Below are 57,671 nucleotides of genomic sequence, written 5' to 3'. Positions count from 1 at the left end.
GGTCGACGACAACGTCCGTCCGACCATCACCTTCGAGTATTTCCTGCGCGACAACCTCGGCATCGAGGTGCTCGCGTCGCTGCCGTTCGAACACGACATCGCGATAGACGGACTGGGCACGGTCGGCAGCACCCGCCACCTGCCACCGACGGTCTCGCTGCAGTACCACTTCAATGGCGGCGGCACGGTGCGTCCGTTCGTCGGCGCCGGCGTGAACTACACGACCTTCTTCAGCGAGGACACCCGCGGCGCCCTCGCCGGGAGCGATCTCGAGCTGGACGGCTCCTGGGGCGCGGCCGCCCACGCCGGCATCGACTTCGACGTCGGCGAGCGCGGCGCGATCCGGGTCGACGCCCGCTGGATCGACATCGATACCGACGTCAGGCTGGACGGTGCCGACCTGGGCACGGTCGACATCGATCCCTTCATCTACGGCGTCGCCTACGTGTTCCGGTTCTGAGGTCTCCGTCCCGCCGGCACGCCGGGGTTTGCCGGCGTGCCGGCGTCGACCGAAGCGTCGCGGGTGACGCGGCACGGGCCGGGCGCAAGGACGGGAGCGCTGCGATTCGCCCCTCTCTCACCGACAGTCCGGAACCCGGGAAATGTCCGGAGCGCTTCCGAAGACGCCGCCTTGCGCACATGTCCTGTCGCCCGCGGTGCACTAGAGTAGCGCGCATGACCCTGCGCACCGTTCTGGTCGCCGCCGTCCTGGCCGCGACCCTCGTCCTGCCCGTTCCCGCCCATGCCTGGGGCCCGCTCGGCCACCGCCTGGTGGCCGAGCTCGCCTGGGACGGAATGACGCCGCAAGCCCGGGCCGAAGCGCGACGGCTGCTCGCCGGGGAAGCCGAACCCAGCCTGGCCGGCATCGCCAACTGGGCCGACGAGCTGCGCGCCCACGACCCCGATCTCGGCCGTCGCAGCGCGCGCTGGCACTACGTCAACATCGCTCCGGAAGATGGCGCCGGGAACGGTTGCCGCTACGACCCCGCACGCGACTGTCCGCGCGGCGACTGCGTGGTCGCGGCGATCGACGCGCAGTTGGCGATCCTCGCCGATCACGGCCGGCCGCGGGCTGCGCGCCTGCAGGCGCTGAAATTCGTCGTCCACTTCGTCGGCGACGTCCACCAGCCGCTGCACGCCGGTCGCGCCGACGACCGCGGCGGCAATACCCATCAGATCAACGTCGATGGCCGCGGCAGCAACCTGCATGCGCTGTGGGACAGCGGCCTGCTGGCCGGCGCCGGTCTCGACGAAGCAGGCTGGCTCGCCCGCCTGCGGCAATCGCCGGCGCCCGCATCCGCCGACGCGCACGCGGCGCCCGGGGGGCCGGCCGCCTGGGCCGAAGCTTCCTGCAGGATCGTCGAGAGTCCCGGCTTCTATCCGCCGAAGGGCTCGCTGGACCCGGCCTATGCCGGGCGCTGGCAGCCGGTCGCCGAACGGCAGCTGCGCCTGGGCGGGCAGCACCTGGCCAAGGTCCTCAACGCCGCGCTCGGCGGCTGAGCCTACGCCGCCTGGCGCCGTCTATTCGGCCGACAATCCCAACTGCTGGCGGACCTGCGCTTCGGCACCCGTAAGCCCGGCGGCCTTGCCCAGTTCCAGCGCCTGTTCCGCGGGCAACCCGCCCTGGGCGGCACCGAGCGCGATCAACCCGCCGACCCGGTTGCCGGACGCGCAATGCACCAGCACCGTGCCGTTCGCGTCCTCCAGCAGCGCGCGCAGCGCCGCGGCGTTGTCGCCGTTGATGCCGGCCGCGCCGGCCACCGGGATCGCGTGGTAGCGCATGCCCGCGGCGGCGACCTCGGCCGCCACGTCGCGCCCGGCGAGCTCTTCGGCAGTACGCAGATTGATCACGGTGGTGACGCCCTGCGCCTTCAGCCCGCGCCAGGCCGATGCATCGGGCTGGCCGCCGGTGATCAGTCCGGGACGCGGCCTGCGCAGCTGGGGCACGTCGAAACGGAGAGCGGGGTCGTGGGACATGGCGGTTGCGGTCCTCGTCATCGGAACGGCGGGTGGGATCGGAGTCGCGCAGGCGGTCAGCCCGGCGGCGAGAAAGAAAACCGGCGGCATCGCGGCGCGCCACCCTCGCAAGGGCGTCATGGCGCGTCTCCCTCGCAGTAGATGCGATGGAGGGCGGCCATCACCTGCTGCGCCGGTCCGGGCTGCAGCGAATAGAACACCTGTACTCCGTCGCGGCGGGTGGCGACGATGCCGGCCTCGCGCAGCACCGCCAGATGCTGGGACAGCGCCGACTGCGACAGCGACAGACGCGCGTGCAGCGCGCCGACGCCGAGTTCTCCCGCGACCAGGTGGCACAGGATCATCAGGCGCTGCGGATTGCCGAGCGTCTTCAGCAACGCCGAGGCGTCGGCGGCGTGGACCTGCATCCGGGCGGCATCGATGCCTGCCGGATGCGCGCGGTGGACGGTGTTCAAGGCAGCACTCCGTTCTTGGAAGGGACAGCCATCGCCCGCATTATATTCAATATTGCTAAATAAGCAATATCTAATACAATGCCGTATCCGGATTGGAGAGAACGCCATGTCCCCGCAGGTCCATCCCTTCTTCCATGCCGATACCAACACCTGGAGTTACGTCATCCACGCGCCGGACGCGCGCGCGGCCGCGGTGATCGACCCGGTGCTGGACTTCGACCCCAAGGCGGGCCGCACCTCGACCACGTCCGCCCAGGCGCTGGTCGACTTCGTCCGCGAACGCAGCCTGGACGTACGCTGGATCCTCGAGACCCACGCCCACGCCGACCACCTCAGCGCCGGTCACTGGCTGAAGTCGCGGTGGCCGGACGCGACGCTGGCGATCGGCGAAGGCATCCGCACGGTGCAGAAGACCTTCCGTCCCATCTTCAATCTCGGCGAGCACTTCCCGGTCGACGGCTCGCAGTTCGACCGTCTGTTCGCCGATGGCGACCGCTTCGAGGTCGGACCGCTGGCCGCACAGGTGATCGCGGTGCCCGGCCACACCAGCGACAGCAATGCCTTCCTGATCGGCGATGCGCTGTTCGTCGGCGACTCGCTGTTCATGCCCGACGGCGGCACTGCCCGCTGCGACTTCCCCGGCGGCGACGCTCGCACGCTGTACCGCTCGATCCGGCGCCTGTTCGACACCCTGCCCGGGCAGACCCGCGTGTTCGTCTGCCACGACTACGGTCCCGGCGGCCGCGAGGTCGCGTGCGAGACCACCCTGGACGCGGAGAAGCGCGACAACGTCCACGTCGGCGCCGGCCTGGACGAGGACGCGTTCGTCACCCTGCGCGAGGCGCGCGACAGGACCCTGGCGATGCCGACCCTGATCCTGCCCGCGATCCAGGTGAACATCCGTGCCGGCGAGCTGCCGGCGCCGGAGGGCAACGGCGTGCGATACCTGAAACTTCCCCTCGACCAGTTCTGAGAGTCCGATCGATGTCCACCGAATTCACCCCCGTCTCCGCCCTCGCCGGCGGCGCGTTGATCGGCCTCGCCGCGACCTGGCTGCTGGCCGCACTCGGCCGCATCGCAGGAGTCAGCGGCGTGCTCAACAATGCGATCGAATCCGGCGAGGGACGCGGCTGGCGGCTGGCGTTCCTCATCGGACTGGTGCTGGGCGCGGGCGCGTGGTTCGCATTCACCGGCGCGACGCCACGCAGCGGCTTTCCGCCGCCCCTGCTGATCGCGGGCGGTCTGCTGGTCGGCTTCGGTACCCGCCTCGGCAACGGCTGCACCAGCGGCCATGGCATCTGCGGACTCGCGCGGCTGTCGCGACGCTCGCTGGTGGCGGTGGCGATCTTCATGACGGCCGGCGCCGCCACCGTGTTCGTGGTCCGCCACCTGTTCGGAATGCCGGCTTGAAGCGGGCGGCGCATGCGGCGATCGCCGGCCTGCTGTTCGGCCTGGGACTGGCGATGTCCGGAATGACCAATCCGGACAAGGTACTGAACTTCCTCGACTTCGCCGGCCAATGGGACGCGTCGCTGGCGCTGGTGATGGGCGGCGCACTCGCGGTGGCGCTGCCCGGCTACCGCTGGGTACGCCACCGCGATCACGCGGTCTGCGGCAACCCGCTGTCCGTCGCCGGCATCGACCTCCGCCTGCTCGGCGGCAGCGCGCTGTTCGGTATCGGCTGGGGGCTGGCCGGCTACTGCCCCGGCCCGGCGCTGGCCGGCCTTGCCCACGGCTCGATCGATGCGGTTGTATTCGTGGCCGCGATGCTGGCAGGCTCGCGGCTGGCCCGCCCCCTGGCATCGCAGATTTGAGCGAAACCGAACTGATCCTCGCCCTGCTGTTGCTGGGCGTCGCCACGTTGTACTCCTCGGTCGGCCATGCCGGCGCCAGCGGCTATATCGCGGTGATGGCCCTGCTGGGCCTGGCGCCCGAGCAGATCCGCCCCACCGCACTGACGCTGAACCTGCTGGTCGGCGGCATCGGCCTGCTGCGCTTCTGGCGCGACGGGCACGTGCGCTGGCGCAACGTGCTGCCGTTCGTGCTGGCCTCCGCGCCCGCCGCCTTCCTCGCCGCGCAGGTGAAGCTGCCGAAGGAAAGCTATTCGATCCTGCTGGGCATCGTACTGCTGGTCGCCGCGGTCGGCGTGTTCCGTCATGCCGGCCGAGCCGAAGAGGAGGATGCCGCCACCACCGGTCAGCGGGTGCCGTGGCTGCCCGGCCTGCTGGTCGGCGCCGGCATCGGCACGCTGTCCGGACTGACCGGCACCGGCGGCGCGATTTTCCTCACCCCGCTGCTGCTGTTCGCCCATTGGATGCCGACCCGCGAGGCCAGCGGTACATCGGTCGCCTTCGTCTGGATCAATTCGCTGACCGCGTTGGCCGGACTGTTGCACGCCACCGGCACCTTGCCGACCGCACTGCCGCTATGGCTGGGCGCGGTCGCCGTCGGTGCGCTGATCGGCACCCAGCTCGGCCTGCGCTGGTTGCCGGTCAACATGCTCCGCCGCATGCTCGGCTTGGTGCTGCTGATCGCGGCGGCCAAGCTGTTCTTCGCCTGAGGAGGCCGGCAGCGCGGTCCTTCGAGCCGGCCTGGCCGCAGGTTCAGCCCGGAGCCGGTCCGTCCGCGGGCGTACCGTCCGCCACCGGCGGGTCGAAGCGCACCGGCACACGCAGCCGCGAAGGAACCGCCTCGCCGTTCCTGATCTCGGGATCGAATCGCCACTTGTATGCGGCTTCGATCGATGCGGCATCGAACACCCCCGCCGGCTCCGACCGTTCCACCTGCACCAGGGTCGGCTTGCCGGCTGCGTCGACGTCGACCAGCAGCACCACGCTGCCGCCGACGCCACCGGCCGCTGCAGCAGCCGGATAGGCCGGAGGGTTCTGGATGCGCGTATCGTCCACCGCCTGCGCGTCGGCACGCCGCACCACCAGGCCCAGCTCCAGCCCCTTGACCAGCCGGTCGTCGGTGCGTTCGCCGACCGTGATGCCGGCATCCTCGCCCTCCCTGACCACCAGGTTCGGCGCCGCCTGCAGCTGTCCGTCGCGCAGGATCCGGGTGGCGACCGTGTAGGTGCCGGCGTCGGCCGGGGTGATCGTCAGCGCGACCTCCCAGCGTTGACCCTCGTGGTCGTAGTCGAACACCTGCTCGCGGCCCGGCGTGAACCGCCCGGACGACGCCATCGGTCTGGAATCGTCGATGCGCACGCTCAAGCCGACCACGTGCCCATCGACTGCGTTCCCGTCCTTTGCGGCGATCGAACCGCTGTCCTGCAACGCGGCACGCCCAGGCTGCGCGGCCCATGCCGCAGCGCCGGTCGCGACGGCAAGGGCGGTGATCACGACGATACCGGCCGCGATGCGCGGGCCTGACTTCGGAGTCAGCTTCAACATCTCGATTCTCTCCCTGAGTGGATGACTGAAACCCCAGTGGCAGCCGAGCGGCAACGGCTGAGCGGCCAGCTGGGTATGAAGCATCGCCTCGCCATAGGCGCGACGGCGATGCGGATAGCGCGCGACCACGGCGGCGTCGCAGGCCAGCTCCTGGTCGTGGCGAAAGCGACGGGCGGCGGCATGGACCAGCGGGTTGAACCAGAACAGGCAGCGCAGCAGCGCGACGACAGCGTTGACATGCAGATCGCCACGACGGATATGGGTCCGCTCGTGCAGCTGCATCAACGCGCGTTGCGTACTCGTGTAGCGGCTATCGAAATCGGCCGGTACCACGATCCGCGGCCGCAGCAGTCCGACCACCGCCGGCAGGCCGGCGCATGCGCTCGCCTGCCAGCTGCCGTCCAGACGACGCTGCAGCGTCCCGAGCCCGCGCAGGAACCCACGCTGCTGCATCGCCAGCCGCATCGTGGCCAACAGCACTCCCAATCCCCAGACGGCGGCAGCGCCGTCCGCCGCACTCACGGCCGGGCGGAACACCGTGACGGCCGCGGTGGCGGCGGGGATGGCGTGCAGGGTCGCGACCGGCAACGGCGCAGCCTCGGGAGCCGGCAGCAGCACCGCAAGCACGGCCGCAGGCACCAGCAGCCACGCGGCATGGGCCAACCCTGGGCCGAACATCCTGCGCAGGTAGCGCCGCGACGCCAGCACGACGAGGATCGCGGCACTGCCCGCCAGTGTGGTCTCCAGCAACAGGTCGAGCAGCTCAGCGCTGGTCATCGTCCAGCTCCTCCAGCAATGCCCGCAGCTCCCGGATGTCCTTGGCGCTGAGCCTGCGCTGCCGGCTGAAGTGCGCGACCAGCGGCGCGACGCGCCCGTCGAACAGGCGATCGAGCAGGCCCTCGCTCTCGCCCTGCACCCAGTCCTCCCGCTTCAGCACCGGTGAGTACAGGTAACGCCGGCCGTCCTTCTCGGCCGCGATGGCCCCCTTCTTGAGCAACCGGTTGAGCAGGGTCTTGATCGTGGGCTCCTGCCACTGCTGGCGGTTGCCCAGCGCCTCGACCACGTCCTCCGCAGCCAGCGGCGATCGCCGCCAGAGCACATCCATCACTACCGATTCCGCATCGCTGATCCGCATCGCTTCACCATTTACACCTGTAAACAATTACAAAATTACACTTGTAATCGAAGATGTCAAGCCCGGGCCCGCGCGCGCCGTCACCCGCCGTCTCCACGCACACGCGCTAGGCTTGGCGGATGGCAGCGAACGACAGCACTTCCACCCCTCTCGAACTCACCGGGCTTGACGCCGCGGTCGACCGGATCCTGGAAAGGGTCGACGGCAGCCTGCGGATCGGCGCGCCGCTGGGCCTGGGCAAGCCGCACCGCCTGCTCAATGCCCTGTATGCGCGGGTGAAGGACATGCCGTCGCGCCCCCTGCGGCTCTACACCGCGTTGTCGCTTGAGCCTCCCGCGGCAGGTGGCAAGGGCCTGGAAGGACGGTTTCTGGGCCCGTTCGTGAAGCGGCATTTCGGCGACGACTTTCCGCGCCTGGCCTATGTACACGCACTCGGACGCAATGCGTTGCCGGCGCATGTCGAGGTCGAGGAGTTCTACATGCAGTCAGGTGCGATGCTGGGCGCGAGCCAGGCGCAGCGCCGCTACGCCAGCCTCAACTACACCCACGTCGCACGGGCGTTGGCCGACCGCGCACTCAACGTGATCGTGCAGAAGGTCGCGCGCGAGCCCGGAGGCACCCGGCTGTCGCTGTCGTGCAACACCGATCTGACCTTCGACGCCCTGGCCGCGATACAGGCGCGCGGGCTGCCGCGCCCGCTGCTGGTCGCCGAAGTCGATCCGGGGCTGCCCTGGCTGGACGGCAGCGCCGCGGTCGATGCGGACTTCTTCGACATCGTCGTCGAACCGCCGGGGCCGCACCCGAAGCTGTTCGGCCTGCCGCGCCAGCCGGTCGGCGACGTCGAATACGCGATCGGTTTCCACGCGAGCACCCTGGTCGTCGACGGCGGCACCCTGCAGATCGGTATCGGTGCGCTGGCCGACGCGCTGTGCCATGCGCTGGCGCTGCGGCATACCGACAATGCCGGCTATCGGCGGGTGCTGCGTGCGCTCGGCTCGACGTCCGTCGACGATCCAGCGCTTGGACCGTTCGAACGCGGACTGTACGGTTGCAGCGAGATGATCAACGAGGGCTTCCGCCGACTGGTCGAGGTCGGCGTGATCCGGCGCAAGGTCGTCGACGACGTCGAACTGATGCGGCGCGACGCCGATGGTCGCCTGTCCGCCGACGATCATGCCCGCCTCGAGCGCGACGGCGAGTACCTGCACGGCGCGTTCTATCTCGGCTCGCCGGAGTTCTACCGGTGGTTGCGCGAGCTGCCCGACGACACCCGACGGGGCATCGGCATGCGCCCGGTCAGCGCGGTCAACCAGCTCTACGGCGGCAACGAGACGCTGGAGCGGCTGCAGCGCCGCGACGCGCGTTTCTTCAACAGCTGCATGATGGCGACCGCGCTCGGCGCGGCGGTGTCCGATGCGCTGGAGGACGGCCGCGTGGTCTCGGGCGTCGGCGGCCAGTACAACTTCGTCGCGATGGCGCACGCGCTGCCGGACGCGCGCTCGGTGCTGATGTTCCGCGCGACCCGCAGCGGCGCGCGGACGAGTTCGAACGTGGTCTGGAACTACGGCCATACGACGATCCCGCGGCACCTGCGCGACGTCTACATCACCGAGTACGGCATCGCCGACATCCGCGGTGCGACCGACGAGGACTGCATCGCGGCGATGGCCGGGATCGCCGATGCGCGCTTCCAGCAGTCGCTGGTGGGCAGCGCCACGCGGGCCGGCAAGCTGTCCCCCGGCTTCGCGCTGCCCGCGCGCGCGCGCGACAACACGCCCGGATGGCTGTGCGCGCAGCTGGCGCCGCTGCGCCACGACGGAACCCTGCCCGACTTTCCGCTCGGCAGCGACTTCACCGAAGTCGAACAGCGGCTGGTCCGCGCCCTGGCCTGGCTGAAGAGCGCCACCGCGAACCGCACCGGCAAGCTGCGCACGCTGCTCGCCGCGACCTTCGCGCCTCCCGCGCGGGACGCCGAAGCCGTGGAGCGGATGGCGCTGGACCGGCCGCGCGGACTGGCCGCGAGGCTCGAGTCCCGGCTGCTCGCGCTCGCGCTGCACCGCACGCAGGTGTGACCCACCCGCGGAGCCCCCCGGCCTTTGCCTATACTGGCCACTTCCACCCTGGGGAGCCCGCACCGGATGTCCGCCGACACCGTCTACAAGCACTTCTACCGCACGATGCGCCTGTCCGCGAGCGAGCTCAGCGACGGCGGCGGACCGTTCGGCTTCGACGTCACCACCGCGCTGGAGTTCGACTTCCTGATCGAACGTTACCAGTGCGATGCGATCATCGAGACCGGCAGCAACATGGGCGACACCACCGAGTATCTCGCCCGCACCTATCCGCATCTCAACATCGTCACCTGCGACGTGATGGACAAGTACGTCGACATCGTCAGGCGCCGGGTCGGCTTCATGCCGCACACGTACGTGGAGAAGGTCGACTCGCCGGAGCTGATCGCGAAATTCAAGGACGAGTTCCGCTGCCCCCTCTACTACCTCGATGCGCACTGGTACGAAGACTGGCCGCTGGAACGTGAGCTGGCCCTGATCGACAACGGCGTTGTCTGCGTGGACGACTTCAACATCGGCCACCCGCGTTTCGGCTACGACAAGTACGGCGAGATCGAGTGCGGCCCGCAGATGCTGTCGCGCTTCATCGACAAGATCCCGCACTACTACACCAACAATCCCGAGGCCCAGCACGAGCTGCCGTGCCTGCAGACCGGGCGTCGCGGCGGCAAGGCCTATTTCGCGATCGGCCAGCGCGACCACATGAAGCATCACCGCTATTTCAGGCGCCACGAGACGCCGCGGCCTTCCGGCTGAGCGCGGAGACGAAAAAGGCGGCTCGAAGCCGCCTTTTTCGTGTGCAAGGGCGGGATATCACCCCAGCGACTTCGCGACCTCGACCACGTCATCGACAGTGAAGCCGAACTGCTGCATCAACGGCTTGATCGGCGCAGAGGCGCCGAAGGTGTCGATGCCGACCACCGCACCGTCCAGACCGACGTACTTGCGCCAGAAGCCGGACACGCCGGCCTCGATCGCGACCCGCCTGCGGCACGCTTTCGGCAGTACCGACTCCTTGTAGGCCGCATCCTGGCGCTCGAACACCTCGGTCGACGGCATCGAGACGACGCGCACGCCATCGCCGAGCTTCTCCGCCGCCTGCATCGCCAGCGCGACCTCGGAACCGGTCGCGATCAGGATCGTTTCCGGCGCACCCGCCGAATCTTTCAATACGTAGCCGCCGCGCGCGATGTCGGCGACCTGCGCATCGCTGCGCGGCTGGTGGTCGAGATTCTGGCGCGAGAACACCAGGCAGCTCGGCCCATCGGCGCGGACGATCGCCGCCTTCCACGCCACCGCCGATTCGACCGCGTCGCATGGACGCCAGACGTCGTTGCCGGGGATGTAGCGCAACGACGCCAGGTGCTCGACCGGCTGGTGGGTCGGGCCGTCCTCGCCGAGGCCGATCGAATCGTGGGTATAGACGTGGATTGCGTGCGCGCCCATCAGCGCGCTCATCCGCACTGCGTTACGGGCGTAGTCGCTGAACACCAGGAAGGTGGCATCGTACGGGATGAAGCCGCCATGCAGGCTCAGGCCGTTGCTGATCGCGGTCATGCCGAACTCGCGCACGCCGTAGTAGACGTAGTTCGCGTCCCGGCTTTCAGGCAGCGCGGGGTCGAGGGTCACCGACTTGCTGCCCTTCCACAAGGTCAGGTTCGAGTGGGCGAGATCGGCCGAACCGCCGATCAGCTCCGGCAGCAGCGGCGCGAACGCCTCGATCGCCATCTGCGAGGCCTTGCGCGACGCGACGACCGGGCCGTCTGCCTGCAGGCCGGCGATGTAGGCGTCGGCCTGGGCGGCGAAGGTCGCCGGCAGCCCCGCACGCATCCGGCGCTCGTACTCCGCGGCCAGCTCCGGGTGGGCGGCGGCATAGTCGGCGAACAGCGCGTTCCATGCCTCCTCGCGGGCCTGGCCCTCGGCCTTCGCGTTCCAGGCATCGCTGATCGGCTGCGGAATCACGAAGGCGTCGTGCTCCCAATGCAGCGCTTCGCGGGTCGCCTTGACCTCGTCGGCACCGAGCGCGGCGCCGTGGCAGGACTCCTTGCCGGCCTTGTTCGGCGAGCCGAAACCGATCGTGGTGCGACAGCAGACCAGGGTGGGTTTGCCGGTCGACGCGAGCGCGGCCTCGATCGCCGCCTTCACCGCGCCGGCATCATGACCGTCGACGCCGCGGATCACGTTCCAGCCATAGGCCTCGAAGCGCGCCGGGGTGTCATCGGTGAACCAGCCCTCGGTGTTGCCGTCGATGCTGATGTGGTTGTCGTCCCAGAACGCGATCAGCTTGTCGAGGCCCCAGGTTCCGGCCAGCGACGCAACCTCGTGGCTGATCCCCTCCATCAGGCAGCCGTCGCCGAGGAACACCCATGTGCGATGGTCCACGACGTCGAAGCCCGGACGGTTGAAGCGCTGCGCGAGCAACTTCTCGGCCAGCGCCATGCCCACCGCGTTGGCGATGCCCTGGCCGAGCGGACCGGTGGTGGTCTCCACGCCCGGGGTCATGTGGTTCTCGGGATGGCCCGGGGTGCGGCTGCCGAGTTGGCGGAAGTTCTTCAGCTCCTCGATCGGCAGGTCGTAGCCGGTCAGGTGCAGAAGCGCGTACTGCAGCATCGAGCCATGGCCGTTGGACAGCACGAAACGGTCGCGGTTGGTCCATTTCGGATTGCCGGGGTTGTGGCGATGGAAATCGTTCCACAGCACTTCGGCGATGTCGGCCATGCCCATCGGCATGCCGGGGTGGCCTGAATTGGCGGCCTGGACCGCGTCGATGGCAAGGAATCGGATGGCGTTCGCGAGATCGCGGCGGCTGGGCGTCGTCATGGCGTCGGGGCAGTCTTGGGAAGCGGGCTTGGAAAGGGCGGGCGGAGACGCCCGCGAAGCAGGCCGGCGGCCGGGACGCGGGCGTCCGGGGCCGGGCCGATGGAGGCGGCGGGCGCGCCATTGTCCCATCCGGCGGCGCCGATGTCGCCCCGGACGCCGATCGCCGCCTCAGCCATGGCCGGAAGGGGCCGGCCGACGCCGTTCCGGCCGCCTCAGCCCGGCTGGCGGGCGGCCGCGCGCGCCTCGGCGACCGCCTCGCTGCGGCCGATCACCACCGAACCGGCCATGTCGCCACCGACATTGACCACGGTCCGGCACATGTCGAGGAAACGGTCGACGCCGAGGATCAGCCCGATGCCCTCGGGCGGGATCTTGAACATCACCAGGATCATCGCGATCACCGGCAGCGAGCCGCCCGGCACGCCGGCAGCGCCGATCGATCCGAGGATGCACAGCACCAGGATCATCACCTGCTGCACCAGGCTCAGCTCGACGCCGAAGAACTGCGCCAGGAACAGCACGGTGATGCCTTCGAACAGTGCGGTGCCGTTCATGTTGGCGGTCGCGCCAAGCGTGCAGACGAAACGCACGACCCGACGCGGCACGCCCAGGCTCTCCTCGGTGACCTTGAGCGTGGTCGGCAGGGTCGCGCTGGATGACGAGGTCGAAAACGCGGTCAACAGCGCCGGCTCGGCGCCGCGGAAGAACGCCAGCGGCGACATCCTGCCGAAAGTCCGCAGCAACAGCGGGAACACGACGAAGAAATGGATCGCCAACGCCAGCACCACGGTGCCGACGTAGCGGGCGAGCTGGACCAGCACGTCGAAGCCGAGCTTGGCGGTGATCGAGAACAGCAGCGCGGCGACCGCGTAGGGGGCCATCTCGATCACCCAGCCGATCAGCTTCAGGCAGATGTCGTAGACGCCCTGCACGGTGGAGACGAAGCTGCGGGTGCCCTCGCTCTGGATCACGGTCGCGGCGATGCCGAACATCAGCGCGAAGAACATCACCGCGATCAGGTCGCCGTCGGCGGCGGCGGCGACCGGGTTGCGCGGCACGATGTTGAGCAGGATCTGGATGCCTGACACGCCCTCGCGCTTGCCAGCGACCTCCGTGGCGCGATCGGAGGCGGCGGCGAGCAGTTCCTGGCCGACATCCTGCGGCAGCCCACGCCCGGGCTCCAGCACGTTCACGCAGACCAGGCCGATGGTCACCGCGACCGCGGTGACCACCAGGATCCACAGCAGGGTCTTGCCGCCGATGCGGCCCAGTGACTTGGCGTCGCCGATCTCGACCACGCCCAGCACCAGCGCCGAGAACACCAGCGGGATCACCAGCATGAACAGCAGGCGCAGGAACAGCTGGCCGACCGGGTCGGTGACGTAGGCGATCAGCCCGTCCAGCCAGCCGGCCTGGCCGACGAAGACATTGGCGGCAATGCCGGCGCCGGCGCCGACGATGAAGCCGATCAGCATGCGGGTGTGCAGGGACAGGCCGGATGTGTTGCGGGTTTCGGTCATGGGCGCACTTCCGTCGGAACCCGGCGAGCTTAGCAAACCGGCCCGGGCCGGACCTCGTCATGTCGAAGCGGCCCGAGCCGCTGCAGGGAAACGAAGGGACTTGGCCACGGATCACGCGGATGAACACGGATAAGGCAAAAGCGGAATCGAAAATGTTCTATCCGCGTTCATCCGTGTAATCCGCGGCTGGATTCTCTTGCCCTGCACCGGCAGGAAACCTCTGATCAATTCGATAGTCGTCATCCCGGCGGATACAGCGGCGGCAGCGGCGCATCCGCCGGTGCGGCGGTCGCCACCCAGCGCGGCCCTTCGGCGAAGGCTTCGCGCAGGCGCGCGCGCGCCTCGCGGCCATCGCCATCGGCCCAGCGCGCGCGCTGCATCGCCTCCAGCGCGGCACGCTGGCCTGGATCGTCGAGACGGTGCGCCAGGGCATCGACGCTGCCCGCCGGCGGCGTCGCCATCGCGCACAGCAGATCGGCGACGTCATCGAAACTGCCGGTGTCGAGCGCCTTGCGCAACGCCTCGGCTGTCGGCTTCGTCGTGCCCGCGCGTCCATTGGGCCGGTCCGTATCCTCCGCCCCGGCCCTGCGCGTGGAGGTCCGCTGGTGCAGCGCCCACAGCAGCGTCAGCAGCCACAGCGCGGCGAACAGCGCGGCCGCCAGCGCCCAGTAGCGGCGGCTGCGCTCGGCCGGGGCACCGGGCACGGAGACATCGCCGGACGCCGGCGCCGCGACCTGCCCCGCGACGGCACCTGCATCCGCCGGAACCGCTTCCGCCAGTGCCGCGGCAGAGGCGCCCGTACCGGCCTGCACCGTCCAGCGCAGCGGCGGCAAGGTCGCCGAACGCCCCTTGCCGGTACCCACGTCCCACCAGTCCATCTCGACACCGGAAAGCCGGACCTCGCCGCTGCGGTCGGGCACCAGCGAGAAGCTGCGGGTCGACTTCACCCGCGGACGGCCGTCGACGAAGGTCTCGTCGACCTGCGGCCGCTCGGCGAACACCTGGACACCATCGATCGGCGGCAGTTCCAGCTCCGGCATCTGCGAGGCGGTGGCGCCATCGGCGATCACCTCGATCGCCAGCGTCGCCGCATGGCCCTGCCGCAGCGTCGACGGATTGGCGCGATAGCGCAGCTGCAGGTCGTGCAATGGCAGCCACGGCTGCGGCGCCTGGGCCGGGATCGCCTGCACATCCAGGGTGCGCGCGTCGGCACGCGCCTGCAGCGTGTCGCCGCGGCCGCCACCGAACATGTCGTCGAAGAAGCCGGCCGCGCCGCGCCCCTGGAAGGTCGCGCCCGGCACCCGCAGTTCGCCGCTGCGTTCCGGAACCAGCAGGAAACGACGCTCGATCACCTGGTACTGGCGTCCTGCGACCGTCCGCGAATACTGCGCGTCGTCGCCGACCCGCTGGAAGGCGGCGCCATCCGGAGCCGGCTGGTCGAGGCTGCCGGTGACGATCGGTACCGCCGCGTACAGGCGCACGACCCAGCCCACCGACTGCTGGACATAGGGCCGCTCGTGGTCGGGCCCGCTCTCGATGAAGACGTCCTCGCCGGCGCCCGCCAGAGGGCGCTGCTCGGTCGGGACGACCACCAGCGACAGCGGCGCGGTGCGCTCGTTGCCGACCCGCAGCGACGGCACCGTCAGCACGCCGTCGCGGCGCGGGCGCAGCGCGACCGCGAACAGGCTGCGGGCACCGCCCTGCGAGCCCATCGCCATCCCGCGCCGGCTGCTGTGGCCGCTGACGTCGAAATCCGCCCGCAGCGGCGCGTAGTCCGGCGATGCGGTCAGCGCATCGGTTTCGACGTTGAGCGTGACCGTCTCGCCCAGCTCGATGCGATCGCGGTCGAGCCACGCGCGGGTCGCGGCAGCGGCGTCGAGGACCGTCGCCAGCAGCACGGTGCAAAGCAGCCACGGCAACAGGGCTCTCGCGCGGGTCTTCGGTGGCGTCACGGGACGTCTCAAGGCTTCGGTTCTCCCAGGCCGCCCTGACGCTGGCGGCGCTCGTGCTCGATCCGGAACTTCTCGCGCAGCAGCCCGCCCGGATCGTCGGGTACCCGCCGCAGCCAGGCCTCGTTGGCGATCCGGCGCTCGCGCTCGGCCGGCGTTTCGTCCGGGCGTGCCCGACGGCCGGACGCCTGTCCGTCGTGTTCCTCCTCGCCCTCGCGCCCGTCCTGCTCCAGCGCCTGCTGCATGCGTTGGCGCTGGGCCTCGTCGGCGGCCTGCTGCGCCTGCGCGTCCTGTGCGTCGGGCGCCTCGGCCGGCGGGTTCCCGGACTGTCCGTCCTCGCCCTCCTCGGCGCCGTCCTGCGATCCGGATTCGGGCGAATCTCCCTGGTCTCGTGGCGATGTCGGCTGGCCCTGCGCATCGCCCGCGTCCGGCTGCCGCGACGGGTCCGCCGGCCCCTGCTTCGGCGATTCGCCGCCCGTGTCGGAGTCCTGCGATCCATCGTCGTTGTCGGACGGCTGGCTTTCGTCGCCGGACTGCGGCTGCCGCTTCATCGCCGCTTCGACCGCCGCCCGGTTGGCAACCGCGTCCTCCATGCCGGGCTGCAGCTGCAGTGCGCGGTCGTAGGCGTCGATCGCTTCCTGGTAACGGCCGGCCTTCGCCATCGCATTGCCCAGGTTGTACTGACCGTCGGCGCTGTCGACCTTCGCGTAGCCTTCGGCCGCGGCCGCATAGTCGCCGCTTCGATAGGCCTCGGTCGCTTCGCTCAGGCGCCGATGCTCGACCTGATCGGCCCGCCGCCACCAGTCCGCGGCCTTGGCCGGGGCGGACGGCAACCACAGCCCGAGCATCAGCACCGCCAGCACGGCACCGCGGCGGAATGCCAGCAGCATCAGCAACATCAGCGGCGGCAGCAGCCAGAAGCCTTCGTCGAGCGGCGCGCTGCCGCCCTGCGCGCCGCTCGCGGCAGCATGGGTCACCCCGCTTTCGAACACGCCGAGGGTGCGCAGGTCGGCGTCGCCGGCCGACAACCGCGCATAGCGGCCGCCGCCCGCGGCGGCGATCCGGCGCAGCAGTTCCTCGTCGAAAGGGGCGAGCGCGGCACGTCCCGCGACGTCGCGATAGGTCACCCCGCCGCTACGGCCGAGACCGAGCACCTCGACTTCGAAGCCGGCGGCATGCGCGTCGGCGGCGGCGCCGACGGTGCGCGCATCGGCATCGCCCGCGAGCAGCAGGATCCGGCCCTGCTCGAAGCCGGCCTGCTCCATCAGCCGCACCGCCGACCCGATCGCGCGATCGGCGCGTGGGCCTTCGGCCGGCGAACTGTCGACCGGCATGATGTCCGGCGACAGCGCATCGAGGAACAGGGCCACGTTGGTCACGTCGTCGGTGATCGGAGCGACGGTGAAGGCGTCGTCGGCGAACACCAGCAACCCCACCGGTCCGTCGCGGGAAGCAAGCAGGGTGGCGAGCTTGGCCTGCGCCTGCGCCAGCCGCGTGGGCGGCGGATCGGCCGCGAGAGTCGCCGAGGACAGGTCCAGCGCCACCATCAGCGGTTGCCGACCCTGCCACAGCGGCTGCTCGACCTGGCGCCAGCTCGGCCCCGCCAGCGCCAGCACCGTCACGCCATAGGCGAGCCCGGCGATCAGCACGCCTGCGCCTTGGCTCCAGCGGCGGCGCGGCAGGTCGCCGCCGTCGAGCAGATGCGGCAGCAGGTGCGGATCGACGGCCTCGCGCCACGTACCGGTCCGACGACGCCGCAACATCCACATCGCCATCAGTGCCGGCAGCAGCGACAAGGCCCACAGCCAGTCGGGACGCAACAGATGGAGGGCGGAGAAGTCGGGCAGCGTCATCGGCGCCTCCAGCCTGCCAGCAGGAAGGACAGCAGGGCCAGCGCGAACGCACCGGCCAGCGGCCAGACATAGCGCTCGATGCGCGGACGCAGGGCCGGCCCCGGCCGCTCGACCGGTTCCAGACGATCGATCTCGGCATAGATGCCGGCCAGCTGCGCCGTATCGCGGGCACGGAAGAAGCGTCCGCCGGTCGCCTCGGCGATCGCCTGCAGCGTCGCCTCGTCGATCTCGTCGCCGCCACCCGGCATCGGCAGCTGGAAGCCGAACACCGACATCACGCCATCCCCACCGAATGCGATCGTATGCACGCGCACGCCGTTGTCGCGGGCCAGCTCGGCGGCCTTGCGCGGATCCAGCAGGCCCGCGGTGTTGACGCCGTCGGTCAGCAGGATCAACACCTTGTCTTCGTCGCGCTGCTCTTCGCCCGACTCTTCGCGCAGGCGCTTGACCGCGAGGCCGATCGCATCGCCGATCGCGGTTTCCTGGCCGGCCAGCCCGACCACGCTGTCCTGCAACTGCTGGCGTACCGATTCGCGATCCAGGGTGAGCGGCGTCAGCGCATAGGCGCGGCGACCGAACACCAGCAGGCCGACACGGTCGCCGGCGCGGCGGTCGAGGAAGTCGGCCAGGACCGCCTTGGCGGCGGTGAGGCGGTCGACCGGACGCCCTCCCAGGCTCATGTCCGGTTCCTGCATGCTGCCCGACAGGTCCAGTGCCAGCATCAGGTCGCGCCCGGCCTGCGGCGGCTGCACCGGCTCGCCGAGCTGCTGCGGACGGGCCGCGGCCACGCACAGAAGGGCCCAGGCCAGCCACAGCAGCGGACCGGGACCACGAAGGGGCCGCGCCCGCGCACCGTTACCGGCGATATCGCGCAGGCGCGCCTCATGAGGGAAACGCAACGCCGCCGCACCGCTGCGTACGGCCGGCAGCAGCCACAGCGCCAGCCACGGCAGCGGCAGCGCCAGCAGCCACCACGGCCAGACCAGTTGCAGGTCCGGCCACGCCTGCCAGGGCATTGCGGTCGCCATGCTCATCGCACGCCCATCCACTGCAGGAAACGCATCCGCACCAGCGGGCGCAGCATCGCCGCCCGCTCGGCGTCGAGCTCACGCCGGTAGCCGCCTTCGAGCAGCACATCGCCGGCCTCGCCGGCGAACAGGGGTTGCGCGGCGCCCTCGTCGAGGAACGCGCGCCAGGCATCGCCCTGGAGGCGGTCCGCATGCGGATCGCGCCGACGCGCGGCGCGGCGCAGCAGTTCGGACATCGCCGCGACCTCGTCCGCCGGCGATGCCGCCGCGGCGAGCGCGCGCTCGAACAGTGCCTCGATCTTCTCGCGCCTGCGTCGCCGCTGCCGGCGCCAGAACACGAAGCCGGCGGCGATCGCCAGCGCGAGGCCGGCCAGAAGCCACCAGCCCGGCGCCGGCGGCCACCATGGAGGCGCCGGTGGCTGATGGATGTCGCGCAGGACGATTGCGATCGGCATCAGGCCACCAGCGGCCGCGCGTGGCCCAGCAGCGGCAACCAGGCGTCGCTGGGCGCATCGGTCGACAGCGTGGTCGCGCGCACCCCGCGTGCGGGCAGGCTGGCCAGCGCCGCATCGACCGGCTGGACGAAGGCCGAGCGCCACCGCGCACGCTGGGCCGCCGATCCGAGATCGAGTTCGACCCGTTCGGCATCGGCGGCGGCGCGCAGTGGCAGGCGTGTGCCAGGCGGTGCGGTCTCGAACGGGTCGGTCAGCATCAGCACGATCACCTCGTGGTGCTGCGCGAGCACCGGCCATCGCCGCTCGGGGATCGCCGCGATGCTGGCGGCGTCGGCCAGCACCACCAACCGCGAGCCGGGCCGCAACAGGCGCCCGGCGTGCTCGAGGGCGACGTCCAGGCCCAGATCGTCCTGCTGCGGTGCCCGGTACCAGCGGACCAGCCCGTCCAGCACCTGCAACACGCCACGGGTGCCGGCCGCCGGCGCGATCGGAGGCTCGCCGCGACTGCCGCGCAGGGCGGCGATGCGGTCGCCGTCGCGGGCCGCCACCCAGGCCGCGATCGCGCCCGCGCGCGCGGCCTGCACCGACTTGAAGCGGGTCCGGGTGCCGAAGTACAGCGACGGCGCGGTGTCGCCGACGATCAGGGTCAGCCGCTCGCGCTCGGCCTGGAACAGTTTGGTATGCGCCCGCCCGGTCCTCGCGGTCAGCCTCCAGTCGATGTGACGCGCATCGTCGCCGGCCACGTACTCGCGCGACTCCGCGTAATCCATCCCGCGCCCGCGCAATGGCGACAACGCCGGCCCATGGATGCCATGCCGACCGCGGCGTGGCGGCCGGCGCGCACCCGCGAGCCGGCGCAGGCCGACCAGTTCCGTCAGCGTCGGCTCGATGCCGTTTTCGTCGTGAACGGTCATGGCGTGTCGGTCAAACCCCTATGCCGCGGATCAGGCGGATGAACACGGATGAGGCAAGAACAGGATTGGAAACCTCACCGTCCGCGCTCATCCGCGTGATCCACGGCAAAAAAGTCGCTCATGGCAACGGCACCACGCGCAGCAGCTCGGCGACCAGCCTGCCGCCGTCCCAGCCCTCCGCGGTCGCCTCGTAGCTGGGCAGCACGCGGTGCCGCAGCACATCCGGTGCCACTGCGCGCACATCGTCCGGGGTGACGTAATCGCGCCCTGCCAGCCAGGCATGCGCGCGCGCGCAACGCTCCAGCGCGATCGAGCCGCGCGGGCTCGCGCCCCAGGCGATGCGCCGGCCAAGCGCGGCGTCGTAGCGGGCCGCATCGCGCGAGGCCAGCACCAGTTCGATCAGGTAGCGCTCGACCGCCGGCGCGACGTGCAGCTCGAGTACCGCCGCGCGCGCGGCGAACACGTCCTCGACCGGAATCCGCGGCGGCGCAGGGGCCGGCGTCGCCATCGCCTCGCGCGCGCGCTCCCGCGCCAGCCGCAGGATCTCGGCTTCGGCCTCGGCCTCGGGGTAGCCGATGTGGACATGCATCAGGAAGCGGTCGAGCTGCGCCTCCGGCAACGGGAAGGTGCCTTCCTGCTCGATCGGGTTCTGGGTCGCCATCACCAGGAACAGCTTCGGCAGCGGATAGGTCGCGCGACCGACGGTGACCTGGCGTTCGCCCATCGCCTCCAGCAGGGCCGACTGCACCTTGGCCGGCGCCCGGTTGATCTCGTCGGCAAGCAGCACCGGATGGAAGATCGGTCCGGCCTGGAACTCGAAGCGCCCGTCCTGCGGCCGCCAGACCTCGGTGCCGGTCAGATCCGCCGGCAGCAGGTCGGGAGTGAACTGGACACGGGCGAAATCGGCTTCGAGCCGGGCAGAGAGCGCCCGGATCGCGGTGGTCTTGGCCAGCCCGGGCGCGCCTTCGACAAGCAGATGGCCGTCGGCCAGCAGCGCGATCAGCAGCCGCTCGATCAACTGCGCCTGGCCGACGATCTCCGCCGCCAGTCCGTCGCGCAGCGACCGGAACGCCTCGTGCAACCGGATCGATTCGTCGGAAGCCGGGCCCGGAGCCGGTACGACAGGGTTCGCCATGCTGTCCATTCCACCTTTACCTGGGACGCGGGGGGAGGCCCAGTTTGACTCCATTTTGCCGCCCGGGTTCCGCCGGCTTCATCTTCGGTTCAAGCCCGTCCGCACACGGCCTACATGAAAAAAGGGCCCGCAGGCCCTTTCTTCAGTGCGCGTCAAGCCGGGCTCAGTTGCGCTGTTCGACGCGCATCACCTTCGGCGTGACCATGATCAGCAGCTCGGCCTTGTCCTTGTCGCGACCCTTCTTTTTGAACAGGTTGCCGAGGAACGGGATGTCGCCGAGGAACGGCACCTTGCTGATGTCGGTGCGGTCGGCGAACTCGTAGACGCCGCCGATCACCACGGTCTGGCCGTCCTCGATCAGCACCGCGGTGTTGACCTCGCGCTTGGCGATCTGCGGGACCTGGCCGATGCTGGTGTCGATGAAGCCTTCGACCTCGTCCTTCTTGACGTTCATGTTCAGGAACACGCGGCCGTCGTGGGTGATCGTCGGAGTGACCTTGAGCTCGAGCAGCACGTCCTTGAACTGGACGTTCGGGATCGGGATGCTGTTGCCGCCCTGCTGCGGCGAGATCGTCACGTAGCCGACTTCCTGGCCCTGGCGGATCACCGCCTCGCGCTGGTTGCTGGTGACCACGCGCGGATTGGAGATGACCTCGCCACGTCCCTCCTCCTGCATCGCCGACAGTTCGATGTCGAGCGCATAGCCGGCATTGAGGATCTGCAGCGCCAGCGAACCGGCCGGGTTGAGCACCCCCAGGTTGCTCATCGCGCCCTTGGTCAGTTCGAAGGACGGCTCGTTGGAGGTGATCGCCTCCACGTACGAGCCCCGGGTCTCGTCGTTGTTCTCGATCGTGTCGTTGAAGAAGTACTTGCCGTCCTTGTGGCCGGCGATGCCGAAGCGGGCGCCCAGCTCGCGCGCGAAGGTGTCGGTCGCGACCACCACCCGGGCTTCGATCAGCACCTGGTCGACCGGACGGTCGATCACCCGGATCAGCTCGCGCATCTGCGCGACCTTCTTCGGGATGTCGCTGACCATCAGCGTGTTGGTGCGCTCGTCGGCGACCAGCCGGCCGCGCGGCGAGAGGAAGCCGTTGTCGTTGTTGTTCGTACCCTGACCACCCTGGCCGCTCTGCCCGCCGATGCCCTTGGCCTCGGTCAGCGCCTCGAAGATCTGGGTGGCGTTGTGATAGTTGATCTGGACGTATTCGGTGACCAGGTCGACGCGGTTCTCGAGCGCGATGCGCGCGTCCTCCTTGTCCTGCTCGTACTTGGCGATCTCGGCCTGCGGCGCGATCCAGACCACGTTGCCGCTGCGGCGCTTGTCCAGGCCCTTGGCCTGCAGCACGATGTCCAGCGCCTGGTCCCACGGCACGTTGACCAGCCGCAGGGTGACGTTGCCCTGGACGGTGTCCGCGGCGACGACGTTGAGCCCCGACTCCTCGGCGATCAACTGCAGCACCGTGCGCACCGGAACGTCCTGGAAGTTGAAGGTCACCGGACGCCCGGAGTAGGCGCGGGCGGTGCCGGCCGAGGTGGTCGCGCCGACCGCTGCGGTGCTGGCGCCGACGGCACGGGTGCCAGGCTGGGCCGCACGCGGCACGATCTCGACGATGTACTCGCTGCCGGTCTGATAGGCCATCGATTCGTAGTTGCCCTGGGTGCTGAGCGTCAGCGTCGCACCGGTGCCGGAACTGCGGGCCTCGATGCGCTGCACCGGGGTGGCGAAGTCGGTGACGTTGAGCGGGCGCTGCAGGCTCGCAGGCAGCTCGGCGTTGGCGACGTTGATCGTCACCGTCGACCCGACGCTGCGCAGGTCGGGAGCGGCGCCTTCGCCGCTGAAGCTCAGGACCAGCCGGCCGGCGCCGCCTTCGCCGCGCTTGAAGTCGATCTTGGAGACCTCGATCGTCCCCGGCAGGCGCTTGGACGGGTCCGCGCTCGGCACCGGGGCGGCCTGGCCGACCGCCAGAGGCGCGACCGCGACGGTCGCGTCGTGCTGGGCATGGGCGGCGCTGAACGCCGCAATCGCGCCTACGGCAAGGCCGATGCCGGCACTGCGCATGAGCGTTGAGCGCCGGGCCGGCCGCGGGCTTTTGGCGTTGAATACGGTCATCGTGCTATCCCCCAAACTCATTGATCTTCCAACGCGACGGACGCCGGGCGTTCGAGCCAGCCCCCCGCGCCATCCGGCACCAGTTCCACCAGCTCGATGCGATCTTCATGGACAGCGGTCACTCGACCGTCGCTCTGCCCCATGTACGCGCCGGGCCGCACCCGATACGTCACCTTGTCCGGCGCCATCACCAGCGCCACGATGCCGTTGCCGGCACCCAGCGTGCCCACCATGTCCAGACTGTCGAGCGGGAACTGCTCGAGCGTCTGCTTGCGACGGGTGGAGTCGGGGCGCGGACCGCCGCCGCCCTGGTCGCGGAATGCCCGGCTGAAGGGATCACGCAACCCCTGGGCGGCGTACTCGAAGCTCTCGAACTGCTGCATCACCGGCAGCGGATCGAGCGGCGGCGCGGGACGGGCCTTGACCTCGGCGATCCACTTCTCGAGGTTCGGCGCATCGCCGGGCGTGCTGGTGACGCCGCGCGCGCAGCCGGCCAGCGCGATCGTCACCGCCGCCGCCAGTGCCAGGCGGGGCAGCGCTCGGCCTACACGGATACTGGACATGTGCATGCTCAAGCTCCCCCCCCCGCGTTCGCGGCATCCTGGCTCGCCTTCTGCTGCTCGGCGACCTCTTCTTCGTCCAGGTAGCGATAGGTCTTGACCGTACCGACCAGTTCGAGCGGGCTGTTCGGCGTGATCGGCGCGTTCTTGTCCTTGCCGGCCGGCTGCAGCGAGATGTCGTGCATGGTCATGATGACCACGCGCGGCAGCGAGGCCACGCCGCTGACGAAGGCGCCGAACTGGTGATAGGAACCCACCATGCGCAACGCGATCGGCTTCTCGGCGTAGAACTCCTTGGGCTCTTCCGGGCCGGGCTGGAACAGCTCGTTGCTGATGCCGGTCGCGAGCGCGGTCTGGGAGATGTCGACGATCAGGTCCGGCATCTCGGTCTTGCTCGGCAGCTGACGCAGCATCTGCTGGAGCTGCTGCTCCATCTGCGCGAGCTGCTGCTTGAGCGGCTCCAGGTTGGAGGCGCGGCCCTGCTTCTCCTCGAACTCTCCGCGCAGCTCGCTTTCGGTCTTCTCCAGGCGCTGCAGCTGCTCGCGCTTGTCGCTGACGAACAGGTACCAGGTCAGGCCGACGATGATCAGGCCGATGATCACGCAGAAGCCGATCTTGGCCTGGCGCGGCCACGCGCCCATGTTGTTGAAGTCGAGCTCCCGCAGGGACATCTTCTTCTGGCTCATGACGCAGCTCCGGTTGCGGGCTCAGGGGCGGCGGTTCCGGCATCGGATTCGGCCGGAGCCTGCTCCGCCGGAGCGGATTCGGGCGCGGGTGCCGGTGCGGTCGGGGCCTCGGTCGCCGCCGCGGCATCCGCCTCGGCTTCGGCCGGGGCGGCCGGCTCGTCCGCCGGTGCATCCGGGATCCCGTCGCCGTCCTCGTCCTTCGGCGCGTTCGGATTGGCCAGCGTCACCTGCAGGCTGAACTCGTACGGCAGGCCCTTGTCCTCGCCCTTCGCCTCGATGATCGAGAGATCGGGCTTGGTCATCCAGCCGGAACCTTCCAGGTTGCGCATGTAGGTGCTGACGCGGGAATTGGACTGCGAGCGGCCAGTCAGGCTCAGCGTCTTGTCGTCCTGCTTGATCGAGGTCAGGATCACGCCGTCGGGGATGGTCCTCACCAGCGAGTCGAACAGGTGCACCATCTGCGAGCGGTTGGCCTGCAGCTGCTCGATGACCTCCTTGCGCGCCAGCAGCTTGGCCTTCTTCTTGTCGAGCTCCTCGATCTCGGCGATCTGCTTGTCGACCTCGGCGATCCGGTCCTTGAGGAAGTCGTTGCGGACGTTCTGTCCGCTGATCTGGCCGTTGTAGAAACTGACGATCATGAAGGACAGCGCGACCGCGGCCAGGGCCGACAGGCCGGCCATCACGCCGAACTCCTTCTGACGTTGCTTGCGCCGCTCGGCGCGCCACGGGAGCAGATTGATTCTTGCCATCAGTCGAAGCTCCTCAGGGCAAGGCCGCAGGCGATCATCAGCGCCGGCGCGTCCTGCGCCAGGGCATGGGCCTGGACGCGCGGGCCGAGGGTCATGTTCGCGAGCGGGTTGGCGATCATCGTCGGCACGCCCAGCTGCTCCTCGACCATCTGGGCGATGCCCTGGATCGAGGCGCAGCCGCCGGCCAGGACGATCTGGTCGACGCGGTTGAACTCGCTACCGGCGTAGAAGAACTGCAGCAGGCGGCTGACCTGCTGGGCCATCGCCTCCTTGAACGGCTCCAGGACCTCGACCTCGTAGCTCTCGGGCAGCCCGCCCTGGCGCTTGGCCAGACCGGCTTCCTCGTAGCTGAGGCCATAGCGGCGCATCACCTCGTCGGTCAGCTGCTTGCCGCCGAACACCTGTTCGCGGTTGTAGATGCTGCGACCGTTGCGCAACACGTTGAGGGTGGTCATGGTGGCGCCGGCATCGATCAGCGCGACCAGGCCGTCGCGCGGCCCGCTGAGCTGCTCGGCGATCAGTGCGAACGCGTTCTCGACCGCGAACGCCTCCACGTCCATGACTTTCGGGATCAGACCGCCCAGCTCCAGCGCGGATGCGCGGACCTCGACGTTCTCGGCGCGCGAGGCGGCCAGCAGGACCTGCACCGTCTCGGTGCTGCCCGGCATCGGCCCGAGGACCTCGAAATCGAGGTTCACTTCCTCGATCGGATACGGCACGTAATTCACCGCCTCCAGCTCGATCGCCGACTCCATCTCCTCGTCGTCGAGATCCGCCTGCATCGGGATCACCTTGGTGATCACCGAGGAACCGGCAACCGCGGCGGCCGCATGCCGGGCCCGGGTTCCGGACCGGGACACCGCCCGCTTGATCGCCTCGCCGACGGCCTCGACCTCGACCAGGTTCTTCTCGATCACCGCGTTCGGCGGCAACGGTTCCACCGCGTAGTGCTCCACGCGGTAACGGTTGCCCGACCGCGACAGCTGCAGCAGCTTGACGGCAGTCGAACTGATGTCCACGCCGACGAGCGCCGGCTGGCTTTTTGTGATGACTCCCACGATCTTCTCCCCATACCACAAGCGCTTACGCGCACTTCGTGTGGCCCCGTCTTAGATAACGGACTTTTCAGGAGCTGGCAACCACTTCGTGCACAAATTGCCCCTCGCCGTCACTTTAAAGCCCTCTCCGGCCGCCTGAACCCCCTCGGCCGCCCCTGTCCCCGTTCCCCCCGGAACGCCCTGGCGACTCCTCTATACTGCCCGCCCACTACATCCGCAACTCGGAATCGGATCCCGATGCCACGAATTCGACGCTTGCTGCGCTGGGCGCTTCTGGCCCTGGTCGGCCTGGCCGTGTTGGCCGCGATCGCGCTCGGCACCTTGTATTACGTAATTGTCCCCAAACTTCCGGACGTGGAGACCCTGCGCACGGTCGAGCTGCAGGAACCGATGCACGTCTACGCCCGCGACGGGCAGCTGATCGCACAGTTCGGCGAGATGCGACGCTCGCCGGTGGAGATCGGGAAGGTTCCCGAGCGCCTGAAGGAGGCCTTCATCGCCACCGAGGACGCCCGCTTCTACGAGCACCACGGCGTCGACTACAAGGGCGTGGCGCGCGCGGTCTGGCTGCTGGCGACCACCGACGGACGCGTGCCCGGCGGCTCCACCATCACCCAGCAGGTCGCCCGCCAGTTCTTCCTCGACTCCGAGTACAGCTACATGCGCAAGCTGCGCGAGATGCTGCTGGCGATGAAGATGGAGCGCGAACTGAGCAAGGACGAGATCTTCGAGCTTTACCTCAACAAGAGTTTCTTCGGCCACCGCAACTACGGCGTCGCCGCGGCTGCCCAGTTCTATTACGGCAAATCACTGGACCAGCTCGACCTGGACGAGATGGCCTCGCTGGCCGGCATCCCGAAGTTCCCGTCCAGCGGCAACCCGCTGAGCAACCCGGAACGCGCCCGCGAACGGCGCGACTACATCCTGCGGAGGATGGAGGAACTCGGCTTCGTGAACCCCGCCGAGGCCGCAGCGGCGCGAGCTGTGCCGATGCATGCCGCTCCGCACGAACCGCCGGTCGAGGTCTATGCCCCTTACGTGGCCGAGATGGTCCGCCAGGAGATGGTGGCCCGCTACGGCGCCGAGGCATTGACCCAGGGCTACCGCGTGACCACCACCATCGACCCGGTGCTGCAGACCGCCGCCGACAAGGCGATCCGCGACGGCCTGGCGACCTACGACCGTCGTCATGGCTGGCATGGGGTGGAGCAGCATTTCGAGCTGGCCGCCGACGAGACCGCCACCGCCGCCGGCAAGCGCCTGCGCGGCATTCCCGCCCAGGCCAACCTGCTGCCGGCGATCGTGCTGACCGCCGATGCCGGCCGCGCGACGCTGGCGCTGCGTGACGGCAGCGTGGTCGAGATCACCGGCAAGAACAGCTACGGCGACCGCGACCCGGGCAGCCTGCTCAAGCGCGGCGACCTGGTCCGGGTACGGCAGACACCGGTCGAGAGCGACCCCGTCGAGGTGCCCGAAGGATTGCCGGCGCCGCCGCCGCGCCATACCTATGCGCTCGACCAGTTGCCCCGGGCGCAGGCTGCGCTGGTTTCGCTGGAGCCGGTGAGCGGCGCACTGCGCGCGCTGTCGGGCGGTTTCAGCTTCGCCGGCAACGAGTTCAACCGCGCGACCCAGGCACGTCGCCAGCCCGGCTCCAGCTTCAAGCCCTTCGTCTACGCCGCGGCGATGGACAAGGGCTTCAACCCGGCCTCGATCGTGCTCGACGCCCCGGTCGTGTTCAAGCAGCGCAGCGGCAAGGTCTGGCGCCCGCAGAACGACTCCGGCAACTTCGCCGGGCCGATGCGGCTGCGCGAGGCGATGGTGCAGTCGCGCAACCTGGTGTCGGTGCGCCTGCTCGATGCGATCGGCGTCGACTACGCGCGCAGGTACATCGCCAACTTCGGCTTCGAGGAGGCGCAGCTGCCGCCCAACCTGTCGATGTCGCTGGGTACCGCCTCGCTGACCCCGCTTTCGGTCGCGCGAGGCTACGCGGTATTCGCCAACGGCGGCTACCGGATCACCCCGTGGTTCATCGACGAGGTCCGCGACCGCAACGACGCGGTGATGTTCAAGGAAGAGCCGGCGCTGGCATGTCCCAGTTGCGGCGTCGGCGGCAATGCCGCGGCGGTCAGCCAGGTGATCGACGGCTTCAACCTCGGCCCGGCGGTGGCGCCTGCGCCCAAACCGGAGGAGGACGACCGGCCGGCCGCCGATGAGACGTCGATCGACCCGGACGCACCGCGGGCGCCGCGCGCGATCGACAACCGCGTCGCCTACCAGATAGTCTCGATGCTGCGCGACGTGGTCCGTCGCGGCACCGGCACCGCCGCCAGGGTGCTCGACCGCGAGGACGTCGGCGGCAAGACCGGTTCCTCCAACGACTGGCGCGATGCCTGGTTCAGCGGCTTCGGCGGCCCCTACGTCACCACCGTCTGGGTCGGTCACGACGACTTCAAATCGCTCGGCTACCGCGAATACGGCGGCACGGCCGCACTGCCGATCTGGATCGACTACATGCGGGTCGCACTGGAAGGCCAGCCGATCGCGCAGAACCTGCCGCCCGACGGCATGATCAAGGTATCGGTCTCGGCGAACGGTCAGTTGCTGCCCGACGGCAGCGGTGGCCTGACCGAATGGGTCAAGGCTGAGGACCTGGAGCGGATGCAGACCTTCATCGACTATGGCGCCGACGAGGAACCCGCCGAGGAGTCGTTCGACATCTTCTAGCTGGACCCGCGCCGCCCGGCCGCCGTCAACGGCGGCTGGCGCCGCCCCCTGCGGCTATCGTCGAAGCCGGCCCATGCGGCCGGCACTCCCGCCCGACTGAACCGCCGCCATGCCCCAGCCGATCGTGGACGACGCCGCGGGTTCCCGGCGTCATCCGCGGCGTGCTAGCGTTGGCTTGCCGGCCACATGGGCCGGCCTCGGCGATGCGATCGCCGCTGTCGTGCCAGCCGCGGAGGTTGTCATGCCCCACGCCCGTCAGCACGCCCATCTCCACGCCCAGACCCGTACCCGCGAGCGCCGCCGCCGGCTCGCCCACGAAGCCGCACGGCTGATGGCCGAGGGCGGCATGCGTGACTACCACCAGGCCAAGCTCAAGGCCGCGCAACGCCTGGGCATCTTCGACGACGCCTCGTTGCCGCGGAACCGCGAGATCGAGGACGCGCTGCGCGAATACCAGCGCCTGTTCGCGGGCCCGTCCCATGGCGAAGCACTGAGGATCCGTCGCGAAGCAGCGCTGCGCGCGCTCGGTTTCCTCGAACATTTCTCGCCGCGCCTGGTCGGTCCGGTGCTGGACGGCACCGCCGATGCCAATTCCCCGGTCCACCTGCATGCCTACAGTGACGATGCCGAGGCGGTGATGCGCTTCCTGGACGAACATCGCGTACCGGCGGAATCACGGACGCGCCGGTTGCGATTCGATCTCGAACGCTCGGCCGATCTGCCGGTCTGGGTGTTCAGTGCCGAGGATCTGAGCTTCGACGTGACGGTGCTGCCGCTGGATGCGCTGCGCCAGGCTCCGCTGTCGAACGTCGACGGCCGACCTATGAAACGCGCCTCGGCCGCGCAGCTGCGGCAACTGCTCGCCAGCGAGGAGATCTCGGCCTACGAGGCCGGACTGCAATCCTGAGCCGCTCGCGGGACTGGCGGGGTCCGATCGGCCCCTCATCGACGCAAAGGGGCTCCTGCCCTCGACGCCAGAAGGCCCGTACCAAGAACGCTGCCGCATGCCAGTGGATCGACAGGGCCCGAAAAAAGCCCCGTCGCTCCATCCGACCAGGGTTTACTCGGGCATGATCCGGGCCGATTCGCCCGAGCCGAACACGCGGACCCGGCCACCGACCTGCAGCTCGTCGACCTGTACGGCCTGGATCGCGGATTGGCTGCCGTCGTCGAAACGGATCATCACCAGATAGGCGGTGGCCGCCTGCCCGCTCCTGTTCTCGACGACGACCTCCGCGGTGTCGTCGACGGCGCCGGAGGCGACGTCATAGGTGTCGTAGGCATGCTCGCTGCTGGAATTCAGCGCCGCGCGCCACAGCGCCCGCTTGACCGTGCGGCCGACCGCACGCCCCACCGCCGACTGCGCCTTCGAGGGTTCCTGCTCCTGTTGCCTGTTTTCCGGCACCTGGATGGTGTCGATGTCGGTCACGACGCCGCTGCGGAACGACATTTCCTGCGCCCACGCTCCGGTCGAGGCCAGCAGCAGGCACAACGACGCGCCCAGGCCAGTGATCAAGGTTCTCATCTATCGTCTCCTGTCCATGGTGTAATCCGACGACGGCGGCCGCAGCCGCCGCTCCGGCAATCGAGCTGCCCGGGAAGCGGATGCCCGCCCCTTCGGGCGGATCCCCGCACTTCCCTGTGCGCGCGACGGCGACCTGCTGCGCCGTCCCGCTGCGGCGGATCATAGCATCGGCCGGCACCACGATCGTGCAGCACACGTCGCCCGGATGCGCGTCCTGTCGACCCGTGGACCGGAGCGCGCGCAAAAAAGAACGCCCCGCGAGATGCGGGGCGTCTGCAGACCGGTGGCGGTGCGATCAGCGCCTGTCGATGGCGACGTAATCGCGGGTGGCCGCGCCGGTGTAGATCTGGCGGGGGCGACCGATCTTGTTCTCCGGATCGACCTGCTGCTCCAGCCAATGCGCGACCCAGCCGGCGGTACGGCCGATCGCGAACATCACGGTGAACATCTCGGTGGGGATCTTCAGCGCCTTGTAGATGATGCCGCTGTAGAAGTCGACGTTCGGATAGAGCTTGCGCTGGACGAAGTAGTCGTCCTTCAGCGCCGCCTCCTCCAGCTTCATCGCCACTTCCAGCAGCGGATCGTCGATGCCCAGCTCGCCGAGCACCTTGTGGGTCATCTCGCGGATGATCTTCGCGCGCGGGTCGAAGTTCTTGTAGACGCGGTGGCCGAAGCCCATCAGGCGGAAGCTGTCGTTCTTGTCCTTGGCTCGGGCGACCGCGGCGTCGACCTTGTCCGGGGTACCGATCTCGGCCAGCATCTTCAGCACCGCCTCGTTGGCGCCGCCGTGGGCGGGCCCCCACAGCGCGGTGATGCCGGCGGCCACCGAGGCGTACGGGTTCGCACCGGTGGAGCCGACCAGGCGGACGGTCGAGGTCGAAGCGTTCTGCTCGTGGTCGGCATGCAGGATGAACAGCAGGTCGAGCGCCTTGGCGACCACGGGATTCATCTCCAGCGGCTCGCTGGGCACCTCGAACATCATGTGCAGGAAGCGATTGACGTAGTCGAGATTGTTGCGCGGGAAGCGGATCGGCCAGCCGATCGAATAGCGGTACGCGGCTGCAGCCAGGGTCGGCATCTTCGCCAGCAGGCGGATCGCAGCGAGACGGCGCTGCTCGGGATCCTCGAGGTCGAGGGTGTCGTGATAGAACGCCGACAGCGATGCCACGGTCGCGGCCAGCATCGCCATCGGGTGCGCGTCGTACTGGAAGCCCTGGAAGAAGTTCTTCAGGCGCTCGTGCATCATCGTGTGATGCGTGACCTCGTGCTCGAACTTCGCGAACTCGTTCCTGTCCGGCAGCTCGCCGTTCATCAACAGATAGGCGACCTCGAGGAAGCTCGACTGCTCGGCCAGCTGTTCGATCGGATAACCGCGGTACAGCAGCACGCCCTGATCGCCGTCGATGTAGGTGATCGCGGACTTGCAGCTCGCGGTGGCGGTGAAGCCGGGATCGTAGGTGAAGCAGCCGGTTTCCTTCGGCAGGCGGGCGACGTCGATGCACGGCGCGCCCAGGGTCGGATACTGCACGGGCAGGACGACGTTCTTGTCGCCGGCGGCAAGGGTGACCTCGGCAGGACCGGACTTGGTCGAATCGGACACGGAAGACTCCTCATGTCGACGTGCGGGCACGGGCCCGGACACGGATGGGGGACAGGGTCACGGCCAGCATGGCCGGACGCAACCCGCGGATTATCGCACATGCGTCCAGAGTCGAAGCTCGGACTTCAGTACTAGAAGCGCCTGCGCGCCACCGACGTTCCGGCCTCGCGGCGCAGATGCCCATTCGGCCGCTGACCGGTGCGGCCGGCATCGACGATGGTCGTGCATGCGGATGACACGGGACATCGTCCAGGCGGCGGACCGGCGGGATGCGGGCATGAAAACGACGACGGCCGCCTGCCGGCAGCCGTCGTGCGGATGAACCTGCTGAAGATACGACGCGCCCTGCGGCGCGCCGCTTACTTCTTCGCGTAGCGCTTGCGGAACTTGTCCACGCGGCCGCTGGTATCCATGATCTTGTGCTTGCCCGTGTAGAACGGGTGCGATGCCGACGAGATGTCGACCTTGATCAGCGGGTACTCGTTGCCGTCCTCGAGCTTCACCGTCTCCTTGCTGCCGAGGGTGGAACGAGTCAGGAACTGGAAGTCGGTGGTCACGTCTTGGAACACGACTTCGCGGTATTCGGGATGGATGCCGGCCTTCATGGCACTCACCAAGTCATCGGAGGGAAGCGGCGCAGTATAGCGACGCTCAGCCCCCCGGGCAAGTGGGGGCCAGATCCGCGGCCGACCCGTTCAGCCGGCGGCGGCGGGAACCTCCACCCCGGCCCCGACCGCACCGCGGATCATCGCCTCGAACCGCGCCTGGTCGTACTGCTGCAGGATCCGCACGTTGTCCGGCCGCCCGGTCTGGCGGCGCCAGTCGACCACGGTGGCGCCGCGGCTGTGCCGGCCCTCCAGCGCCACCGCCATCGGCCGCGCTTCGACCCGGATCCCGCCCTCCGGCTCGAGCACCCAGGCCATCGCCAGCGCATCGGCACAGAACCAGCGATTGCCGCGGCGGTTCTCGGACCATTCCCGGGTCTGCCGCGAGGCCGCTTCGTAGAACCGGGCCCGTCCATCCGGAGCCGACAGCCAGGTTCGCAGTTCGGCATGGTCGAGGCTGTGGGCGACGGTCGCCTCCCAGTCGGCGAGGTCGGTCGTCGGGAAGGCGTCGAACACGATGTGCGCGGCCTCGGGGTCGAAGTGCACGTTGAACTCGGCCGACGCGGTGATGTTGCCCTGGGCGGTGACCGCGCCCCCCATCACCACGAAGCGGGCGACCCGCTGCGGCAGGCTCGGGTCCAGCCGCAACGCGAGCGCGATGTTGGTCAACGGTCCGAGCGCGACCAGCACCAGCCGGCCGGCGTGCTCGTGCGAAAGGCGGATGATCGCCAGCGCCGCATGCTCGGACTCGGCGCTGCGAGCGGCCGGGGTGTAGCCGATGTCGCCGAGGCCGTCCTTGCCGTGCACGTCGGCCGCATCCGGCGCGGGATGCAGCAGCGGAGTCGCGCAGCCGGCGAACACCGGCACTTCGTATCCAGCCACCTCGCATATCTTCAAGGCGTTGCGCACGGTATGCGCCAGACCGACGTTGCCGGCGGCGATGGTAAGGCCGACCACGTCGTAACGCGGGTCGTTGAAGGCCATCAGCAGCGCGAGGGCATCGTCGACGCCCGGGTCGGTATCGATCAGCAGCGGTGTCTTCTGTAGAGATGTCTTGTCCATCGCCCGATTATGCGCGGATTCGGGCGACACGGGTAAGCGCGTCCCCATCGCACCTTCATCGCGAGGGCGGCGGCTGCAGGCCCGGCGGGTGTTGCGACAGCCAGTGGCGGGTGCGCTGCAGATAGTGGTCGGGCGCCTGCGGCGTGTAGTCGAGGTAGTCGCGATCCCCGGACGAATACGGCACCGCCGGTTCGATCTGTGTGCCCTCGTGCCACTCGTTGAAGGAGGTAACCGCGATGTACGGCGCGCCGCTCGCGATGGCGGCCGCGAACATCCCGTCGTAGTAGCGGCCGCCATCGCGAACGCGGGTGTTGATGCCGTTCCATGGCCGCACCCGCGCGTCGATGTAACCCGGACCTACCGACGGTATGAAGCGCAGCCCGTTGCCTTCCGCCCAATGCTGCAACGAGGGCCAGTGCTCTGGAGTCGCACCGTAGGTGAAGCCGCGGCTGGCGAAATAGGTGTAGAAGCCATCGAAGCCACCGTCGAGGAAGAAGGCATGCTCGTCGGCTTCGACCCAGAGTCCGATCACGTCGGCGTCGAACGCGGTGCCGCGCAGGCTGAGATCGCCGCCAGTCCGCAGCAGGCGCGCCCAGTCGGTGGCCGGGATCTGGTAGGAGTCGTAGACGAAGAACAGCGGCCGGCCGCTGTCAGGATCGCGGAAGAACGCCGGATGACGTCCGAAACGTTCGACGAGACGCATGATCGATCCGCGTGCGGCGACGACATCGGGTCGCGCGGCGGGCTCGATCTGGAAACAGAGCCGGAGCCCGTGGCGGGCGGCGGCGTCGAACAGCAGTGGCAGGCTGCGCGCGCTCGGGTCGTCGTCGCCGAGCCAGGTGACCGCGACGATACCGATGCCGGCCTGCGCGATCATCGCCATGTGTTGCTCGATGACCACGGGGTCGGCGCTGGAGTACTCGCCGAGGGCCGGGTAGAAATCGGCGGCGATATCGCCGTCGCCGGGAATGTCCGGCCGGTCTGGATCCGCCGGATTGAACTTGAGGACCGGATGCGACCAGTGCAGGCGTTCGCCGTCGACGTCGGGGCTGCCGTACCAGTTGTAGTAGAAGACGATCGCGCGCGGGTTCAGCGTCGCCCGCGCCGGTGCGCGGGGGTAACCGGCACAGGCGGTGAGCAGCACGAGCAGCGTTGCCAGCATCGCCGGCAACCCCCGTCCGACGAGGTTCATTGCGCGCCGGTCGCGTGCAGCGGATCGGCCTCGGGAGTGCCGGCAGGTTCCGCCCCGGCGGGCGAACCGAGCAGTTCCATCTCGGCGAGCGAGACCGGGCGCCCCGGATCGCTGGCACCGGTGATGACAAGCCGGTATCGCTTGTAGCGGGCAGGTGCATCGAGCCGGAACGGCCGGGTGTAGCGCGTCCAATCGAAGACCTCGCCGCTGCGACGGTCCAGCTCGCGCCAGGCATCGCCGTCATCGGAACCTTCGAGCACCCAATCGGTCGGGTGGCCGCCGGTGTCGCCGGACGTGAGCGTGTAGAAGGTCACCGCCGCCGCGGGCCGCTCCTCGAATGTCCAGGTCACCTGGACCGGCTCGACAGCTGCACCCGCTGCCGCGAACACCGCCTCGCTATGCGAGGTGTTGTCGAACAGATGTCCGGCCTGCGCGTTGCGCATGTTGGTCGAGGCGATGCCCGTGCCGGCACCGGTGAGGTCGGCCAGCGGGCTCGGCGGCTCATTCCCGGTGGTCAGCGACGGCGGCAGGGCCGCCACGTCGCTGCCCCATCTGCCTGGTTCTGAGGACATCGAGAACTCGATGCGCCCGCCACCGGCCAGCAGGCGGTGCGGAATGACGGTGCTGTTCCACGCCTTGCCGTTGACGGTGACGCCGGCGACATAGACGTTGTCGCGGTCGTTGCCCGGCGCGCTGATCACCAGTTCCCTACCATCCTGAAGATGCACGGTGGCCCGGCTGAACAACGGCGAACCGATCACCAGATGCTCGCTGCCCATCTGCAGCGGGTAGAAACCCAACGCCGCGAACAACCACCATGCCGACGACTCGCCGTTGTCCTCGTCGCCCGGATAGCCCTGACCGATCTCGGAACCGACATACATCCGGGCCAGTGTCTCGCGGACGATCTCCTGCGTTCGCCACGGGCGGCCGGCGTAGAGATACATCCACGGCACGTGATGGGCGACCTGGTTGGAGAAGCCCCACTGCCCCATGCGCACGTCGCGCGCTTCGACCATCTCGTGGATCACTCCGCCATAGGAACCCGGGTAGCGCGCGGTCTCGGGCGTTGCGAAGTATTCGTCCAGCTTGCGCGCAAGGCCTTCGCGGCCGCCGTAGAGATTGGCCAGGCCCTGGCCGTCGTGCGGCACCAGGAACGCAAAGCCCCAGCCGTTGGTCTCTGTGTAGTCGTGATCGTGGCCCCAGACCTGCGGATCGTAGTCTTCGGCCGGCGACTTCCATTTCCCGTCGAGCGAACGCCCCTGGAAGAAGCCGATGGCAGGGTCGAACATGCGCACGTAGTTCAGCGCGCGGCTGCGGTAGTACGCGCTTTCGGTTTCCAGCCGCTCGCGCGAAAGGTCGGTCGCTGGATCCTCCGCCATCGCCGACAGCATGTTGGCGATGCCGTAATCGTTGATGTAGCCCTCCAGCGCCCAGGAGAGTCCCTCGCCCACCGTGCTCGGCACGTATCCGACGAACGGCGCCACGTCCATGCCCTTGCGTCCGATGTTGTCGTTCGGCGGCGCGACCGCGGCATTCCTGATCATCGCCGCGTAGGCGGCTGCGACGTCGATGCCTTCCACGCCCTTGACGTACGCGTCGGCGAACGAGACATCCGAACTGGTGCCCGTCATCAGGTTCGCATAGCCCGGCGACGACCAGCGCGGTACCCAGCCGCCATCGTGGTAATGCTGCAGGAACCCGTTGACCATCTCCGCGGCCTGCCGCGGCGCGAAAAGCGAATAGGCCGCCCAGGTGGTGCGATAGGTATCCCAGAACCCGTTGTTGACGTAGACCTTGCCGTCCACCACCGCTGCCCCGGTCCGCGATTCGGTCGTACCGGGCGGGATGTCCTTGCTGGCCGACGACTGCACCGCATGCTTCCATACCGGCCGCTCGTTGCTGCCAGCGTTCTCGTGCCCGGTGTTCGGGTACAGGAACAGTCGGTACAGGTTGGAATACAGCGTGGTCAGCTGGTCCGGGCTGGCGCCCTCGACCTCGATCACGCCGAGTCTTTCGTCCCAGGCCTTCTGCGCGCGTCCGCGCACGTCCTCGAACGTATCGTCGTCGGCGATCTGCAGCGCGAGGTTGTGCTTCGCCTGCTCGACACTGATCAGGGACGTGGCGATCCGCATCGCGACCGTGCGCTTTTCGCCGGCATCGAAACGAAAGTAACCGGGTACGCTGACCCGCCTGCCTCCATCCGGGCCGTCGGTCGCGACGAGCTTGCCGCTGGCGGTGACCGGGCGGTCGAACTTCGCGTAGACGTACATCCGGCCGGCACCGTTGGACAACCCGCTGCGGGTGTCGGTGTAACCGGTCAGTTCGCCGCTGGCCGGCGAGAGGGACAGGCCGCCGCGGTCGTCGACGTTGTCGAAGATCAGGCTCGCCTCATCGCCCGGGAAGGTGAACCGGAACATCGCCGCGTGATCGGTCGGCGCGATCTCGGCGACGATGCCGTTGTCCAGCGCGACGCGATAGTGGTGCGGCCGGGCGAGCTCGTTCTCGTGCCGGAAGGTCACGGCGCGATCGCTGCGGTTGGCGCTCGGCACGCCGGCGGCAACCGACGGCATGACCTGGAAGGTCTGGCGGTCGCCCATCCAGGGGCTGGTCTCGTGGGACAGCGTCAGCGCTTCCAGCCGCGGCAGGTTTCGCTCGTCGTTGCGCCTGCCGTACTCGTAGAACCAGCTCAGCGAACCGGCATCGGTGACCGGTGCCCAGAAGTTGAAACCGTGCGGCATTGCGGTGGCCGGGATGTTGTTGCCACGGGAGAAGGCGCCGCTGGAGTTCGTACCGCGGGTCGTCAGCACGTGCTCGCTGGGGCGCTTCTGCGATGCGGCCGACGGCGTGTCGGCGGCGACGCGGTCGACGATCGCGATATCGTCGATCCAGCCGCGGAAGCTGGCGGGACCGAATGGCGCATCGATGCCGACCAGGATCTTTTCGATCACCTTGCCTGCGGCTACGTCGCCGATGCGCGACTGCTTGTGATTCCACTGGCCGGTGTAGAGCGACCTGGATTCTCCCTGTCCGCGCGGCGACAGGATGAAGCCGTGCTGGTCCATCGCACCGAGGTCGGACAGGTAGGTGCCATCGCTGAACGCCAGATCGATGCCGACCCAGGTGCTGGGATAGCGCAGGTCGTCCCCGATGAAGCGGGGGAAGATGCGGTAGGACAACTCGGTCCCGGCGGTCACCGGGATGGACACGTCGAAAACGGCTGCCCTGGCCTGTGCACCGGCATCACCATCGACGTCGCCGGAGTATTCCAGCGAACGCACCCCGGTGAACCCTACCCCCGTCCGCGCGGTGTATGCCTCATCGGGGCCGCCGGCGCTGCGCAGCGCGAGCTCCGCGCCCGCCGCACGCCGGACGAGACCGTCGGGGGGCTGCGGCTCGCCATCCTCGAACGACGACCGGAAGCGCTCCCCGCCCAAGGAGGAGGATGCGACTGCCGGTGCCGATATCCCGGATCGTGGCAGCCCGCCAGCCAGCAGGGCTGTGGCCAGCGCGGGACCGGCGAGCAGGCGCCAGCGGGACGAACGTGATGGCATGGAAGTCATTGGACGGCTCGCTCCGGATATGCGGCAGCTTCAGCGCAGGACGTTGAGCACCTCGTGGCAGGCGCCCATGGTGTGGTAGTCGGTCTTGCCGGCCGGACTCTTCTCGTCGCCGTACTTGCGGTTCTCGACATCGAGGATGCGGTACCAGGCGCCATGCTCGTGATCGACCATGTGCGTCCAGGCATACGCCCACAGCCGGCCGTACCAGTCCCAGTACTTCGCGTCGCCGGTGCGGTGCGCAAGCAGCGCCGCCGCGGCCAGCGACTCCGCCTGGACCCAGAAGTACTTGTCGTCGTCGCAGACATACGCGGGTCCCTCCGCAAAGGCCCGGCCACCCATGATCGGGTTCTTCGATGCTTCGCCCTGCTGCAGTGCCCGCTTCAACCCTTCGAACGCGAAACCGTAGACCATGCCGCCGCGCGCCACGTCCCAGGAGTGCTCGAGCGCGGCATCGAACAGCCGGCGCGCGGTCGGCACCAGCCAGGTGGCTTCGACGTCCAGGGCCGTGGCATGCCGGTCGAGGATCAGCAGCAACTTGGTCCACTCGGTCTGGTGGCCGGGCTGGAAACCCCAGGGACGGAACAGATGCTTGGGATCGTCGAGGTGATAGGTCCAGTCGACGTTCCAGTCGGCATCGTAGTGCTCCCATACCAGCCCCCCGGCCAGTGCGGCCTGGCGTCGGGTCATGTGGTCGGCGAGCTTCAGCGCACGGTCGAAGTAGCGACGCTCGCCGCTGGCTTCATATGCGGCCAGCATCGCCTCGCACATGTGCATGTTGGCGTTCTGGCCACGATAGCTTCCGAAGTTCCACCCGGCGTCGGCTTCGTCCCGATACAGACCCGGACCGGACTCCCAGAAACGTGATTCCAGCAGCTGCCAGGTCTCGTCCATCCAGCCACGCGCCTCCTCGATGCCGACCTTGAGCCCGCACGAGTACGCCAGCAGGACGAAGGCGACGCCATAGCAATGATTGGTCGCGTCCTCGACCTCGCCGTCCCGCAGGGTCCAGGCGTAGCCTCCTGTTTCCGGATTGCGGTGTGCCTCCCGCAGGTAGCGCAGGCCATGGCGGACGGCAGCGAGATACTCGCCGCCCAGCGCAGCATCTTCGGTGAATTCACGCGCCGCCATCGCATAGTTGAAGACGAAGCGGGTGCTGCTGACCAGGTGACGGTGACCGCGCTCGTAGACCGTCCCGTCGTCCTTGAAATAATGGAAGAAGCCGCCGTCCGGATCGATGCAACGCGGGTGGTAGAACGCCATCGTCTTCGCGATGTGGGCGCGCAGGACCTCGGCGGAGCGGAAGTCCGGCAGCTGGAGGCCCGGCGTCTGTAGAGCAATCGGATTTTCAGGCGGCATCTTCGTACTGTTCCTTGAGCAGTTGCTGTACTTCGACGCGCGAGGGCATCGCAGCGAACGCCCCGTTGCGGGTCACGGCGAGCGCACCGACCGCGGCGGCGAATCGCAGCGTGCGTTCGACCGCATCGCGGTCGCGGACGAACTGCGGCAGGTGCCCGGCATCCACGCCAGTCTCGGCGAGATGGAACAACAGACCGCCGACGAACGCATCGCCCGCCGCGGTGGTGTCGACTGCGGTGACCCGGAACCCTGGCAGCTCGCCGCTGCCGTCGCGGCCGTGCCAGCGCAGCGGCGCACTGCCATCGGTGACGATCACCCACTGCGTGGCCCCGTCCAGCAGCCGTTCCAGCACCTTGCGTTCGCCGTCCTCGCCGCCGCCATGACCGGCCGCGAGATAGTCGAGCTCATTGCGCGCGAGCTTGACCACGTCGGCGGCCCGCAACGCGCGCCACAGGCGCGGTTGCGGATCGACGTCGCTCGGCCACAGCACCGGGCGCAGATTGAGGTCCATGCTCACCAGCACGCCGGCCTCCCGCGCCATGCGCATGCCGTGCAGCGTCGCGTCGGCGATCGCCTCCTCGGTGAGGCTGTTGGAGCAGACGTGGAACGCCCCGGCGCCGTCAAAACACGATGCTTCGAAATGGCCGGCACGGAACAGCAGGTCGGCCGCCGGCGGGCGGTAGAAGCTGAAGCTGCGCTCGCCCTCGTGATCGAGCGCGACGAACGCCAGCGCGGTACGGGCCTCGCCGGTGCGTACCACGTGCCCGGTACCGACGCCGGCGGTGCGCAGGCTGTCGAGCAGGAAATCGCCGAACATGTCGGTGCCGAGCATGCCCACGAACTCGGCCGCTGCGCCAAGCCGGGCCACGGCGACCGCGACGTTGGCCGGGGCGCCGCCGGCGTGCTGCACGAAGGTGCGCGGGGTATCCGGCGTCGCCACCGGCTGGGCGAAGAAGTCGATCAGGGCTTCGCCGAAGCAGACGATCTTGCGCATGCCCACCTCAGCCCCGGTCGCCATCGACACCACGCAGACGCGAACCGCGCCAGCCGTACCATAGGATGTAGACGTAGCACAGGATCGATACGAAGAACGCGTACTGCAACGCGCGTGTCTCGTTGCCGATGCCGGCCTTGAACAGGTCGACGAACAAGCCCTGCAGTGGCGGGATCACCGCGCCACCGACGATCGCCATCACCAGCAGGCTCGATGCCTTCTCGGTCATCGGCCCGAGCCGCTCGATCGCGAGGGTGAAGACGGTCGGGAACATGATCGAATTGAACAGCCCGACCGCGACCACGCTCCACAGCGCGACCCCGCCCAACGAGTTCATCGTCACCAGCAGCAGCAGGATGTTCATTCCCGCAGCCAGTGGCAGCACCCGCCGGGGATTCGCGCGCATCAGCAGCACCGCGCCCGCGAAGCGGCCGATCATCGCAGCGAAGTGGTAGTACGACAGGTACAGCGACGCATCGCGCTCGCTCATCGCGCCGATTTCCGGCTTCGACACGTAGGTGACCATGAAATGGGCGACGGTGACCTCGACGCCGACATAGAAGAAGATCGCCAGCACGCCCCAGCGCACGTGCGGAAGAGCCAGCACTTCGCGGAAGCCGTGCGGGCGGTCGTCCGCCTGCTCGGTCGCTTCCACCAGCGCCGGCAGACGGAAGAAGTACACCGCCGCGGCCAGCACCAGCAGCGTCGCGGCCACGCCGATGTACAGCGGCTGCACCGTCTGCACGCGCTCACTGGCCGGCAGCGCGGCGAGCTGGTCGGCGCTGAGCATGGTCGCGCTGAAGATCAGCAGGCCGGCCACGTACGGGCCGATGGTGTGTCCGAGCGAGTTGACGGCCTGGGCGAAGTTCAGCCGGCTCGCGGCGCGCTGCGGCGCGCCGAGCAGGCTGACGTAGGGATTGGCCGCGACCTGCAGCACCACCACGCCTGTGGCGAGAATGAACAGCGCCGGCAGGAACAGGTTGAACGAGGCCATCTGCGCCGCCGGCAGCACCAGCAGCGCACCTGCGCCCGCGACCAGCAGGCCTATCACGATGCCGAGCTTGTAGCCCACCTTCGCGACCACCCGGCCCGCCGGCAACGCCATCACGAAGTAGGCGCCGAAGAACGCCGAATCCAGCAGCATCGAGCGCGCATGGGTCAGCTCGAACACCGACTGCAGGTGCGGTATCAGCACGCCGTTGAGCTCGGTGATGAAGCCCCACATGAAGAAGATCGCGGTCATCGCGACCAGCGCCATGCGGGTATTGCCCGCAGGTGCGGCCGCGCCGACCGGCGTGGTGTCGAGTTGGACGGGCGTGCTCATGGGTGGTAGGACACTCGCTGGTCAGGCGCGTCGATGGCGCCGGGAGGGAAGGTACTGGGCAGGAGGGGACGTCATGGCCGCTGTTCTCCGCAGCTGCCACGGACCATCAGGCGCACCGGTGCGATCACCCGTCGCGGCGGCGCGTCGGGATCGCGCACGCGTTCGAGCAGCATCTCGGCCGCCATGCGACCGCAGGCGCGCGGCTGCGCGGCCAGGGTGGTCAGCGGCGGGGTGGACAGGGCGGCCTCACTGATGTCGTCGAAGCCGGTCACGGCGAACTCCGCGCCCGGGCGCACGCCACGCGCACGCAGTCCGAGCATCAGTCCGAAGGCGACATTGTCGTTGTAGCAGACCGCCGCGGTCGTGTCCGGCGCACGCTCGAACAGCTCGGCGGTCCGCGCGGCGGCGTCGACACGGGTCGGACTGGATTCGACCAGCCAGCCCGGCTCCGGCTCGATGCCGGCGTCGCGCAGGGCTTCCAGGTAGCCCTCGCGGCGCTGCCGGCACGAACTCGAGTCCGCGTGGCCGCCGAAGAACGCGATCCGGCTGTGGCCGAGCGCAAGCAGGTGCTCGGTCGCCAGGCGTGCGCCGCGCTGGTTGTCGAGGGCGAGGAAGTCCCAGTCGTGGCCGGGCAGCTCGCGGTTGAACACCAGCACCGGGGTGCGCGCACCGAGCAGGCGCTGCAATGCGGCACCGTCGCTGTGCTCGGCCGGCGACAGGATGATTCCCGCCGGCGCATGTTCGACCAGCGACGCCAGCACGGCCTGCTGCCGTTCCGGCGACTCGGCGGTGCTGCCGAGCAGTGTCACGTATCGGCCCTCGCCCAGCGCTTCGTCGACGCCGGCGGCGAATTCGGCGAAGAACGGATTGGACAGGTCGTTGATGACCAGCGCGACCGACGAGGAGGTCTGCCGGCGCAGATTGGCGGCGGCGCGATTGTAGACATAGCGCTGGCGCTTGAGCTCGGCCTCGACCCGGGCACGGGTGTCGACGTGCACGAGCGGGCTGCCGCGCAACACCAGCGACACCGTCGCGCGCGAGACCCCGCAGGCTTTCGCGATGTCGGTAACGGTGACGGCCTTGCGTCCGGGCCTGGTTGCGGTCATCGGAGTCTCCTTGCGTATCCCTGGATGTGTCCGATTATTGCCGAAATGAATCGATTCAAGCCCGCTCCTGGAGTTTCTCCGGCCGCCGCTCCGGAAGGTCCGTGCGGTACGGCCGCGGGTCCGCTCCGGCGATAGCGTCGCCGCGGATCCGTACCGGAGGCTCCCACGCTGCATCGTCGGTTCCTTTGCCGTGCTCAGCGCAGGTCCGCCGGACAGGACGGCGCCGGCCTGCTCGATGCGGCAACGCCCCAGTCCGACGGCTCGCCGGCGAGCTCGAACTCCAGCTCGCCGCCTTCGCGCAGCTGCGTCCAGTCCAGCCAGACGCGGTCGACCGGCTCGCCGTTGAAGCGTACCTGCCGCGGGTATTGCAGCGCACTGCCGTCCGCGCCCGGCGCACGCACGCTCAGGGTGCGGCCGTTGCCGAGATCGAGCTCGATCCGCTCGAAGCGCGGTGCGTGCAGCACCAGTTCGCCACTGCCCGGCATCAGCGGATACAGGCCGACCGCGCTGAACAGATACCAGGCCGACATCGTGCCGAGGTCGTCGTTGCCGGTCACGCCGTTCGGCGCGTTGGTGAACAGGGTCTGCGCCGTACGCAGCACCGCCGAGGTCTTCCACGGCTGGCCGAGCAGCGTGTACAGCCAGGGCGCATGCAGGTCGGGTTCGTTGTTGGGGTTGTAGCGGTACTGGTTGTAGTAGCTGTACGGACCGACCACCCATTCCTTGCGCGCGGCATGGGCCGGATCGGCGATCAGCGCGTCGTAGGCGAAGAACGTGTCGAGCCGTTGCAGCGCCGCCGCCTCGCCACCCATCGCGGCCGCCAGGCCGGGGACGTCCTGTTGCGCCAGCCACTGGTATTGCCAGGCGGTGCCTTCATGGAAGCCGTGGTTCGAGCGCGGGTCGTAGCCGCCGCGCGGAGGCGCGTACCAACTGCCGTCCTCGACGCGCGGACGCGGAAAGCCGATGAAGTCCAGCTCCGGATCGCGCGCCTGCGCATCCCAGAGATTGCGCCAGTTGCCACCGCGCGCGCCCAGCATGCGGGCGGCCTCGTCGTGACCCAGCGCACCGGCCATAAGCGACAGCGCGCAGTCGGCCAGCGCGTACTCGAGCGTCGCCGATCCCCCGTGATGCGGATCCACGTCCATGCCTTTCGACGGGAACGCGCGGTCGTAGGCCACGAAGCCATCGGCGAGATAACTGTCGTTTCCGGCCCGGCCCTGCGCGCGCGACATCGCCGGCGGGCGTCCGGTCGCGTTCTGCCACAGCGCCTGCCATGCCTGCCGTTCGCGGCCTTCGAGCGCACCGAACTTCCACAGGTCGACCAGGAAAGGCGTGACCGGATCGCCGGTCATGATGTTGGTCTCGAAGTTGGCGTAGCCCCAGCGCGGCAGCCAGCCCATCTGCTCGTGGATCTTCAGCACCGAGTTCGCGATGTCGCGCGCGCGATCCGGCCGCAGAATCGCCAGCAGCTGGTTCTGGGAACGATAGGTGTCCCACAGCGAGAAGTACTCGTAATAGGTCCAGCCATCGGCGACATGGATCTCGTCGTCGTAGCCACGGTAGCGGCCGTCGGCGTCGTTGCCGGTCAGCGGCTGCAGCAGCGCGTGGTAGAGCGCGGTGTAGAACACCGTGCGGTCGTCGTCGCTGCCGCCGGCGACCCGCACCGAGGCCAGCTCCCTGCGCCAGGCGTCCTGCGCCTGCTCCCGCATCTCGTCGAATCCGAGCAGCCTACCGTCGCGCTTGCCCTCGGCTTCGAGGTTGCGGCGCGCACCATCGGCGTCGACGTGCGAGATCGCGCTGATCGCGGTGACGCTGCGCGAGTGGCCGAGGTCGAAGCTCAGCCAGGCACCGTTCGGCACCTCCCACTGCGCACCCATGCCGTGGCGCGAACCGGGTACGCCGCCCTCCTTGTCCCAGGTGCCGAACGCCTGGAACGGGCGGTCGAACTCGAGCCGGAACCATGTCGTGTACTGGCGGCCGCCGCAGAAGCTCTTGGTGACCAGCTTGCCTTCCACCGCACGGTCGCCGACGACCTGGATGACGCTGCCGACGACTTCGTGCTTCGCATTGGCCTGGCCGACATTGACCAGCACATGGCCGGTGTCCACGTCCGCGGCGAAGGTGTAGCGCTCGGCCGCGGCGCGGGTCAGCGCGGTGGCCTCCGCGTCGATGCCGCCGCGGTCGGTCAGTCGCACCCGGTAGTAACCGGCCTCGCCGACCTCGCCGTCATGGCTGTAGGCCGATCCATAGCGGGTGTGATCGAAGCTCTCGGCCCTGGTGGTGTCGAAGTCGCCGCCGGGACCGATCGTGCCGGTCACCGGCAGCACCGATACCTGCCCGCCCTGTTCCCAGCAGCCGGCACCTGAAATGAATGAGTGGCCGAAGCCTTGGATCTTCGGATCGTCGTAGCGCCAGCCCGAATAATGCTCGCCGATCGGCGAAACCTGGATCAGGCCGAACGGCGCCGACGCGCCGGGGAAGGTGTTGCCGTCGTCCTTGCTGCCGATGAAGGTGTTGACCATCGCGGCCAGGTCCTCCCCGGCCGGGACGGCCAGCGCCAAGGACGGCAGCGCCAGTGCGGCCGCGAAGGCGATCGCGCGCAGGCGGCGACGGAGATTCGGACGGGTCGGCGATGGGCTTTCGGGCACGGCGCACCTCTGGATTTCGGGCGGTTGCGAACCTGCAACCGCTGTTCGGGAAATCGTCCGCGGACTGTCGCTGCAGCCGCGATGCACGGGTACGGGAGGAAAAACGAGCCCGGCCGGAACCGGGCTCCATCCCGAGGGAGGGTGGGAAAACGGTATTTGTCACGATCTAAAAATCCAGGTCCGGTAGAGGCCAAATGCCACACCCCTGCCCAACTGGATCGATCCAAATCAAACACAGATGATCGGATCATGCATTCTGCACTGCAGCATGAACTGGACGCCCGGCTCGCCCGGAGTCGCCCCTCCCTGCTGCCCGGATACCCCCCGCCTCCGCCGGCCAGCCCCCCTCACCCCGGTCAGTAGACCTCGAACTCGTAGATCCGCGCCGCCGGATCTCCGTTCTGCGTCGGCGTGACGATGTCGAGCCTCACGTAGCGCCCGCTGACCGGCAATATGTCGTGGCTGGTGACGCTGGCGGTGTTGTCGTTCATCTCGACGACCGGAGCCCAGGTCGCGCCATCGCCCGACACCCCGATGCCGTAGGCCCGAGTATTCCAACCCGTCGATTCGCCGCCGGCGCCGGCATGCCTGAGCACGAAACGCTTGATGCTCCGCGACGCGCCCAGGTCCACCTGCAGCCACTTCGTGGCGGCCAGGGTGCAGAACTTGTCGCTGTTGCCGCCGGAGACGCTGCCGTTGACCGCCTTGGCCGGACCTTCGGCCGAACCGCAGGCGTTCGAGCCCGTTGCCGGCTGCTGCAGCGCCAGGTTGACGTCGCCCGCCGCCGCATGGACCTCGAACTCGTAGATCCGCGCTGCCGGGTTGCCGTCCTGCGCAGGCGTGACGATATCGAGCCTGACATGGCGCGCCGTCACCGACGCAATGTCGTGGCTGGTGATGCTGGCGGTGTTGTCGTTCACCGAGGCCACCGTGGTCCATGTCGAACCGTCGCCCGATACCCGGATGGTGTACGCGCGGGTATTCCAGTCGGTCGATTCGCCGCCGGCGCCGGCATGTCTGATCACGAATCGGCCGATCGCCTGCGACGATCCCAGATCCACCTGCAGCCACTTCGACGCGGCCAACGTGCAGAACTTGTCGCCGTTGCCGCCCGAAACACTGCCGTTGACCGCCCGCTCCGGTCCTTCGCTGGCGTTGCATGCGGTCGAGCCGGTCGCGGGCCTGTTCAACGCCAGGTTGGCCGATCCGACCACGACGGTGTCGGTGCGGCTGGAGCTGGCGCCGTCGTCGTCGGTGACGGTGAGTCTGACCGTATAGCTGCCTGCCGTCGCATAGGCATGGCTGGGCGCCGACGAGGTGGACGAGGCACCATCGCCGAATTCCCAGTAGCGCGAAACAATGTTGCCGTCGCTGTCGCTGGAGGTATCGGTGAAGGATGCGGTCAGGCCACTGACACTGGTCCCGAAGCTGGCTTGCGGCGGCGAGTTGCCGCCAACGGCGGTATTGATCGCGGCAGCGTAATCGGCGGTGGTGCCCTGCGACCAGCACGCCTGGATATCGTCGTACAACCAGATGAAGCCGCCGACGATGCCGGCCGAGGTCTTCCAGCTGGCCATCCGGCTCTGCACCGACGCCGGGCTGTCGCCCGACGTGCAGCCTGTCCCATGCTTCGACCACACCCCGGGATCGACAGCCATGCCAAGGGCGTTCGACCAGGTCGTCGGATCGTTGCCGGCGCCGCCGGCGTAGACCTGCAGATGGATGCCGTCGACCTTGCCCGACAGATTGTTCGCCAGGCTCTGCCAATGGCTCATGTTGGTATACGGAGCCAGAGTGATCGAGTAACCGAGCTCCCAGAGCATCTCGCCGAACAGGGTGGATGAATCGAGGTCGTAGGTGGTCTCGTCGTCGAAGTCGATCGCATCGGCCCCGGTGATCTGCTTCAGCGTCTGGAAATTGCGGTACAGCACGCTGTCCGGACCAGTACCCTCCGCGGCGATCAGGTCCCTGATGTTGTCGAAATCGCCGGTGCCCCATCCGCCGACCGAGGCTTCTATGCGGGTGATCGAGGTCGGCGCCTGCTTCAGTGTGGCCAGGCGCGAGGGCCAGTCCGGATCGCCGATATAGATGCCGTCGGAAATGATCGGCACATTGTTGTAGTGCAGGTCGCCATTGGCGTGCACATGCACGGCGAAGAGGATCACCGTGGTGAAGCCCGATGCACGCAGATCGTCCATCACGGCCTGTCCACCGCTGTAGAACGGGCCGCCGCCGTAGATCGCCGAATCCGCGGACGCATGTGGCGAAGTGAACCCCAGACCCATCAGCACCACGGCCAACCATGCACCACGCACCAACCGGTTACGGTCAAACATTGGTCTCTCCTCCCTGTCGGGTTGCTCGAAGGCCTTCCCGCTCCTCCTGGCTACGGCACATCGCCATGGCAGCGGAAGCAGGCGATTTGCATCGATCCAAATTCGGACGACTTTGAATCGATGCAAATTCCTTATACGCGCCCTCCTCGCCCGCGATCAAACGCCCCCACGCAGTGCGGATCCGGCCCTGGTGGCTCCGCCGCGGGGCCCCTCGCCTCATATTGCAGAGCAACATGCATGTCCCCCCGCCCTGTGTTACATCTACCGCCGCGACGCATTGGATCGATCCAACCGTTCAGGCCCGGAGAAGGGTGCCGGTCGAGTATCCGTCCCATGGATACCGGCAGCCGGCAGGCACAGGGGGTGCCTCGTGGGTACCGATGCCGCCCTCAAATTAGATCGATATAAATTCCGATCGTCCGAGGCCACTCAACCTGGAGAGGGAGATTGAGATGTCACATTCGTATATCCGGAGCTCGCTGTCCGCGGCCATAGCCATCGCCCTGACCGCGGCCACGGCAGTTCCAACCCGCGCGTTCGCCCAGGAGACGGCGGAATCCGCTGCACCCGACGCGGCCACCGACCTCGATGCGGTCGTCGTCACCGGCTACCGCTACGCGATCGAGGAAAGCCTGGAGCAGAAGCGCAACGCCAACGCGATCGTCGAGGTCATCACCGCCGAGGACGTGGGCAAGTTTCCCGACAAGAACGTGGCCGACGCGCTGCAGCGCGTGCCGGGCGTGGTCGTCAGCCGCGACGGCGGCGAAGGCAAGAGCGTCAGTGTCCGTGGTCTGCGCCCGGATCTGACCCTGACCCAGTTGAACGGCAACTACATCGCCACGGCCGAATCCAACGGCGACCCGACCCGTTCGTTCAACTACATGCTGCTGCCGTCGAACATGCTGTCCGGCGCCGAGCTGTTCAAGACGCCGGAAGCGCGCATCGACGAAGGCGGCGTCGGCGGCACCGTGATCCTGCACACCCGCCGTCCGCTGGACATGGAATCGAATACCGGTTTCGTTTCCGTCGAAGGCACCCGTGCCGACACCACCGATAAGACCGACGGCCAGTTCTCGGGCTCGTATTCGTGGCACGACGCGGAGGACCGCTTCGGCGTCTTCGTCGGCTACACCCAGCAGAAGCGCACTACGCGCACCATGGGCGCCAGCACCGAAAACTGGCAGTGGTACGGTCGCGATGAAGGCGGCACCGCGGTCGACGTCAACGGTCGGCCCTCCGATTTCAATTCGAACTGGTGGGGCGGTACGGGCTTCCACGACCAGAACGGCAACTACTACACCGGCTTCATGATGCCGACCTCGGTCAACCTGGACGTGCTCGAAGAAGAGCGCGAGCGCAAGGGTGGCCAGCTGACCTTGCAGTTCAGGCCGACCGACAACCTGACACTGACCGCGAACTACTTCCGTTTCGACCTGTCGCAGGACTCGCAGACCAACACGCTGAAAGTTCCGGAGTGGAACATCGCCCGCTATCACGGCGACGGCAACTGGCCCGGCGGCCGCCTGCTCGACGGCCTGACCTTCGACCCCAGCGGCACCATCGTCACCGGCGCGGACTACAGCCTGCATCCGGACAAGGCGTACTACTGCAGCGAGGACGAAGCCGCCGCAGCCGGCATGGCTCCGGGCGGTTGGGGTCCGGACGACTGCACCGTGCCGACGCCACAGATCACCGGCAGCTACAACATCGAGAAGTCCCGCTCGCAGAGCTTCGATTTCGGCGGCGAGTGGCGCGGCGAGGACTTCGACGTCTCCTTCAAGGTCGGCCGCACCTGGGCCAAGGGCGGTCCGGAACTCCAGTTCTCGCTGCCGATCAAGCCCCGCCGCCAGAATGCGGACGGCAGCTGGACCAACGGCAACTACGCCAGTTCGTGGGACCTGACCGGCACGCCGACCATGACCTTCTCGCCGGAACTGATGCAGAACCTGCGGGACGGCATCCTGCAGGTCGATCTCGGCTCGACCGGTTCGTCCTGGACCCGCAACAGCGACGAGCAGAAGTACGCCCAGGTCGACACCACCTGGCGCTTCGACAGCGACTTCCTGGATTCGATCCAGTTCGGCATCAAGGGCCGGGAGGGCGGTATCCACCGCAGCACCGGCAACAGCTACTGGGTGTGCCCGGGCACCGATCCGGGCGACTACGACAACCGCTACTGGAACGGTCGCTGCAACGACCTCGCCACCCAGTTCTCGCCGGACTTCCTGTATTCGTTGGGCAACCTCGCGGGCGGCATCAATGCCAGCGCCTACCCGGCGATCAACTTCCCGGCCTACATCGCCTATCTGAACAGCACCTACGGCGCGCAGCAGACCCGCGAGGAGCCGAACTTCGTCTACAACGTCGACGAAACGATCTACTCGGCCTACCTGCAAGCCAACTTCCGCACCGATCGGCTGCGCGGCAACATTGGCCTGCGCTTCGCCAGCACCGAGCAGCATGCCGACTCGACCGACAAGGTCACCTCCTACAACGACTACTTCTACGACGGCGCCGACGGCAATCCGCTGGCCTGTCAGCAGAACGACCCCGCGCCGGGCGGCGCGCCCGCCGACACCTACTGCGGCAGCGAGGGGTACTGGAGGCTCTCGGACAGCCTGGCGCGAACCGAAACCTACGAGGTCGCCGCGCTCGACCGCACTTACACGGACGTGCTGCCGAGCTTCAACCTGGCCTACGAGCTGACCTACGACCTGGTGCTGCGCGCCGCCGCCTCCAAGGTGATCTCGCGCCCGAGCTACGGTGCCATCGCCAGTCCGGGCAGCCTGGAGTACTTCAGTCCCGAGTACATCAACGATCGCCGCCTGACCGGTGGCGCGAGCGAGCAGGGCTGGTACGGCAGCGGCAGCAACAAGAGGCTGGAGCCATACGAAGCCGAACAGTACGACCTGGGCGTGGAATGGTACTTCCAGCCGGGTTCGGTCCTGGGCCTGGGCCTGTTCCGCAAGAACGTCAGCAACTTCGCGGTGCCGGTCGTGAACGACGTGGACATGGTCGTCAACGGCGAGACCGTGACGGTGCAGAACTATCGGACCGATGCCGGTGGCCGCGATGGTGTTTCGCAGGGCGTCGAGCTGTATGCCCAGCACACGCTGGATCTCGGCCTGGGCTTCCAGTTCAACTACACCTACAACGACACCAACGAAGCGGCCATCGTCCTCGAGGACGGCACCAAGCTCGGCGAGTCCCCGCTGGTGGGCAGCGCGAAGAACCAGACCAACTTCACCGTGTTCTACGAGAACGACAAGCTCTTGCTGCGCGCTTCGTACAACCGTCGCGGCGAGGTGGTGCAAGGGTTGGTGAACGGCTTGAACGTCTACCAGGAGCCGTACCAGCAGATCGACCTGAACGCTGCGTACAACATCACCCCGGCGCTGAGCCTGAGCGCTTCGGTGCTGAACCTGACCAAGGAGGAGACGCGCTCCCATCTGGGCAACGACACCAAGGACCGCTTCTACTCCAACGGCTACGCTGGCCGCGTCGCATACCTCGGCCTGACCTACAAGTTCTGACCCCCCGCCCCCTCGTGCCCGGCGGCACGAGGGGGTACCGTCGGCCGGCGTCTGCCGGTCTCTTTCTATGGGGTATGCAGTGAGCAGCGACAACCGGATCAGGAACGTGGTCGTCGTAGGCGGCGGCAGCGCCGGCTGGATGGCCGCGGCAACGCTGGCCACCTACCTGGGAAAGGGCGCCTCCATCCGCCTGGTCGAATCCGAGGAGATCGGCATCGTCGGCGTGGGCGAGGCCAGCGTCCCCCACATGAAGACCTTCAACAGCGAGATGCTGGGGATCAAGGAGGTCGACTTCGTCACCCATACCCGCGGCACGTTCAAGCTCGGCATCGAGTTCAGGAACTGGGGCCGCCTTGGCGACAGCTACATCCACGGCTTCGGCAGGATCGGCCAGGGCATCGGCCCACTGCCGTTCCACCAGTTCTGGCTGAAGCTGTTCCTCGCCGGACGCGCGGCCGACATCGGCGCCTACTCGCTGCAGACCGTGGCCGCGCCGCAGGACAGGTTCATGGTCAGCCCGGGCAATGCGCCTGCGGATTCGCCGCTGTCCGACATCGCCTACGCCTACCACTTCGATGCCGGCCTGTACGCGCGCTTCCTGCGCACTCTTTCGGAAAGGCGCGGCGTGAAGCGCACTGAAGGCAGGATCGTCGACGTGGTCCAGCGCGCGGAAGACGGATTCATCGAAGCGGTCGTGATGGAAAGCGGCGAACGCATCGAGGGCGAGCTGTTCATCGACTGCTCGGGCTTCCGTGGCCTGCTGATCGAGCAGGCATTGAAGACCGGCTACGTCGACTGGACCCACTGGCTGCCTTGCGACAGGGCGATGGCCGTACCCTGCGAAGTCGTCGCTCCGCCGACACCCTACACGCGGTCGACCGCGCTGAAGGCGGGCTGGCAGTGGCGCATCCCGCTGCAGCACCGCGTCGGCAACGGCTACGTCTACTCGAGCAGCCATCTCGGCGACGACGAGGCGGCCTCGACCCTGCTGGCGAACCTCGACGGCAAGCCGCTCGCGGACCCACGCCCGCTGCGCTTCACCACCGGCATGCGCAGGAAGCTCTGGAACAGGAACGTGGTCGCGCTGGGCCTGGCCAGCGGCTTCCTGGAGCCGCTGGAGTCGACCAGCATCTACCTGGTCCAGTCCGGCCTCGGCCGTCTGCTTGGCCTGTTCCCCAGCCGCGATTTCGACCCGCTGCTGGCCGAACGTTTCAACCGCGAGTCCGCGTTCGAATACGAGCGTACCCGCGACTTCCTGATCCTGCACTACAACGCGACTGAGCGTGACGACACTCCGTTCTGGGACTACTGCCGCACGATGTCGATCCCGGACACCTTGCGCGAGGCCATCGACCTGTTCCGCAGCGACGGCCGCTACTTCCGCAATGGCGAGGACTTCTTCGCGCTGCCGAGCTGGGTACAGGTGATGCTCGGCCAGCGCATCGTGCCACGCGGCTACCACCCGATCGTCGACGAGATGCCCGAGGACGACCTGGTCAGGCACGTCGAGCGCGTGCGCCAGGTGATCGCCAACTGCGTCGGCGCGATGCCCAGCCACCAGGATTTCATCGACCAGTACTGCAAGGCGCCGAATCCATGACCGACCCGTTCCATGCTTCCGGGCGCGCATCGCCTGCCCCGCGCCGCCTCGCCCCGCGTCGATCGGGCGCGCACCGGCTTGTCCGATGCCTGCTCGCCGGGCTCGCCCTCGCCCTGGCCGCCACCACGGCCATCGCCGCTTCGCCGGAAGAAGTCGTCCTCGATCGCGACTGGCAGTTCCGCCAGCTGCCCGCCAGTCCCCAGGCACGGGCGCATCCCGAGACCGCCGCATGGCGCGCCGCGACCGTGCCCGGCACGGTCCACACCGACCTGCTCGCCCACGGCCTGATCCCCGATCCCTACGTCGGCGCATCCGAGGCCGGGCTGCAATGGATCGGCCTGGCCGACTGGGAATACCGGACCGGATTCGACGTACCCGCCGACGCGCTGGGCGCCGCACGCAGCGATCTGGTGTTCGAGGGCCTGGACACCTTCGCCGAGGTCTATCTCAACGGCGAGAGGATCCTCGATGCCGACAACTTCTTCCGCACCTGGCGGGTGCCGGTACAGGGCAAGTTGCAGGACGGCGGCAACGAGTTGCGCGTGGTGCTGCGCTCGCCGATCAACCGCATGTTGCCGCACGTACAGGCGATGCCGCACAAGATCGCCGGCAACTATCCCTCGCCCTACGGCGACGAACCGCGCGACGCGATGACCGCCAACTTCGTGCGCAAGCCGGGCTACCACTACGGCTGGGACTGGGGTCCGCGCTACGTCACCGCGGGCGTGTGGCGACCGGTGAAGTTGCAGAGCTGGAACGAGGTCCGCATCGACGATCTGCACATCCGCCAGGAGAAGGTCACCGCCGAACGTGCCGAGCTGAGCGTGCAGGTCGACCTCGATGCCGCCCGCGCAAGCGACTACGAGCTGCGCCTGTGGCAGAGCGCGCCCGACGGCAGGCGCAGGCAAGTGGCAAGACAACGCGTCGACGTGACTGCCGGTATGAACACGGTGACCGTACCGTTGAGCATCGACGAGCCGCAACGCTGGTTCCCGGTCGGCTATGGCGCGCAGCCGCTGTACCGCTTCGACGTGGAAGTCCGCGAAGGTCCGAAGACAGTGGCCGGTGCCAGCGAGCGCACCGGACTGCGTAGCGTCGAGCTGCGCCGCGAACGCGACGACGAAGGAGAAAGCTTCGCCTTCGTCGTCAACGGCACTCCGGTGTTCGCCAAAGGGGCCAATTTCATCCCGTTCGACATGTTCCAGCCGCGCGTGACCGATGCGCAGTTGCGCCACGTGCTGCAATCCGCGGTGGACGCCAACATGAACATGATCCGCGGCTGGGGTGGTGGCTACTATGAGAGCGACACGTTCTACGATATCGCCGACGAGCTCGGACTGATGGTGTGGCAGGATTTCATGTTCGGCGGCGGCATGCAGCCCGCCTACGACGACGCATTCCGCGCCAACGTGGTCGCCGAGGCACGCGATCAGGTGCGTCGCCTGCGCGATCATCCCAGCATCGTGCTCTGGTGCGGCAACAACGAGGAAGAGATCGCGTGGAAGTACTGGGGCGGCGGCGACTACGGCCAAGCCCTGAAGGCGCGCGCGCCGGCGTTCGCACAGAAGGTATGGGATGGCTACGTGCAGTTGTTCGGACGCGACCTGCGCAAGGTCGTCGCAGAGGAAGGCGGCGGCATCGGGTACTGGCCGAGTTCGCCGAGCAACGACCTGGCCGAGGTTGCGAACACGCCCGCCGCCGGCGACATGCACTACTGGGAGGTGTGGGGCAACCCCGCGCATCCGCCGATCAAGTATCTCGACATCACGCCCCGCTTCATGTCCGAGTACGGCCTGCAGGCGTGGCCGGTGCAGCGCACGGTCGACTATTTCGCCAAGCGCAGCGAACAGGGAATCGACACGCCCGTGATCGAGGCGCACCAGAAGTTCCTCGCCGGCAAGGGCAACGAACGACTGATGCACTACGTACGCATGGAATTCGGCGAACCCGAGGACTTCGGCGACTTCATCTATCTGAGCCAGGTCACCCAGGCAGAGGCCATCGAACTGGCGGCGCTGCATCACCGCGCGAGCCGCCCGTACACCATGGGCACGCTGTACTGGCAGCTCAATGATGTGTGGCCCGGCGCCTCGTGGTCGGGCATCGACTGGTTCGGACGCTGGAAGGCGCTGCAGTTCCATGCCCGCCGCTTCTTCGCCCCGGTCGCCGTTGCCGCGCTACGCAAGGATGGCGAAACCCGCGTGCACCTGGTTTCCGACCGCACCCGCGAATCGCAGGGCGAACTGCGCGTGCGGGTCATCGGCATGGATGGCGACGTGTTGCGCGACGAACGACGCATCGTGATCCTGCCGCCGCTGTCGTCGATCGAAGCCGCACGGTACACCGACGGCGGGCTGCTCGGCGACGCCAGTCCCACGGCGACCGCCGCGGCCTTCGACCTGAAGGTCGAAGGCGAGCCGCCGTCGCGTCGCGTGGTCTGGTTCAGCGCCGCGAGGGACATCGACTGGGGGAATCCCGATCTGCGGGCAACGCTGACCCGCGACGGCGACGATTACCTGCTCGAGCTGCGCAGCGCACGGATCGCACGTGCGGTATGGATCGACTTCGGAGACCTTGATGCCAAGCTGACCGACAACGCACTGACCCTGCTGCCGGGCGAGACCGTGAGAGTCAGGCTGCAGTCCAAAGCAAGCCTGGACGAACTGCGCACCGCGCTGTCCATGCGCTCGCTGGCGGACGCGGTCCCGCCGCCGTCACGCTGACGCGCGCAGCGCGTCGCGCAATGCCGCGACCGTATCGCGGTCGCTCTGCCGCCAGTCCGGCGTCAGGCCGGGCAGGTGCGTGCGGTGGCGCATTGCCGACCGTCGCAGCGCCCCGGCGGAGGCATGGAACTCATCGGCGCCGCTGCGTTCGCGCAGCAGCGCGATGTTTCCGGGATCGACGCCCGCACCCGCCATCACCCTGATCCGTCCCGCCGCCTGTCGCACGAGTGCGGCGATGGTCTCCGCCCCTTCCGGCGCGGACGCTTTCGCACCCGAGGTCAGCACCCGTTCGCAGCCGAGGTCGATCGCGGCCTCCAGGGCGGCGGACGGATCACGGGCAACGTCCAGCGCGCGATGGAACGTCACTCCAAGCGGGCCAGCCACGGTGACCAGCTCGCGACATGCCATCCGATCGACGTCACCATCGGCATCCAGCGCACCGATCACCACGCCGTCGCAACCGAGACGGACACAAGCCTCGATATCGCGGCACATCGCCTCGCATTCGCCGGCGTCGTAGAGAAAATCGCCGCCGCGCGGACGGATCAGCACATACAGCGGAATCCGCAACCGGTCGCGCGCCGCCGCGATCGTGCCGTAGGACGGCGTGCAGCCGCCGTCGCCGAGGTTCTCGCACAGTTCGATGCGGTCGGCGCCGCCGGCCTGTGCCGCCAGCGCAGAAGCCAGCGAGTTCGCGGCGATCTCCAACGATGGCGAGTCCCGGAGGGCGGTGGCGGTCACGTCTGCTGCGCCTCGTAGATCGAACCTGCGTCGCGCAGGCGATCATGCGGCCCGGCACCGCCATCGTGGACGGCATAGACGAAACCTTCGTGCAGCGCGAACGCGCCGACCTCGCCGTCGCGGCTCAGTGCCAGGAAGCAGACCTGCAGTTGGCGGCTGGCCTCCGGCCGTTTGCGCAATACCCGTTCGATCGCCTCCCGGCAGGCGTCCGCCGGCGAGCGACCCTGGCGCATCAGCTCGACCACAAGGAAACTCGCGGCGTTGCGGATCATCTCCTCGCCGACACCGGATGCGGTCGCGGCGCCGACTTCGTTGTCGACATACAGACCAGCACCGACGATCGGGCTGTCGCCGACCCGCCCATGCATCTTCCAGGCCATCCCGCTGGTGGTGCAGGCGCCAGCCAGCTTGCCGCCGGCATCAAGGGCGAGGATGCCGAGGGTGTCGTGATTGCTCTTGTCGCCGGGGCGTTGCATCCGCTCGGCGTTGATCTGCGGGTTGTACTCCGACGTCTCGAGCCATTCGCGCCAGGCTTGGCGCGCCTCGTCGGTCAGTAGCGGCGTCTTCTCGAAGCCCTGCGCGACCGCAAACTGTTGGGCGCCGGCGCCGACCAGCATCACGTGCGGCGTCTTTTCCATCACCGCACGGGCGACCGAAACCGGATGGGCGATGTCCTCGAGCGCGGCGACCGCGCCGCAGCGGCCATCGCCGTCCATGATGCTGGCGTCCAGGGTCAGCACGCCGTCGCGATCGGGATTGCCGCAGCGGCCGACGGTCGGATTGCACAGATCGGACTCGGCCCAGCGCGCGCCGGCCTCGACCGCATCCAGCGCCGAACCGCCTGCGCCGAGCACGCGCCAGGCGGCCGCATTGGCGCCAACACCGAAGTCCCAGGTCGAGACCACCCTCGCGCCACCCACCGCCGTCGGCGCGGCGGCGCCCAGATGACCCAGCGGCAGAGCGGCGGCGCCAGCACCCAACGCGGCGGCCTGCAGGAATCGGCGACGACTGGTCATGCGGGAGCATCCTTGGTCGAGTGGCTTTTCGGCCTGCCATTCTATCGATCCAGAGCGGATTCCTGCGCCTGCTCAGGCCGACGCGTAACGTGCGGCACCGCCGATCCAGCGTGCGACGATCCGCTCGGCGAGCTGCGGCGACTCGCGCATCA

At 68.5% G+C, this 57,671-nt stretch carries 44 protein-coding genes (1 of these 44 running past the window's edge); 13 read left to right on the top strand and 31 right to left on the bottom strand.

The features are described 5' to 3' along the window. Together L3V18_RS16400 and L3V18_RS16395 are read left to right on the top strand one after the other, a co-directional pair. Nucleotides 1-460, top strand: partial view of an OmpW/AlkL family protein gene (locus L3V18_RS16400; protein WP_425493550.1) — the 3' portion only. The gene continues 164 nt to the left of window position 1, outside the view; only the last 460 of its 624 coding nucleotides appear in the window; its start codon lies beyond the left edge, outside the window; it ends in the stop codon at nt 458-460. 215 nt (nt 461-675) lie between these two features. Beyond that, nucleotides 676-1,500 carry a S1/P1 nuclease gene (locus L3V18_RS16395; RefSeq protein WP_237056342.1) on the top strand — a complete coding sequence of 275 codons (825 nt, stop codon included), beginning with the start codon at nt 676-678 and terminating at the stop codon, nt 1,498-1,500. A 21-nt stretch (nt 1,501-1,521) separates the two neighbouring features. Here the strand turns inward: L3V18_RS16395 and L3V18_RS16390 are convergent, their stop codons facing one another. Then, on the bottom strand, nt 1,522-1,977 hold the full coding sequence (locus tag L3V18_RS16390) for a protein tyrosine phosphatase family protein (RefSeq protein WP_237056341.1): 456 nt from the start codon (nt 1,975-1,977) through the stop codon (nt 1,522-1,524). Between the two features lie 116 nt (nt 1,978-2,093). Further along, the gene (locus L3V18_RS16385) at nt 2,094-2,384 is read right to left on the bottom strand and encodes an ArsR/SmtB family transcription factor (protein ID WP_237056430.1); all 291 of its coding nucleotides are present in this window, start codon (nt 2,382-2,384) and stop codon (nt 2,094-2,096) included. 154 nt (nt 2,385-2,538) lie between these two features. On the opposite strand from L3V18_RS16385, the gene L3V18_RS16380 reads away from it, so the two are divergent. Genes L3V18_RS16380 through L3V18_RS16365 form a run of 4 tightly spaced genes read left to right on the top strand, consistent with a single transcriptional unit; the run spans nt 2,539 to nt 4,992 of the window. After that, on the top strand, nt 2,539-3,405 hold the full coding sequence (locus L3V18_RS16380; RefSeq protein WP_237056340.1) for an MBL fold metallo-hydrolase: 867 nt from the start codon (nt 2,539-2,541) through the stop codon (nt 3,403-3,405). Nucleotides 3,406-3,416: 11 nt separating this feature from the next. Continuing rightward, nucleotides 3,417-3,842 carry a YeeE/YedE family protein gene (locus L3V18_RS16375; RefSeq protein ID WP_237056337.1) on the top strand — a complete coding sequence of 142 codons (426 nt, stop codon included), beginning with the start codon at nt 3,417-3,419 and terminating at the stop codon, nt 3,840-3,842. Then, the gene (locus L3V18_RS16370) at nt 3,839-4,246 is read left to right on the top strand and encodes a DUF6691 family protein (protein WP_237056335.1); all 408 of its coding nucleotides are present in this window, start codon (nt 3,839-3,841) and stop codon (nt 4,244-4,246) included. The genes L3V18_RS16375 and L3V18_RS16370 overlap by 4 nt, the downstream gene beginning before the upstream one ends. After that, a complete protein-coding gene (locus L3V18_RS16365; protein ID WP_237056333.1) occupies nt 4,243-4,992 on the top strand; it encodes a sulfite exporter TauE/SafE family protein in 750 nt (249 codons plus the stop codon). Before L3V18_RS16370 ends, L3V18_RS16365 begins: the two co-directional genes overlap by 4 nt. A gap of 43 nt (nt 4,993-5,035) precedes the next feature. Here L3V18_RS16365 and L3V18_RS16360 read toward each other — a convergent pair whose 3' ends face one another. Both L3V18_RS16360 and L3V18_RS16355 read right to left on the bottom strand, forming a co-directional pair. After that, nucleotides 5,036-6,604: a TonB family protein gene (locus tag L3V18_RS16360; RefSeq protein WP_237056331.1), complete on the bottom strand. Its 1,569-nt coding sequence runs from the start codon at nt 6,602-6,604 to the stop codon at nt 5,036-5,038. Then, nucleotides 6,591-6,962 (bottom strand): BlaI/MecI/CopY family transcriptional regulator, encoded by a 372-nt coding sequence (locus tag L3V18_RS16355; RefSeq protein ID WP_237056329.1) that lies wholly within the window; start codon nt 6,960-6,962, stop codon nt 6,591-6,593. The genes L3V18_RS16360 and L3V18_RS16355 overlap by 14 nt, the downstream gene beginning before the upstream one ends. Nucleotides 6,963-7,081: 119 nt before the next feature. On the opposite strand from L3V18_RS16355, the gene L3V18_RS16350 reads away from it, so the two are divergent. Next, complete coding sequence (locus tag L3V18_RS16350) at nt 7,082-9,034, top strand: acetyl-CoA hydrolase/transferase C-terminal domain-containing protein (RefSeq protein ID WP_237056328.1); 1,953 nt, start codon at nt 7,082-7,084, stop codon at nt 9,032-9,034. A gap of 66 nt (nt 9,035-9,100) precedes the next feature. Further along, a complete protein-coding gene (locus tag L3V18_RS16345) occupies nt 9,101-9,790 on the top strand; it encodes a hypothetical protein (protein ID WP_237056326.1) in 690 nt (229 codons plus the stop codon). 57 nt (nt 9,791-9,847) lie between these two features. On the opposite strand, the gene tkt is transcribed toward L3V18_RS16345, so the two are convergent. The 13 genes from tkt to L3V18_RS16280 all read right to left on the bottom strand — a co-directional run bounded on the left by tkt (nt 9,848) and on the right by L3V18_RS16280 (nt 25,871). Further along, the gene (gene tkt / locus L3V18_RS16340) at nt 9,848-11,854 is read right to left on the bottom strand and encodes a transketolase (RefSeq protein WP_237056324.1); all 2,007 of its coding nucleotides are present in this window, start codon (nt 11,852-11,854) and stop codon (nt 9,848-9,850) included. A gap of 212 nt (nt 11,855-12,066) precedes the next feature. Continuing rightward, complete coding sequence (locus tag L3V18_RS16335; protein ID WP_237056322.1) at nt 12,067-13,374, bottom strand: dicarboxylate/amino acid:cation symporter; 1,308 nt, start codon at nt 13,372-13,374, stop codon at nt 12,067-12,069. 239 nt (nt 13,375-13,613) lie between these two features. After that, nucleotides 13,614-15,326 (bottom strand): BatD family protein, encoded by a 1,713-nt coding sequence (locus L3V18_RS16330; protein ID WP_237056320.1) that lies wholly within the window; start codon nt 15,324-15,326, stop codon nt 13,614-13,616. Between the two features lie 8 nt (nt 15,327-15,334). Next, entirely contained in the window at nt 15,335-17,176 is a 1,842-nt protein-coding gene (locus tag L3V18_RS16325) for a tetratricopeptide repeat protein (RefSeq protein WP_237056319.1), read from the bottom strand. Next, nucleotides 17,173-18,204 (bottom strand): vWA domain-containing protein, encoded by a 1,032-nt coding sequence (locus tag L3V18_RS16320; protein ID WP_425493552.1) that lies wholly within the window; start codon nt 18,202-18,204, stop codon nt 17,173-17,175. Before L3V18_RS16320 ends, L3V18_RS16325 begins: the two co-directional genes overlap by 4 nt. Before the next feature lie 2 nt (nt 18,205-18,206). Beyond that, entirely contained in the window at nt 18,207-18,659 is a 453-nt protein-coding gene (locus L3V18_RS16315; protein WP_237056317.1) for a DUF4381 family protein, read from the bottom strand. Further along, complete coding sequence (locus L3V18_RS16310) at nt 18,659-19,573, bottom strand: DUF58 domain-containing protein (protein ID WP_237056316.1); 915 nt, start codon at nt 19,571-19,573, stop codon at nt 18,659-18,661. Before L3V18_RS16310 ends, L3V18_RS16315 begins: the two co-directional genes overlap by 1 nt. Nucleotides 19,574-19,691: 118 nt before the next feature. Next, nucleotides 19,692-20,708 carry an AAA family ATPase gene (locus L3V18_RS16305; protein WP_237056315.1) on the bottom strand — a complete coding sequence of 339 codons (1,017 nt, stop codon included), beginning with the start codon at nt 20,706-20,708 and terminating at the stop codon, nt 19,692-19,694. A gap of 163 nt (nt 20,709-20,871) precedes the next feature. After that, on the bottom strand, nt 20,872-22,818 hold the full coding sequence (locus L3V18_RS16300) for a type IV pilus secretin PilQ (RefSeq protein ID WP_237056314.1): 1,947 nt from the start codon (nt 22,816-22,818) through the stop codon (nt 20,872-20,874). Between the two features lie 17 nt (nt 22,819-22,835). Beyond that, on the bottom strand, nt 22,836-23,381 hold the full coding sequence (locus L3V18_RS16295; protein ID WP_237056312.1) for a pilus assembly protein PilP: 546 nt from the start codon (nt 23,379-23,381) through the stop codon (nt 22,836-22,838). 8 nt (nt 23,382-23,389) lie between these two features. After that, nucleotides 23,390-24,064, bottom strand: a complete 675-nt coding sequence (locus L3V18_RS16290) for a type IV pilus inner membrane component PilO (RefSeq protein WP_237056311.1) — start codon at nt 24,062-24,064, stop codon at nt 23,390-23,392. Beyond that, a complete protein-coding gene (locus tag L3V18_RS16285) occupies nt 24,061-24,813 on the bottom strand; it encodes a PilN domain-containing protein (protein ID WP_237056310.1) in 753 nt (250 codons plus the stop codon). Before L3V18_RS16285 ends, L3V18_RS16290 begins: the two co-directional genes overlap by 4 nt. Then, nucleotides 24,813-25,871, bottom strand: coding sequence for a type IV pilus assembly protein PilM (locus L3V18_RS16280; protein WP_237056309.1), 1,059 nt, complete (start codon nt 25,869-25,871; stop codon nt 24,813-24,815). Before L3V18_RS16280 ends, L3V18_RS16285 begins: the two co-directional genes overlap by 1 nt. A 237-nt stretch (nt 25,872-26,108) precedes the next feature. Here L3V18_RS16280 and L3V18_RS16275 point away from each other — a divergent pair, with 237 nt between their 5' ends. Both L3V18_RS16275 and L3V18_RS16270 read left to right on the top strand, forming a co-directional pair. Continuing rightward, nucleotides 26,109-28,595 carry a penicillin-binding protein 1A gene (locus L3V18_RS16275; protein ID WP_237056308.1) on the top strand — a complete coding sequence of 829 codons (2,487 nt, stop codon included), beginning with the start codon at nt 26,109-26,111 and terminating at the stop codon, nt 28,593-28,595. A gap of 241 nt (nt 28,596-28,836) precedes the next feature. Continuing rightward, a complete protein-coding gene (locus L3V18_RS16270) occupies nt 28,837-29,502 on the top strand; it encodes a hypothetical protein (protein ID WP_237056307.1) in 666 nt (221 codons plus the stop codon). 153 nt (nt 29,503-29,655) lie between these two features. Here L3V18_RS16270 and L3V18_RS16265 read toward each other — a convergent pair whose 3' ends face one another. From L3V18_RS16265 to L3V18_RS19305, 12 genes are all read right to left on the bottom strand, one after another. Next, nucleotides 29,656-30,120, bottom strand: a complete 465-nt coding sequence (locus L3V18_RS16265; protein ID WP_237056306.1) for a hypothetical protein — start codon at nt 30,118-30,120, stop codon at nt 29,656-29,658. Nucleotides 30,121-30,415: 295 nt separating this feature from the next. After that, nucleotides 30,416-31,720 carry a citrate synthase gene (locus tag L3V18_RS16260; protein ID WP_237056305.1) on the bottom strand — a complete coding sequence of 435 codons (1,305 nt, stop codon included), beginning with the start codon at nt 31,718-31,720 and terminating at the stop codon, nt 30,416-30,418. Nucleotides 31,721-32,079: 359 nt separating this feature from the next. Then, the gene (locus tag L3V18_RS16255) at nt 32,080-32,325 is read right to left on the bottom strand and encodes a type B 50S ribosomal protein L31 (protein ID WP_237056429.1); all 246 of its coding nucleotides are present in this window, start codon (nt 32,323-32,325) and stop codon (nt 32,080-32,082) included. A gap of 90 nt (nt 32,326-32,415) precedes the next feature. Then, nucleotides 32,416-33,387, bottom strand: coding sequence for a nucleoside hydrolase (locus L3V18_RS16250; protein WP_237056304.1), 972 nt, complete (start codon nt 33,385-33,387; stop codon nt 32,416-32,418). A 55-nt stretch (nt 33,388-33,442) separates the two neighbouring features. Further along, nucleotides 33,443-34,579 carry a glycoside hydrolase family 71/99 protein gene (locus tag L3V18_RS16245; protein ID WP_237056303.1) on the bottom strand — a complete coding sequence of 379 codons (1,137 nt, stop codon included), beginning with the start codon at nt 34,577-34,579 and terminating at the stop codon, nt 33,443-33,445. After that, nucleotides 34,576-38,133: a GH92 family glycosyl hydrolase gene (locus L3V18_RS16240; RefSeq protein WP_237056302.1), complete on the bottom strand. Its 3,558-nt coding sequence runs from the start codon at nt 38,131-38,133 to the stop codon at nt 34,576-34,578. The genes L3V18_RS16245 and L3V18_RS16240 overlap by 4 nt, the downstream gene beginning before the upstream one ends. 39 nt (nt 38,134-38,172) lie before the next feature. Further along, entirely contained in the window at nt 38,173-39,498 is a 1,326-nt protein-coding gene (locus tag L3V18_RS16235; RefSeq protein ID WP_237056301.1) for an AGE family epimerase/isomerase, read from the bottom strand. Next, on the bottom strand, nt 39,488-40,492 hold the full coding sequence (locus L3V18_RS16230) for a carbohydrate kinase family protein (RefSeq protein WP_237056300.1): 1,005 nt from the start codon (nt 40,490-40,492) through the stop codon (nt 39,488-39,490). The genes L3V18_RS16235 and L3V18_RS16230 overlap by 11 nt, the downstream gene beginning before the upstream one ends. A gap of 7 nt (nt 40,493-40,499) precedes the next feature. Beyond that, entirely contained in the window at nt 40,500-41,816 is a 1,317-nt protein-coding gene (locus L3V18_RS16225) for a sugar MFS transporter (RefSeq protein WP_425493549.1), read from the bottom strand. Nucleotides 41,817-41,887: 71 nt separating this feature from the next. Then, nucleotides 41,888-42,922 (bottom strand): LacI family DNA-binding transcriptional regulator, encoded by a 1,035-nt coding sequence (locus tag L3V18_RS16220; RefSeq protein WP_237056299.1) that lies wholly within the window; start codon nt 42,920-42,922, stop codon nt 41,888-41,890. 194 nt (nt 42,923-43,116) lie between these two features. After that, nucleotides 43,117-45,570 (bottom strand): GH92 family glycosyl hydrolase, encoded by a 2,454-nt coding sequence (locus tag L3V18_RS16215; protein WP_425493548.1) that lies wholly within the window; start codon nt 45,568-45,570, stop codon nt 43,117-43,119. 356 nt (nt 45,571-45,926) lie between these two features. After that, on the bottom strand, nt 45,927-47,906 hold the full coding sequence (locus L3V18_RS19305; protein WP_305068987.1) for a galactose-binding domain-containing protein: 1,980 nt from the start codon (nt 47,904-47,906) through the stop codon (nt 45,927-45,929). 452 nt (nt 47,907-48,358) lie between these two features. On the opposite strand from L3V18_RS19305, the gene L3V18_RS16200 reads away from it, so the two are divergent. From L3V18_RS16200 to L3V18_RS16190, 3 genes are all read left to right on the top strand, one after another. Continuing rightward, complete coding sequence (locus tag L3V18_RS16200) at nt 48,359-51,439, top strand: TonB-dependent receptor (protein ID WP_237056298.1); 3,081 nt, start codon at nt 48,359-48,361, stop codon at nt 51,437-51,439. A gap of 79 nt (nt 51,440-51,518) precedes the next feature. Continuing rightward, nucleotides 51,519-53,039 carry a tryptophan halogenase family protein gene (locus tag L3V18_RS16195; protein WP_343226351.1) on the top strand — a complete coding sequence of 507 codons (1,521 nt, stop codon included), beginning with the start codon at nt 51,519-51,521 and terminating at the stop codon, nt 53,037-53,039. Further along, nucleotides 53,036-55,762 carry a beta-mannosidase gene (locus tag L3V18_RS16190; RefSeq protein ID WP_237056297.1) on the top strand — a complete coding sequence of 909 codons (2,727 nt, stop codon included), beginning with the start codon at nt 53,036-53,038 and terminating at the stop codon, nt 55,760-55,762. The genes L3V18_RS16195 and L3V18_RS16190 overlap by 4 nt, the downstream gene beginning before the upstream one ends. Here L3V18_RS16190 and L3V18_RS16185 read toward each other — a convergent pair. Next, nucleotides 55,754-56,503 (bottom strand): copper homeostasis protein CutC, encoded by a 750-nt coding sequence (locus L3V18_RS16185; protein ID WP_237056296.1) that lies wholly within the window; start codon nt 56,501-56,503, stop codon nt 55,754-55,756. The two genes, L3V18_RS16190 and L3V18_RS16185, sit on opposite strands and share 9 nt — an antisense overlap. Further along, nucleotides 56,500-57,519, bottom strand: a complete 1,020-nt coding sequence (locus L3V18_RS16180) for a glycosylasparaginase (RefSeq protein WP_237056294.1) — start codon at nt 57,517-57,519, stop codon at nt 56,500-56,502. Before L3V18_RS16180 ends, L3V18_RS16185 begins: the two co-directional genes overlap by 4 nt. Nucleotides 57,520-57,671 lie beyond the last annotated feature (152 nt).

Origin of the sequence: Marilutibacter chinensis (genome assembly GCF_021725675.1) — a bacterium.
Classification (GTDB): Bacteria; Pseudomonadota; Gammaproteobacteria; order Xanthomonadales; family Xanthomonadaceae; genus Marilutibacter; species Marilutibacter chinensis.
The sequence above is the reverse complement of the archived record's forward strand: the minus strand, read 5'-3'. Positions and strand labels throughout refer to the sequence as shown.

What these genes read in the sequence shown, in the direction of transcription:
- L3V18_RS16245 (WP_237056303.1), bottom strand. Translation starts at nt 34,579, where the DNA reads ATGAACCTCGTCGGACGGGGGTTGCCGGCGATGCTGGCAACGCTGCTC.
- L3V18_RS16385 (WP_237056430.1), bottom strand. Translation starts at nt 2,384, where the DNA reads ATGCAGGTCCACGCCGCCGACGCCTCGGCGTTGCTGAAGACGCTCGGC.
- L3V18_RS16240 (WP_237056302.1), bottom strand. Translation starts at nt 38,133, where the DNA reads ATGCCATCACGTTCGTCCCGCTGGCGCCTGCTCGCCGGTCCCGCGCTG.
- L3V18_RS16190 (WP_237056297.1), top strand. Translation starts at nt 53,036, where the DNA reads ATGACCGACCCGTTCCATGCTTCCGGGCGCGCATCGCCTGCCCCGCGC.
- L3V18_RS19305 (WP_305068987.1), bottom strand. Translation starts at nt 47,906, where the DNA reads ATGTTTGACCGTAACCGGTTGGTGCGTGGTGCATGGTTGGCCGTGGTG.
- L3V18_RS16300 (WP_237056314.1), bottom strand. Translation starts at nt 22,818, where the DNA reads ATGACCGTATTCAACGCCAAAAGCCCGCGGCCGGCCCGGCGCTCAACG.
- L3V18_RS16255 (WP_237056429.1), bottom strand. Translation starts at nt 32,325, where the DNA reads ATGAAGGCCGGCATCCATCCCGAATACCGCGAAGTCGTGTTCCAAGAC.
- L3V18_RS16225 (WP_425493549.1), bottom strand. Translation starts at nt 41,816, where the DNA reads ATGAGCACGCCCGTCCAACTCGACACCACGCCGGTCGGCGCGGCCGCA.
- L3V18_RS16265 (WP_237056306.1), bottom strand. Translation starts at nt 30,120, where the DNA reads ATGAGAACCTTGATCACTGGCCTGGGCGCGTCGTTGTGCCTGCTGCTG.
- L3V18_RS16235 (WP_237056301.1), bottom strand. Translation starts at nt 39,498, where the DNA reads ATGCCGCCTGAAAATCCGATTGCTCTACAGACGCCGGGCCTCCAGCTG.
- L3V18_RS16250 (WP_237056304.1), bottom strand. Translation starts at nt 33,387, where the DNA reads ATGGACAAGACATCTCTACAGAAGACACCGCTGCTGATCGATACCGAC.
- L3V18_RS16345 (WP_237056326.1), top strand. Translation starts at nt 9,101, where the DNA reads ATGTCCGCCGACACCGTCTACAAGCACTTCTACCGCACGATGCGCCTG.
- L3V18_RS16335 (WP_237056322.1), bottom strand. Translation starts at nt 13,374, where the DNA reads ATGACCGAAACCCGCAACACATCCGGCCTGTCCCTGCACACCCGCATG.
- L3V18_RS16275 (WP_237056308.1), top strand. Translation starts at nt 26,109, where the DNA reads ATGCCACGAATTCGACGCTTGCTGCGCTGGGCGCTTCTGGCCCTGGTC.
- L3V18_RS16320 (WP_425493552.1), bottom strand. Translation starts at nt 18,204, where the DNA reads ATGGCGACCGCAATGCCCTGGCAGGCGTGGCCGGACCTGCAACTGGTC.
- L3V18_RS16350 (WP_237056328.1), top strand. Translation starts at nt 7,082, where the DNA reads ATGGCAGCGAACGACAGCACTTCCACCCCTCTCGAACTCACCGGGCTT.
- L3V18_RS16305 (WP_237056315.1), bottom strand. Translation starts at nt 20,708, where the DNA reads ATGGCGAACCCTGTCGTACCGGCTCCGGGCCCGGCTTCCGACGAATCG.
- L3V18_RS16390 (WP_237056341.1), bottom strand. Translation starts at nt 1,977, where the DNA reads ATGTCCCACGACCCCGCTCTCCGTTTCGACGTGCCCCAGCTGCGCAGG.
- L3V18_RS16180 (WP_237056294.1), bottom strand. Translation starts at nt 57,519, where the DNA reads ATGACCAGTCGTCGCCGATTCCTGCAGGCCGCCGCGTTGGGTGCTGGC.
- L3V18_RS16355 (WP_237056329.1), bottom strand. Translation starts at nt 6,962, where the DNA reads ATGCGGATCAGCGATGCGGAATCGGTAGTGATGGATGTGCTCTGGCGG.
- L3V18_RS16230 (WP_237056300.1), bottom strand. Translation starts at nt 40,492, where the DNA reads ATGCGCAAGATCGTCTGCTTCGGCGAAGCCCTGATCGACTTCTTCGCC.
- L3V18_RS16285 (WP_237056310.1), bottom strand. Translation starts at nt 24,813, where the DNA reads ATGGCAAGAATCAATCTGCTCCCGTGGCGCGCCGAGCGGCGCAAGCAA.
- L3V18_RS16375 (WP_237056337.1), top strand. Translation starts at nt 3,417, where the DNA reads ATGTCCACCGAATTCACCCCCGTCTCCGCCCTCGCCGGCGGCGCGTTG.
- L3V18_RS16360 (WP_237056331.1), bottom strand. Translation starts at nt 6,604, where the DNA reads ATGACCAGCGCTGAGCTGCTCGACCTGTTGCTGGAGACCACACTGGCG.
- L3V18_RS16380 (WP_237056340.1), top strand. Translation starts at nt 2,539, where the DNA reads ATGTCCCCGCAGGTCCATCCCTTCTTCCATGCCGATACCAACACCTGG.
- tkt (WP_237056324.1), bottom strand. Translation starts at nt 11,854, where the DNA reads ATGACGACGCCCAGCCGCCGCGATCTCGCGAACGCCATCCGATTCCTT.
- L3V18_RS16315 (WP_237056317.1), bottom strand. Translation starts at nt 18,659, where the DNA reads ATGCCGATCGCAATCGTCCTGCGCGACATCCATCAGCCACCGGCGCCT.
- L3V18_RS16295 (WP_237056312.1), bottom strand. Translation starts at nt 23,381, where the DNA reads ATGTCCAGTATCCGTGTAGGCCGAGCGCTGCCCCGCCTGGCACTGGCG.
- L3V18_RS16395 (WP_237056342.1), top strand. Translation starts at nt 676, where the DNA reads ATGACCCTGCGCACCGTTCTGGTCGCCGCCGTCCTGGCCGCGACCCTC.
- L3V18_RS16290 (WP_237056311.1), bottom strand. Translation starts at nt 24,064, where the DNA reads ATGAGCCAGAAGAAGATGTCCCTGCGGGAGCTCGACTTCAACAACATG.
- L3V18_RS16200 (WP_237056298.1), top strand. Translation starts at nt 48,359, where the DNA reads ATGTCACATTCGTATATCCGGAGCTCGCTGTCCGCGGCCATAGCCATC.
- L3V18_RS16220 (WP_237056299.1), bottom strand. Translation starts at nt 42,922, where the DNA reads ATGACCGCAACCAGGCCCGGACGCAAGGCCGTCACCGTTACCGACATC.
- L3V18_RS16325 (WP_237056319.1), bottom strand. Translation starts at nt 17,176, where the DNA reads ATGACGCTGCCCGACTTCTCCGCCCTCCATCTGTTGCGTCCCGACTGG.
- L3V18_RS16310 (WP_237056316.1), bottom strand. Translation starts at nt 19,573, where the DNA reads ATGACCGTTCACGACGAAAACGGCATCGAGCCGACGCTGACGGAACTG.
- L3V18_RS16270 (WP_237056307.1), top strand. Translation starts at nt 28,837, where the DNA reads ATGCCCCACGCCCGTCAGCACGCCCATCTCCACGCCCAGACCCGTACC.